We start from the raw sequence: 41,148 nt of genomic DNA, 5'->3' as shown, positions 1-41,148 counted from the left end.
CCTTGGTAAGGGAGAGGTCGAGAGTTCAATCCTCTCTTGCAGCACCATTTCCCTCAATAAAATCAAATACTTACTGCCAAGCTAGAAACGCCCTAGCTAAGCCACCTGGCACATTTGGGCAGAACGAAGCGTGAAACTGCACGTGCACTCGTGCAAAATCCGTGCACGATGTTCCGCGAACGTTCCGGAGCCCCCATGTCCTACCGCCGCCTCCGCATACCTATCGCCGGCTGGATCGTAGTGATCGGCCTATGGGCTATGCTGCTCTGGCAGTTGGGTGCTGGGGTGTTCAAACTGGTGAGATCGGTGGCGGGGTGGTGAGGCAGCGAAACGCAAAAAAGCCCGGCCCCGTCCGAAGACAGAGCCGGGCTGATGATGGTCGGCGCGGTGGGGCCTGCCAGCGAACCCCACAAGGCGATCCGTCCTGTAAATCTGCAGGACGCTCTACGGCAGGCAGAATTTCACCGTGTCACGCACCTTGTCGTGGCTCACACCGAAGCGTGAGCGATAGGATCGACGCGGGCCGGGCTTGATACCGGCTTACCTAAGGTGCTCGTGCTGGTCGGGTGCACTCCGGGGGCCAGTCACTCCGCGCTTCCTTCAGCGCCGCCGCGTCGAAATCGAACTGTTGACGCGGCCCCTGGCGGGTGCCCCGAACGTCCTCAGGTAAGCCGTTGCTCCAGCGCCTGCCGCGTCGCCCGCATTCTACCCCATGCCGAATCGAAAGGGAATCGGCAACCGGGCGCAGAACTCTGCCATTTTCAGCCGGTTTCAAGCGTTTTGGAAATCACTCTTGACGGCCATCGCTTTCCGTGAACAAAAAAGGAACATGACCGGGACCATCCGAGAGATCATCGACGGCGAATATCGCCTCTACGCCTATTGCCACGAGTGCAACAAGTCGGCGGTCGAGGTGGACATGCCTGCGATGGCGGAGCGGTACGGGATGGATGCACCTGTCAAAGGGCCAAGACAGATCGGGCGCGGGCTACTCAAGTGCTCCCACTGCGGCTCGGCCAACTGCTCGATGCGGATACACCCTCACCTGCCCAAGTTCACACCCAACCGATGATGTCTGAGGCGAGCTTGATCCAGGACCACCAGAGCAGCAGGCTCAGCGCGACGATGCCGGCATAGACGAGGGTTCGGAGCAGCATGGCCTGAGGCTATCAGGCGAGTGAGATCTGGGTAAGCCCGCTCACCTTGTCGAGGAAGGCGCCCAGGTCGCCTGCCGAAGTGGCAGATCAGAAAGAAACGGCCTCAAAACTTTCTGAGGAAAGGCGACGGCTAGGGCAGCTGGGGCTCCGGAGGGAACACTGCCTGGGTGTAATCAGTGGCCGGCGGGTAGACCTTGTGCATCGCTAGGGCCCGGCCGGCGTCGCAGCACGACGCGAACAGATGCAGGAATTCGTACTCGGTCAGTTCCTGCCAAGGGCCGTCGCTGTGAAGGATGAGCTTGCCGCGGTCGAATTCGAGGCGGGCGGAACTAGCCATAGAGAGCCCTCAGTTCGAGCTGATCATAGAAGCGCGCCGAGATCACGATGCCGTTCTGGATCGCGAGATCCGCAACGCCATAGGTCCAGCCGGTCGTTCCGACGTTGTAGTCCTCGACCTGGCCCCACGGCATGCAGGTGCCGAGGTTGGTCAGGGTGATCCGGTTGTTCGGGCCCAGCTTCGCCACGGTCTTGTGCCGGAAGCGATGATCATGGCCCCAGACAACGGAATGCGTCGCGTCGTTGCCGATGGTGTTTTCCGAGTGCTTCCCGCCATATTCGCGCCCCATCTGATTGAGCGGCACGTGGACGAAGCCGACCCCATAGAGATAGAGCCACTTCCCGTACTCGTGGGTCTTCCAGCGGTAACGGCTAAAGGCCTGATCGATTCGGAGCGGGAAATCACCCGCCACGCGTGGATCTGCGTTCGCCATCCGCCAGGCGCGGTGCTCGTGATTGCCGAGAGTAATGTCGCGGGGGATGTCCGCTGGGCATTCGCTGTCGAAAGCCTCAAGACTGTCCTCTAAAGCCGCAAGTTCCTCATGGAACGCTGGTCGCTCGCTATCCTTGGCGCTGCCCTTAGCCGGATGGAACGAGCAGCTATCGAGTGAGGCATAGTCCCCGATGCAGACGATCCGGTCGGGCTTGGTCGCCGCGGCGTGGCGGGCGGCCAGGATCACGGGCTCATGGGTGCGGCCGGGCTTGCAATGGACGTCACCAATGCCGAGGACGCGGACGATTGGGCCTTCTGGTGGCGCAGCGTGGGTGATCGCCTGAACGCGCACCCTGGGCTTGCTCAGAGGCGCGTGAATGGTCTCGTAGGTGGTGAACTGGTCTTTCGGCTCTGCCGGCTTGGCGGCGAGATCGAAATTGTCGAGCGCGGCCCGGTAGCGGGTGACGAAGGTCCGAACCGACTTCACCACGCCGGCCTTCACCGCGGCGCGGCCGGCGGCTTCTACGGCACTGGGTGTGCCGCCCAGCTTGAACCCGGCGTCGACATGTTGCTGAACGAGGGCGACTGTGGCTTCCGCCACCTGTTTGGATAGCGGGGGAGTTGGCATCAGGCGGACCGTCCGATCATCTCGATCAGCACGGCCGCCGGCAATCGGACGCCGACCACGAAGCAACCGCCCGGCCCGAACAACGCCGCGAGCGCTACGCCACCAGGGGCCTTCAGCACGATCATGGAGGCGACCGGCTGGCTTGGCTTGCCGAGGGCGTCGAACATCATGTCCGCGGTCCGCTGCGCCAGCTCGGCGTCTTCGATCGAGACAACCTCGCCCTTGATCTGCTGCGCGACCTCGTGCGCTTGCTCGAGAGCCCGACCTTTGGCCTCCCTGCAACTCATATCCTCGGCGAGCGCCGGCAGGCAACCGGCCAGAGTCATGGCCGTAGCCGCAATCAACATGCGCATGGCAGTGCTCCTAGGGAGGGGGATTAGCGATTCTGAATGGCGAGCCAGATGAGGCCGAGCAGCCCTGTGATCAGGATGCCCATGGCTGTGACGAGCCCTTGCCGCTTCACGGTCTCGGAGCTGGTGCGCCAGGCGCGAAGGTGCTGGAAGTCTTTCTGAGCCTCGAGCGGCTCGTCGGTATCTATACCGAGCGCCAGAAGGGTCTCTTCTACCGTCGCCTTAACGATGGCGCGGATTTCGTCGTCGGTGCGCGTCATGGCTTCGCCTTCCAGCCGCATGCCTGCGCGCCATAGGTGTTGTGCTTGAGGATCTGGCGGGCGGTGCCGTCTGTAAGCCGGTCTTCGACGGACGGCCGGATCGGCCTCGAGGTGTCGCAGAAGCTACCGCGGGCGGTCACGCACCCACTCGCCAAGCTTGTCACGCACAGCATCAGGCCCAAGGCCATCAACCTTTTCATCGCTGGTGTTCCTGTTCCTGATGGCGGTGAGGTCATTGGCCTGCTGGCGGGATCGCTCCTGCTGCTTGCCGACAGAGATGAGCTTGAGAGCGGCGAGGCCGAGGGCGGCAGCGATGGCGACGCCTATGGCGCAGTAGCGGCCGATGCGGGTGGCGAGGAACCAGGCCAGCATCAGACGATCCCGCGCCGCTGCAGGGCCTTGAAGCCGATGAAGCCTCCGGCCGCCAGAACGGCGAGGAACGCCAGAAGCGCCCAGGGGCTGTCGATGAAGGCGAGAAAGCCGAACGCGCCCGAGCTGATCATGGTCATGATCGCGCCCATGAAGCTCTCCGACTTCAGGATCGAGCCCGGCGCAGGGATCGCAATGGGCGTGTCCGGCATCTCGGCGACGTCTGGCGGGAGCGGCTCGGCCTTGGGCGGCGAGACCCTCGGCGGCGCGGCGTCAGCGAAGATGGCCTTGGCCAGCGTGAGGTAGCGCTTGCGATCCGTCAGCCCGTTGAGCCCGCCATTGATCTTGCGGGTGATGCCCTCGACGTCGTCGGCGTCGGCAAGCGCATTCAGGCCCTTGGCCTTCCAGTACTCGCAGGCGATCTGGATCGAGTTGACGGGGTCGGCCGCACGCTCAGGAGCGCGAACGAGGTCGATGCCGATCGCCTTGCCGTACTTGGCGTAGTTGAACCGGCCGGTGCACTGAAAGATGCCCCTGCCCCGGAATCGCGCGCCGTCTCCCGGCTGGGTGTTGCCGAGACGCTTCCCGACCGAGGTCTGTGGGCCATAGCGCTTGTTGAAATAGGCGTCGTCGCCATACTCGACGAGCGTCTTGAAGCCGGCCGTCTCATGCGCCGCCTGGGCGATAAAGTGGGCAAACCGCAACGGCGTGGTGATGCCGTACCGTGCCAACGTCACGGAGAGCGACGGGGCGAGCCCAGCGAGAATTGCGGCATTGCCCTTGGGCGCAAGACGACGCAAATCGTCCGCCGTGACACGGGTCATGTCTTGTCTCCGGTGATAGGAAGAGGTTGACTTAACGTCAAGTTGTGCTGTTACTGAGAAAGCAACCGTCTCTGCTTCCAAGGCCCAGGCGGGGTGCGGTCCGCCGGCCTGATCCGAAACTCAGTGCCGGCGGGCATAATTCCCCCAAAATGGATCGACCACCGCGCGCCAGTTGGGCACGAGCATGTCTTGTCTCCGGTGATGTGGGGAGGTGCTGGCGGCGGCCGCTATCGAAACGCGGCGGCCACCAAAACACTGGAATTGTAGTTGAACGACACGGCGACCGAGCGAGAGTCGTTCGCATTGACCAGCGTGGCGGACGCGCCTGAACGACGCTGCTGAACGGAATAGTCGACGTTGAAGTTTTGAGTGGCGCCGCTCCACACAACCGTGCCCGGGCTAACGCCGTAGGCCACTTGATAATAGGCCACGATGATCCCGCCCGCCGCGACATTGAGCGAAGTAGACAGGTTGTTCGCGTTCGCAGCGCTTCCAAATGATGTTGCGGCGCTGGATGCCAGGAAACGGCTAATCCACCATGCGATTGGGACAACGCCGGTGTTCCCACCGAAATTTAGATTGGCGGCAACGCTTGTTCCTGTCGGTGCGGGGGCGGTGAATATGCCGGCCCTGATGGCGCCCTGGTCTCGGGTCCCCGCCAGGGTCGCCGTGGTGCCGCCCACTGTAATCGTGGGATTGCCCAGGGATGCTTTCCATGTGAGCGCTATGTGAACCCGGCGGCTCGCATCATTGCCACCAAGATTGTTCAGAGTGACATCAAACGATGAATTCGAGTTGGTGATGAAGTTGCTACCGCCAAACGCTACCGATGGGGGCTCTGAAGCAGCCCCGCCCGATGCCGCGAATACGCCGACCCCGAGGCTCACGCTGCGATGTCTCCGATAAGGTGCCATTCGTCGGTGGCAATCTTGATCAGCTGCGCGGCCGAGTACTGGCCACCGAGCTTGAGCTTGGCGCCACTTGACCGGATCGTGACGCCCGCCCCCGCAGCGATGGAAGTCTGGCCGGCGCCGTACTGGCCGATGTCGATCCAAGAGTTGACCGGGAAGGCTACAGAACTGTTTGGCGGCACCGTCAGCACATTGGCAGCGGCATTCGACATCCGGACGAGCTTGCCCTTGTCAGCGAGCACGAGCGTATAGGCGGTGCCGGTCTGGGAGTTGATGCCAGTGCGCTCGCCGATCTTCTCCGCCTCGATCGCAGCCCGCTGGGCGGCAGCAGACGCAGCGGTGACCATGGCCCGCCCAGCGGTCGTAATGCCGGCCAGATCCGCGTCGTAGGCGAGAACGTTGGAGCCGATAGCCACGCCCAGCGCGGTACGAGCGGCCGCTGCCGTCGTCGCGCCTGTGCCGCCATTGGCGAGGGATAGGGCTGTCCCCGACCAGTTAGCGTTGTTCACCGATGCCAGCAGCGCCAGAGCACCGAGGCCGAGGTTTGTCCGAGCTGTCGGCTTGTTGGTGAGATCGGACAGGTTGTTCGCGGCGAGCATGTCGCCAGTGCCGGCGCCGGCTGCCCCGCGAATGTCGGTCGCGCTGGCAATGGAGGCTGTGAAGCCGGTCGGGCCGACATACAGCCCAGTTGCCGGCTTGGTCCCCTGTCCTCCGACCCAATCGACGATCTGTGAGACGCGGCGCGAGCCGTCGACAACCGTGGCGTAGACCGGCGACCAGGCGCTGTTTCCTTGAGGGCCGGAGCCCTTCAGGTCTTGCAGCGATACCGCCCAGAACTGGCCGGTGTCGACGTCCTGCATCCAGACGAACGCCCGCTCGTTGTCGACGTCTGCCGATACGGGCAAGAGACGCAGATCCGGCCCGAACGTGAACCGGCCTGCCTCCTTGATCACCTTGAGGCCGTCCACCCCCTCGATGATAGCCGGCATTTTGGGGACAACGCGAACGGAAACGCCCCGCGAAGAGGATCTGAAAGCCATGCGGTGATGTCCTTGGGGAGGGGCTAGGGCGCCAGGATCACGGCCGGGTCGAGCCCGAGCGCATTGATGAACAGCAGCGTGTCGGGGTCGTCGTAGAACACGCTCGGTACAGGCATGTTCCACTTGATGAAGGCGGCCCTATTGCCCGGCATGGTGAGTAGCTCATAGGCGGCATCACTTTTCCCGGCCGCTTCAATGCGTTCAGCAATCACCCACTTTTCCACGCGGCGGCGAGGCTCTGGCTCAGGCTCTATATACGGCAGCGAAAACGAACTTCCATCGTAGGCCATGCCGCAAACGACGGCGCCATCGGGCGTCTCGACGAGCGTGCCGCCGGTTCCGTCGACCTCTGCAGCCTGAGCCCCGCGCCAGATTTGCTGGACGGTACCGTCAACCACCAGGACAACATCAGTCATGCCAATTTCTCCACAAACACTTCGGTGTAGACTTCGACAAGGCCCGAGAAAACCATCGCTCGCCCTAGCGTCTGCGTGGTGCCAGTGGCCTCTTGGATCCGGTGATCAATCCTGAATGCGGTAGACGCTGCGATGGTGAGAATGCACTGCAGCCATGCGTCCGTGATTGTATCGAACCCACCCGGCGTCATCGCATTGGCGCCTTGGAACACATAGGCGCTACCCGTCACGTCGTAGAGCGCGATCCTGTGCCTATCGCATTTGTACCCCGGGGCCCTTGCGACCAACTTGAATGTCCCAGCCGGCAACGTGAACACATTTGACGACAGCGATGCGCCAGCGATTGTGTTCACCAGAACGGTGTTCAGATTTCTCGTGACGAAAGAGCCGACTGTGCCAGCTCCGGCAACCGTCCCGCTGGGTTTTTCGTCCCGAATGACGAAGTACTCAGGCGCCCGCGAGGCATTGTCGACATACTGCTTTGTCGCTGGGTGGAGGTTCGCGGTCGGGTCGCCCTTCAGGACGATATCACCCGTCATCGTGCCGCCAGCTAGCCCGAGCTTGGCCGCGATGGCCGCTGCCTGGGCCGTTGAAACCGGCTTAGCGCTATCCGCCGTATTGTCGACACTGCCGAGGCCGACCTGAGATTTGGTGAGGCCGGTAATCAAAGAGCCGCCAACCGCCGGGAGGCCAGACGCGCCCAAGAGGGGGATGTTCCCGGACGCCGTTCCGGTGTTGACCGTAGCGGCCGTCCCAAGGCCGGTGATCGTCGACGCCGCCTGCGTGCCAGTGTGGTTCGCCCTGTTCTTCAGGTTGGCGTCGGTGTCGTTGGCCGTGGCAGCGGTCGCGATGCCGTTCAGCTTGACCTTGTCAGCGGCGATCATCAGGCCGTTGACGGAGGTCGTGACGGCGGCCGTCGACGCCTTGCCGTCGAGCGTCGTCTGTAGATTTGTGACCGTCGAGATGGCTTGTGAGCCAGTGTGGTTGGCTCGGTCGAGCAAAGTCGCATCGGAGGAATTGGCAGTCGCGCCGGTCGCTATACCTGAGAGCTTTGTGCGCTCGGTGGCGAGGAATGCCTTATTGGTCGTGCCGTCCGTGAGCGTATCAGCGGATTGGGTGCCGGTGTGGTTGGCGCGAGCTAGCAGCGTTGCGTCAGCCGAATTTGCCGTGGCCCCGGTGGCGACGCCCGCCAGCTTCGACCGCTCAGCCGCCGTCATGAGCAGCTTGGACGTGCCCTCGGTCAGGTCATCGCTGTCGTCGACTGCCTTCATGAAGGCCCCGGCGGCAGCAACGTTGGTCGAATTCACACTCGCCGGATCGCCGGCATCGCCCTTGTCCCCTTTGTCACCCTTGTCGCCTTTTGCCCCGGCCGCGCCGTCTGCGCCATCGGTACCGGGGTCACCCTTGTCGCCTTTATCGCCCTTCGGGCCCTGGTCGCCGGTCTCGCCCTTGCCGAACGGGATCGCCGCAGACCAACCGACAGGGCCCTGGCGGATGTAGAGGTTGCCGTCGTCGGTATCCAGGAAGCTGAAGCCGGCGGGCTCGCCGTCATAGAGGTCGCGATCCGCGAGAGGACCAGCCTCATCGACTTTGAAGGACTCCCCCTGATCGCCTTTTGCGCCAGTGTCCCCCTTGTCACCCTTATCGCCCTTGTCGCCTTTCAGGCCGGGCAGACCCTGTTCGCCAGTATCGCCTTTGGCGCCAGTCGATCCGGTATCGCCCTTGTCGCCTTTATCACCCTTGGCACCGGGCGCGCCGTCGGCGCCATCGGCACCCGGGGCGCCCGCATCGCCTTGGTCACCCTTGTCGCCTTTTGCTCCAGGAGTGCCGGGCGCGCCGTCCGCACCAGTGTCACCAGTAGCCCCCTTCTCTCCAGGGTCGCCCTTATCGCCTTTCGCGCCGGGTGCTCCATCAGCGCCGGGGTTGCCAGGGTCACCTTTCGCCCCAGCGTCACCTTTTTCGCCCTTCTCGCCGGGGGCGCCAGGAGCACCATTATTGCCGGTATCGCCCTTTGCACCCGCAGGGCCCTGGTCACCTTTGTCACCCTTCGCACCGGTCAGGCCGGTATCGCCAGTGTCGCCCTTTTCACCCTTCGCGCCAGCGGCCCCGGTCTCGCCGGTATCGCCTTTGTCGCCCTTCGGCCCAGGGTCGCCCTTGTCACCCTTGTCGCCCTTCGGGCCGACACCAGCCACGACTTCGACCATGTCGATGATCGAGCCGATCGAGAACCGCGAATAGACGTTCGTCTGCTGGTCCCAGAACCACACAAACGCATCGTTCGGCTGGGGGAGAACTGACGTCTCAACAAGCCGCTCCAGCGCAGGCCCAAGGGTATAGGTGCCATCGACCTTGTCGACCTTGAGCCCGTTGACGCCCTCGATCTGCGCCGGGAAGCGCGGGACTACACGAACGCGGAGGTATGGGAGGGCGCTGCTTCCAATGGTCATCTATTCACCACCCCATCAACGACCGGGACGGTGCCGATCAGGAACTGCATGGTCTCGCCACCACGCTCAAGCGTGCCGCCGACCTCGTAGGCGTCAGCGCGAAGATTTGTCATGCTCGAGCGGGGGAAGGTGAATTCGGCGAGCCCGGTCGAGACGATGACAATCGAGCCGTCCGTCGTCGACGCGTTGAGCACCTGGCAGCCGTCCTCATCCTTCACGGTGATGGTGATGGTGCTGCCGGTCAGGTCGATGAGGTCGCCGTTGTCGTCGTCCTTGAACTCGATACCTTCGATCCAATCAGCCCGATTGGACTGCGGCGGGAGCGTCGCAATAAGCATCGGCGCCTCTCAGAGCTTGATGTAGAAGGAGGCAAGGGCGAAGGGCGGCATGTTGTTGTGCGGTGCGCCGCCGCCGAATGGCGTGCCTGTGAACGTCGGTGTCACGCCGCCAGCCGTGCCGGTGTTAATGGGCGGAGACGAAGCCGCTCCCGAGGGCGACATCAGCTGCGTGTCTCGCGCGCCACCCTCTGCCGAGCCACGGCCGAGCGGGCCGCCGTTGCCGGAGAGCCCATGAACGTGCGGCGGGATCTCGCTGATCGTGCCGGCCGGAGTGACGACGGGGAGTTCAGGGACCGTGAGCACATGCTGATCGTCGCCACCGGACGAGCCCAGCTGCGTCGGCGAGCCCGTTGCGACCAATGCCGACAGCAGGCGACCTGCGGCGCTCGTACCCATGTCATCGAGGCCGAAAACCGCACGGCCGCGGAAGTCTGGCAGCTGGATTGTCTTGTGCGCGGTGAAGTCAGCGGATGCGGACGCACCCCGCCCACCATTCACCGCAAGGATGGTGTTCGGGACCGCGGCCCAGAGGAATTCAAACAGCGCCTGCGTATCAGCGTTGGCGCGTCCGGTGGCGCCAGACGTCGCGTCGCCAATGGTCCGCCCATTGCAGCGCTCCCAGCCAGGGTGCACGCCCGTCGCAAACCGAGTCTTGATGTCGCCCGTTTGCCAGAGCGCATTGGGATCAACCGGCGTGCCCCCGCCTCCCCCGCCGCCGCCGCCCGATGGGCCGATGATCGGAAGCGTTGCCTGGTCGAACAGGATCACGCCGCCGGACGTTGTGACGCGGACACGGAAGAAGCCGTCCGACTCCTTCAGGTAGACCGCCGGGAACATGCCGTAGCCGTCAGCCGCGACCGGGTTGGGATGAGACACCGAGCAGTCGTAGTTCTGGTAGACGATCAGCGGGGTAAGGGTCTCGGCCTCGTAGAAGTATGCCTTGGCGCCTGGGTACGGCTTCCCGTTCAGGTCGATCCTCTGCGTCAGCGAGAGGTTCCAGAGACCGGCCATGAGTACCTCAAAATGAAAAGACCGCCTCGGAGGGCGGCCTGTGGTGACTTTTGGTTGTGTTTGGGGCAGAATCTCGCGTCCGCCGGTCAGGCGGCTGGGGGAGAGATCATGAAGACTTTGGTACTGACGCTCGTTTTGAGCGTGATGGGCGTTAGCGCGGCCTTGGCTGGCAACTGCACCTATACGACCGACCGCGCGTCGGACGGATCGCGCTGCGGTGACCGGGCTTCAACGGTTCGCCCCGGCGGTAAGTGACATCAGGGGCGGTAGGCCACCCTCGACTCGCGAATAGCGCTAGGGCATGCTCTCCCCGCAACCTGGGAGGGGCATATGGCTGACAAACCAGCAGTGGTTCATATTGGCGAGAACTCGCCAGAAGGCGTTGCGTACAAGCTGTTTATCGATATCCGAAATGCGGAAAGCAACTCTACGCAGACCCGAGACAGGGCATACATACTAGACACATATGCGGAATGTCTTGTCGCTGCGACCGGGTTTCGACCGGCAAAGAAGTAGGCGAGACGAATTCCAAAAACTTCCTGGCTCTCTCCACGGCGTCAAATTGAGGATGATGCTCGGAGAGGGCCAGTTTCAGACACTCAAACCGAATTTCTTCGTCGGGGCTCATGTTCTCAGACCTTCCTTGGTACGGTAAAGTTCTCGCCTTGGTCGCGTTCTTCGCGATCATGACGGCAAGTTCAGCATCGGCGTATTGGCAGGATGGCAATAAGCTCTATGACCAGTGCGAGGCTCAGATTAACTTCGGCGTCGGATACATGCAGGGGGCGGTTGACGCGCTAGCGCTCGCTATGAACGAAGGCACATTTTGCATCCCACCGACCGTGACGGGCAAACAGCTCCGCGACGTCGTTTGCCGAGACCTTCGTGAAAACCCAAAAGATCGAAACCTTCTCGCAGCGCTTCTTGTCTTCCGCTCAGTTCAACAGGCTTGGCCCTGCAAGTAGGATACTGAATGTCAGCTGACCACGATCCTTGGTACGTAAAGGCCATCGCCTTCGGGCTGGTGGCGCTTGTCGCTATCTATATTGCAGGGCCGGCATCGCGTTGGGTGGGCGACCAGCTTCGCGGCCTTCGACACCAGCCGCAAAATTCGTCAACAGCTGCCGTAGAGCCACCGCCTGGTCGAGACCCCTATGGGGCTATCGCTCTTGCAGGCAATGGGCTTTGGCCCCGATGAGGGCGACGAACTGGTTGGCGAGATCGAAGGATACGGGATGGTCCCCGTTTACAACCTATCGAGCCGAATGAGTTTCGATGTCTGGGTCGACGACTACATGTTGTCGAAAAACAGGGCTATCGAGAAGCTTAGGAGGCACTGCAACTGATGCTGCCCGACCTATCCCCGCTTGGAAAAGTCCTCGCCTCAATCATCACGATTTTGGTGATGATCGGCATCGTGTGGGGGTTGAACTGGGGTGTCGACCGCTTGCCAATCAAGGCTGTCTACGGGCTCACCGGGTTGGGTTTTGGCCTAGCTGTCGGTTGGTTGCTCTGCGAGCGCTATGGCTCACCGAGACTCAAGCACATCGGCAAAATTGGCCGGTCGGTTGACATCGACCCGTAGGGGCTGGCGTGGCGCAATCTGCTGCCCCGCCGTCTGGCCACCTGCGTTTGCCGTCAGCGACAGCAGATAGCCGGCCTTATCTGCAACGGCCTTGTTCTTGGTATTGGATCGTTGAACACGTTGTAGCGCGGCGAGTACCGCAGTGCGGTCCGAGCCCGTCGCGGTCAGCTGGCGAGCGATCTGCTCCCCAATGGCCCGCATCTCTTCATCGGAGGATCCCTTTATAAGGCCCTCAACGGCTTTCAGCCCGCCAGCACGGAGCAGACCCAGGAACCCGCCGGACTCGTACGCCTGTCGTATCCCGCCGGTCTGTTTAGCCAAATCGCCCATTCCAGCAACGCGCGTTGCTGTTTCAGAGTTGTTCAGCGTGCGGTTTGCGGTCCCGGCGTAACGCTTCTCTTTCTCAAGCGCGCCGATCAGGTTGTCGGCTTTGCTTCCGACCAAGATCCTCAGCTTCTCGCGGTTCCAGCCCTTTTCGGCCAGTTCTCGGGCAGCCGCCCCAGCATCGTTCCGGGCCGTTGCCATGATCTCTTCGATCTGCGAGCGCGCGCCTTCCTGGAATGCCGAGCGCTCCGCCTGGCCGAGCGCCGCGATCTCCTTGCGCAACTCGTCCGGGCTCAAGGAACGCTGGAACACGCTCTTGCCCGCGTCCATGGCATCGAGAACGCCGGAGGGACCAGCGTACGCGGCGCGCGCCTGCGCATAAGCCGGGTTCATCTGGTCCATCTCACCGAGAAGTGTTGTCCGCATGTCGTTAACGGCGCGCAACTGCTCGCGTCGACCGCCGCGCGCAAGCGCCCCGGCAACGTCGTCGAGCCCGCGCTTCACATAGTCGAGCGCGCGGGTATCGAGGTTGTTGACATCAATAGGAGCTCGTTCGTCAGCGGCCAGGCGCTTTGCCTTTGCCAGAGCCGCACGCCCGGTCGGGGTCGCAAGGATCTCCTGAATTGGCTGTGTCACCTGAACCGGCGCGGCATATGCCTGCTGATAAAGTGGCGCGGCGGTGCTGGCGCGGTCCGCAGCGATCTGGTCAGCGGATTGAACGACGTTCGTGCGCGGGCCTAGGGCATGGTCGACGGCGTCTTGCGTACGCTGCCCGGCGCCAGCTTGTCGGGCCGCCATCGCCTCGCGCACGACCTGACGCCCCGGCCCCGGCGATGCTGCCTGCACCGATGCCATCTGCTGAAGGTTCGGCCCGAGGTCGGCAATCATTTCGTCGGGGGCCATATTAGCGAGAGCCGCCGGGTCTACGGAATCGGACTGCAACGCGCGGGAGACCTGCTGCGTGGCCTTTTCTCCCCCGCGGCCCATGACCTTGCTGAGGCCGGCGCCAGCGAGCCGCCCCACAACCGGCGCGGCTGCGCCTGCCGCGAGACCTATGCCAGCACCCTTCATGCCCTCATCGAGCCTGTTCTCAGCACCACCCTCGCCCGAGCCGAAGCCATATGCCCCGCCCTGTACAGCGCCGCCGATCGCGCCGCGGGCCATCTGCCCGAGCATCGTTGTCCCACGCGCCGCAGCGCCGATAGGCAGCACCGATGCCGGGATGGCACCAGCCAGCTGCCCGCCCATGAAGGCATACGGGTGCGCCTGTTCGGCCGCCGCTTTCGCCTGGCGCTGGGCCTGCAGCTCCTTGCCGTAGTCACCGAGCAGTCCGAAGCCGGTCTTGATGCCTGCGGTCGCCTCGTCAGCAAAGCCCAGGAAACCCATGTCGCCCATTCCGCGAATTGCGGATTCGGCGGTGCTGGGTTGCGACTGTGCGGCCGGCACGTTCTTGTGAAATGCGGCCGTTGCGGTCTGGGCATCCGGCGCCTCGATTTCAAAAGAGCGCCCGTCTTCCGTTTCGAACTGAAAGGTGCCCATTACTTCACCTGTCGCATCTTCACGCCGCCACCGAGATCGTTCCATTGACCACCCTGCTGCCCCGGCATACCGGACCATTTGGGGACGTCCCCAAAGCTCGGGATGATGTCTTGCTCGTTGATATTGTATCGCTGAGCGATGCCCTGGTACTGGCCGGCGTCCTGGTCGAAAGCGGTCTTGTAGCCCTGTATCCGACCCTGGGCCTCTTGGAGCAGCGCATCTCGGGTGGCGGGACTCAGGGTAGCGCCACCGTTCAACTGGTTGATCGCGCCGCGGAGCCAATCGGGCAATGACGATGTCTTGTTGACCATGACCATTTCGCCCTCTCGAACGACAGAGGTCGGGTCCATGATTTTCCCGAGGCCGTAGACGAGATTGAGGTCGGAAGCCTTGCTGTCGCGGCCAGCTGTCTCGACCATCGACCGATAGATGGGGAGAGCCTGCGCGAAGTTTTTATAGGACGGGAGGGCCTGAACCTCTTTCCGCACGCCGGAGATATTGTCAAAGCTCTCATTGTCGAGGCTGACTGAGCCATTCGGGCCAGAGGCCGGCGGCGGCTGGATCCACTCTCGCGTGTTCGGGTCGTAGATGCCTGTCTTCGAATTGACGAGGGGCTGGATGTCTCTTCGTTCCGACGCCCTCCTTGCGAGGTCGTAGTTCCGATCGGATTCGAAGGCGCCTCGGTTGAAATTGCGCTCCTGCAGGCCGTAACCACGGTCACTCTCGAAGATGCCACGATTGTACGAGCGGTCAGACGTCACGACTCCGCGGTCGAAATCCCGCTGATCGGTTTGCTTCCGCCAGTCGAACTGGTCCTGTTGCGCCGAGAAATTTCGATCGCTCTCCATGTTGGACCGCTTTTCCTTACGGGAGTCGACGAAGCTATCGCCCACCCCGCTGAACATATCGAAAAGCTGTCGGCTGTAGTCGGCCATGGTCCGGCTCCTCTACCCGAAAATCTTCTTGGCGGCGGAGATGCCCCCGAGCGCGGTCCCGATGATGTTGGCGCCGGTCTGGTCCTTGCCCTTCAGGAAGTCGGACTGTGCGCCTGCAGCGCCTGTGGCGGCGTTCCAGCCATACCCGGCCTTCGTCACGCCAGCGTCGTAGCCCATGCCCGCCTTGGCGCCGTAGAGGCCCGCCTGGCTGTCGGCGGCGCCCAGCGCCTTGCCGTCGTAGCCGCTCAGACGCTCGAGCCAATTGCCGTAATCCTGATCTGCAAGCCCATAGACGGCGCTCAGCGTGTCGAGGCCAGTCTGCCCCGAACCAAGGCGCCCCTGCGCTCCTGCCCGCCTTTCCAGCGCTTGGATGGCCTGGTCGGTGGCGAACTGATAGCCGGGGCCGGTCTGATAGGCGCCGGCCGCTCTACCGTTGCCGTCTGCACCATTCAGGCCGAGGGCATCAGCATAGAGCGACGAGCCACGGTTGTAGGTGTCGGATAGCGGTGCGTAGAGCCCGAGCGCTTTCGTGTAGTCGGCATTGGCGTTGGAAACACCAGTATCGATCTGACCATATGCCTCGTTCTTGGCGTTGCCATAGCCGTCCTTGAGCGCCTGGGCGGCCTTCTCCTCGTTCTTGTCTGAGAACAAGTCTTTCAAGCCCATGTCAGATGCCTTTCCAGCGGCTATCGGCCGAAACGAACGTCAGAACGTCGCCATTGGCGGGCGTCGCTGCGTCGATGTCGGAGAGATCATTGATTGAGAGGGCGAGAACGCCGCGAAGGATGGGGTCTGCGACGGTCCAATACCGGTACCAGTCGCGTGTCATTGTGCCGGTGGCCGGGTCGATCACCGGGATATTCGGGCCCGGAAGCGGCGGGAGCGTTGGCCAAGTTCGGCTCATCGCATGACGCCCATGTCCCCACCGAGGAGACCCACATAGACCGGGTCGGCCACAGTCAGGCGCCAACGGCGGCCAATGGTGTTCGTCACGCCGCAGCCGTTGATCGCGACCGGGTATTTCTGGATCTGCTGCGCGCCCAGCTCACGAAGAAGCGGCGTCGTGTAGTTGTCCCCGCCGTCATCGGTCCACGAAATCGCGACCTGCGGCTGGCGCTCGATCGGGTCTTCACCGTTCGCAATGCCCGTGCCGCGCACAAAATTGAACTCAGCCCGGGGGACACGGAAGCGCGCCGGGAAGTCACCCATCGCGTAGGATTCCGCCTCCCAGATCAGCGGCTCGCCGACCTCGCGATAGGTGCTCTCGGTGATTTCGAGGACGCTGCCGCTCAGCCGGTCACCGGTCAGCCACTTCCCGAACGCCTGGACGCTGTTGGCGCCTATGCGCCACGAGGATGTCAGGTAGGATTTCCGCTCGTGCCACGTCTTCGTGCTCAGATCGTAGACCCAGGTGAAACCGGGCCCGGTGATCCGCCAGCAGGGATGCCCGCCAACAACGTAAACACTCGCCTCAAGCAGATCCTTGTTCGTGGTCGCCTCGATCAAGCGGTCGAGTTCCGGCGGCGAGACCTTCTGCGTGCCGTAACCGGCCAGTTGATGGACGCCATTGTCGTCAGAGACCCAGAGCAGCGCCGCGGCAAATCCGTCCTCGAAGCCTGCTATGGCCTTACGACCCGCCAGGCCCCGCCAAATGACAGTCGTGCGGCTGAACGGGAAGCCCGTCGCGTTGCCGGTGTTCGCCCAGACCTCGATATTGCTGGGACCGCAAAGATAGAGCTCACGATCGAACGCAATGCCGCGCAGGAGCCCGTCAGGCTTGGCCTCGGCTCGGATGTAGTCGTTGCCGTTGACCGTGACGTCGTTGATGCCGGAGGCGAAACAGCGGCCGTCTGCGATTGTGAAAAAGAAAAAGCCGTCGATGAAGCAGACCGAGTTGGGCTGCGGCAGGTCGCCATCGACCAGCTCGGCAATCGCCGTCTCGGTGAAGGTGTAGACCGCGTCTTCCGTCACTACCACGCGGTCCGGTGTCGGCGTCTTGTTGTTGCGGGCGAAGCAGACCCAGTCGTCGCCGTTCAGCGTGCCGACCGTCGCGCCAACACCTGTGCTGTCGAAACGCACCAGCTTGTTGGAATAGGCGACGAAGAGGTAGGGGTCGACCACCGTCATGCCACGGCAGCCGCTCTCGCCAGAGCCGGCGAAGGTCCGGAGGCCAGGGGCGCGGCGGATAACGAATGCATTGCCCGCGCCCTGCCCGAGCGGCTCCGAATATGCGTTGACCAGCCGTCCGCCTCCCTCCTGGCTGTCGACGCCGGGAGAGGTGGACTGCGGGAAAAGGATCTTGGCCATTAGTGGCGGCGCCCGCCAAAGGCATGACGCAAGAACGGATCGGTCTGAAGTGTGCGGCGGGCCGGTTGGGGCACCTGCATCTTCTTCAGTCTCTCTTGAGAGCGCTCGATCAGCGCCACGTCAGGATCGCGCGTCTTGATGATGGCCTCACCGACGATGATGGCGAGGTCTTCCATGAACGCGTCGTCGATCTCGTCGTCGTCCGAGATGTAAACGACCTTGAGCCGCGCAAGGGCCGGCAGCACGCGGTCGATTGCTGCGCTGACGTGGTCCGTCTCGTCGGCTGCAGGGCTCTGGCCGGTTGCGAGCTGGCCAGCCTTCTGCATGGCCGCTACGACGAGGTCGGCCTTGGTGCTGGTGCTCATGGGCTATCCTTGGTCGAGAGGAAGCAGCGGGCCGAAGGTCCGCCGCCGTCTTCGTCAGGAGGATCAGGCGTTGCCGCTGTGGCGGGTGGCGAGGCGGGGGTCGATAGCCCGGCCGCCGAACAGGATGTCCAGACGCCATGCGCTCTTGTCGTTCACGCCGTCATAGACAGGGATCACGCGAACGTTGATGCCCTTGTAGGACTGACGCGCAACGTCGACTGCGCCCGGGGGCGAGACGAGCGGCACGGTCACCAGAGCAAACGCGTTCTTGTGGAACATCATGTTCTGGCGGTAGCTGGCGCCACCCGTTCCCATGACCGTGATCGGGGCATCGGCAGCAGGAACGGCGGAAACCGTCTGGAACGCACCCGACGCGATGATCGGGGGCGAGATGGTCAGCGTTGCCGGGCCAGTCGACGCACCGGAATCAGCATCCGCCTTCACGACGAACTGCTTCAGGAACGGCAACTTCGCCTTGGTCACCGGGTTGACGGCATAGACACCGGCAATCGTGATGACGTCGCCCTTCTTCAGGATGCCGGTCGTCGAGTTGGTCCAGCCCTTGGTTACCAGCGACTGCGTGCCAGTATCCTTCACTGCATCATAGGTGACACCCTGCGTGCCGCCGTTGACGAGCGGGGTGCCCGTCGCGACGCCGACCGTGTGGGTCAGGATGTTCTGCGACATGCTGGTGTCGACGCCGCCGATGGTCCCGAGCGAGCCATTGCGATAGGCGCCAGAGGCCGCGTTCTGGATGTATAGCGCGGTCTGGGAGCCGAGCATCGCCGCCTCGTCTGCCGGCGACAGAACAGACGCCAAGCTGTCGGTCGGAACGGCATATTCCATCAGTCGTTCCTTGCCGGCATAGAAGTCGGAGAACGAATTGATGAGCTGACCCGGCGTGCCGACCCAGTTCGGGACGGAGGCGTACATGCCAGCCAGGAAGGTGTCGACCGAGTTGGCAAGCTGGACCATGGCCGGCTTGATGACGCGCTCGGAGAGGTCGCCGATCTTGAGCGTCAGATCCTGCGAGGTGAACTCGAAATCCACACCACGACGCTGATCAACCGTGATGGTTGTCTTGCCTTCCACGACGTCCTGCACCGCCATGGTGGCGTTCGTGCGGACGGTGAAGTCAGTCGGCTTGCGGATCGAGATCGTTTCGCCGACCTCGTAGCCGTTCACCTTCTTGTCGAACTCGCTCTCATAGCCTCGGAAGACCTTCTTCGCGAGCACGAGTTCGTTGTCGAGGATCATCACCGCCTCTTTGGCGATGATATCCGCGGTAAGGGTCGTATTTGCCATTTTGGGCTGAACCTTTCGAGGTCAGTCCGCCTTAGCCGCGCTGCTTCTGCCGGTAGGCGACATAGTCGTCCATCGACATCTTGCTGAGGTCAGGCGCGGGCGCTGCGCCGCCACCTGGGGCGGATCGCGGAGGCGGTGCTTTTGTGGATTTGCTCGGGGTCGGCAGCGACAGGCGCGCCTCGATCTGGCCAATCTCGCGGGCGGCCTGCACAGGAGACATCGCGTTCAACGCGCGTGCCTTCTCGGGCTTCCCTGCAAGGAAGTAGGCAAGATGAGCAGCCTTGGAGCTGTCCAGAATTAGCTCGCCGACATGCGGCGCAAACTTCAGACCGTCAGTTTCGGCCTGCTTCATGACCTTGTCGTAATCAGGTACCCGATCCCGGATTTGGTCCACGGCGTCCTCGAAGGAATCGAGCTTCTCCTGCCTCTCAGCAGAACGTCGCTCCTGGTCCTTCGCCTGACTTTCCTGAGCCTTTTCCTCGCGGATGGCCTGGCGGATCTCGTAGGCGGTCTGGGCGCGCTCGAAAGCGGCATAGTCGCCGTTGAAATCCTGTTCCTTGGGCCTGTCGTCCTTGGCCGGCTGGCTTCTGGCCTGCTCTACTTCAGCAAGGCGTCGCTCCAGTTCAGCCTCTCGGGCCCTGCTGGCTTGCAGCGCCCGTTTCTGCCGCTCGGCTCGGGAGGCGCGGCGAGGTTTGTCCTCATCCTCGTCGCCGTCATCCTTCGCGGCCTCATCCGCTTCGGTGTCCTCGCCAGTCGCTTCCGTGGTCGTCTCGGTTGCGGTGGCTTCAGTCGTCGTAGCGGCGGTGTTGTCGTTGTCACTCTCGGCAGGCGCGGCCTCGGGGGCGGCTTGCACGTCGGTTCCGTCAGTCATGTGAGGCCCATAAAAAAAGCCGCCCCGAAGGACGGCAGGTCATCGTCGCGGCGGCCACGTCATGCGGCTGCCTGCTGGCGAAGCTCAGAGTGCCGGCGGGATGTCCTCGGCCGGCTGAAAGGCTGGTTCTGCGGCTTGCGGAGGCATCGGAGCGGGCTGCTGTGCTCCCTGCCCCATGATGACCGCGGCGAGTTCCTGCAGCATCTGCTCCTGACGAGCGTTGATCTGCTGCTGTTCGAGCAACTGGTCGCCCACGATGCGGAGCGCGGCCTCGACCTCGCCGGGCGGCGTGCCCTGCGGTGCAGCTTGATCCTGCGGCTGCGGGCCACCAATCTGCTGCAGTTGAGGCTGCTGCGGCGCGAGAAGCGACGCCTTTTTCAGAAGCAGGTCGATCTCCTTCATCTGAAGTTCGATCTGAGCCTTCTGTAGGTCAATCTGCGACTGCTCGCCCTTGGCCTGCGCTTCGGCTGCGGCGGCCATCTGTGCCGGGTTAGGCTGCGGAGGCGGCGGAGGCGCCATATCGCCCTCTTCAGCCTCCATGGCCCGGATCTGCGGCGGCAATGCCGTCTCAAGCCGCTTAGCGAACTGGTCGGCATTCGGCCAGTCCTGCGCCTTGGCGACAAGGTCCATCACAAGCGGGGCGACGTCGGGTGCCGCCTGGAGGAAGGCGGTCATGCCCTCCTTGGCTTCCTCGCGGCGCGTCGAATAGCTCGGCCCAGTCGACATCACGACGTCGTAAGCGCCGACCGTCACGTCGTAGCCAATGACGTTCATCGTATCGCCGGGGCGCATCCCCGGCTTGGCGGGGAACTTCTGTCCCGTCGCCGGATGGGTTGCCATCCCGTCCTTGCCGACCTGCACCTGGACCTTATGGTTGATCTGCAGCGGGTCCATCTTCCCGTCTTCGCCAAGGATGCGGATCATCCGCTCCGTGTCGTAGATGTGAGGGATCAGGTCCACGATGATGCGGCCGGCCTGCTGGACGGCGAGATTGAAGTTATCGATGTAGACGACCGAGCCGATGTCACCTTCGCGCTGGCGGGCGAGGATGGCCTTGCCACTCGTCTCGTTAGATCGATTGCCGAGCCCAGCGTCGTAGATGCCGATGACGGCTTTCATCTCCTCGGCCGTGCGGGCGATCATCTCGGACAGGCCCTGCGACGTGACCGGCGGCTGGGAGCGCTGGGGCGGGGCTCCGCCGTTCACAGGGTCCGGCTTATATGTCAGGTACGGAAGATTGTCGGTGTTGGCAGACAGCCATTCGTTCGGGTTGTTTTCGAAGTTCACCTCGGTCCCGATGAACGGAGCCTTAGGCTGCAGCGCAACCACCTCGGTCTCAGCCGACACCGCGTAGTTGTACATACGCTGCGCTTCTGCGGCGAAACGCACAATGCCGTGGCGGATGATCTTGCGGCCGATCTTCACCTGCTCGCCGATCACCGGAATGACCGGGATGTACGCGCCGGGCCACTTGTCCGGGCCTTCCAGCGTGTGCGCGCAGGTGATCAGGCTCCGATAGATGGCGAAGGAGTCTCGCTTTTCGACGCGGGCGCCCTCGACGTTGCGGGCCAATGCGTTCTCATCGTCCGTGACGTCCTCGATTGAGCCGTCTGGCAGCAGCACGAGCGTCTTTTTCTCGGCGCGCTTCTCCCAATATTCCGAGACGCGCACCGTATCGCTGCCGTGCCACTCGCCACGGTTTTGAACCTTGCCAAAATCCTCGACCGAAGCGTCGGGGTACTTCTCCTTGAAGGCCTCAACCGACATGTCGACAGGCACATGGCACCACATCGCGTCATCGCGCATGGGGCGCTTGGCGTTCGGATCCCAGATGACCGCGACGCCATCCTCAACCGAGGCGATGCGGATCTCCTGGTCGAACGTGGTCGACGCGGCGTACTCGGTTTCGATGCGGAAGTGGCCGATGCCGGCGACTACCTGGCTGTCGGCCGCGTCGGTGTAGACGCTGCGAGCGTCTGAACGGTTCTCGATGTACCGGACCAGGCCAGAAAGCTTCTCGGCCGTCTTGACGTCACCGCGGTTGTCGACCGGAACGACCTTGATCGACGGGCGCATCATGCGGATGTCGCCAGTCACCTGGCGGACAAACTGCGGGATGCGGTTCACCGTGAGCGTCGGGCGATCTTTCCGGGCCTTCTTCGCGTATTCAGGCCATTGATTGCCGGCGCGGATCTCCAGATCCTCATACGCCCAATCGATATTCTCGCGTTCACGGTCATAGCCGGCGTCGTACCGCTTCAGTGCCGTGGCAATGAAGTCGGGATCAGCCTTCGCACCAGCCATTAGCTACCCATCCATCCGCCGACACGGCGCCCGTATTGTTCGCGTTCCGGCTTCTTGCGGTCCATGACCGGCTCAGCGAACGTCAGCGCGATGGCGTCCCAATCGTCAGGGGACCGCACGCCGCGCGCTCGCATGTGCTCTTTGCTCTCGAGGAGCAGCCTTTGGTTCACGTCGTAGCCGTAGCCGGGGCCGCAGGCGTCTGCCTGGAGCACATCGACATCCGGGATGTCAGCCCCGCCCGTCTCGTCCAGCCAGTCGCGGGAGCGCATCCACATCTCGGCGCGCCGGTTCTTGGGCCCGGGTTGCTTCTCACCAGTCGGGAGCAGCTTGTACGGTTCCTGAGGTTCGCCGCCGAAGTTGATCGGGACGACGATGCTCTTGTACGGCTCGCCCCAGCTATGAAGGATGTCGACGACGCCGGCGCCGACACCACCCACGTCGATGAACGCCCGGGCGGGCTTGTCCACGTCGATGACCTGCTTGACCCAATTGGCGCCAGCGACGACGTCGATCTTGCCCTGGCTCTCCGTCTTCGAAACCTTGCGGCCCTTGCGCCATGCGATCGAGAACCGGTCGTTGCCGAACCGGGCCGGGTCGACGCCAAGCACCAGAGGACCGATGCCCTCGCATTCCGCTTTCCGTGCGCGCATGACCGCTTCGGGCTTGATGAAGCTGTCGTGGCCGGTCATCTGGAATGCTTCAGCAGCGGTTGCCGGGTACTCCTGCTTGAACAGCAGCGGGTCTTTCAACTCCGCCATCTTCGCCCGTCGCCAGACCATCTGGTCCAGTTCGAGGCTGTGCGAGGTCGCGTATTCCTGTTCTTCGTCGTCCAGCGTGAACCCGGGGGGCACCGGGCGCCGATACTCCGGCTGCCAAAACCACGGGATGAAGATCGCCTCGTAGTCGCCTATGCCAGCTTCGGCCTGCTGCCAGCGCTCGTGGAACTCGCCGCCAACACCGTTTGCCGTTGATTCCAGCACAATCTCTGTGCCGGGCAGGTCCGGGATGGCCTGCACAACGCCCGCGAAGTGCGTCGGCGCATTGGGCCAGAAAGCGACCTCCGAGCCGTGGAACAGCTGAACAGTCTGCGACCGGCCAACGGCCTTCGCGCCAGCCGTGCCGACCGCGTAGCCGCTTTCCAGCACCGAGAATGCCAACTCCTTTGCGTTGGCGGCGCCTGTCACTGGCTTGACCAGTGCCGGGCAATGTTCGTGATACCGCTCGACCATGCCGAACAGGTTGTTCGTGGCGTCCTGCTCATGGGTCAGGATGAAGACGCGGCGGCCCCTAGCGTGTGTCGCGCGCCAGTAGAAGCGGCCGCCGATATACGTAGAGATGCCCTGTTGGCGCCCCTTCAGGACGAGAGCGCGGACCTTGCCGGTTCGAGCCCGCTGCGCCTCAAGCCGTTCATGCAGATAGATCTGCGCGACGTTGAGGGCGAGCGGTTCGATGGCGCCAGACTTGGCTCGGATCTTGAGGCAGCGAGCGGCGTAGTGGGAGAAGTCATCTTTCAGCTTCTGGCGGATGGACCGTTCCCGGTCACTCAAGCTCGCCAAGCGCATCCTCGTGGTAAATTGTAAGGTCTCCGGCAATCTGCATGGGCAGCACCTTCCCGAGAAGGCCGGCCATGGCCTTGATGTCATTCTTCGCGATATGGACGAGGTAGCCCGTCAGGCCGTCTTCGCCGTTACCATCTGCGCCAACCTGTTCGGCTGCGGCTAGAATGGCTTCCTTCAGCGCGGCGGTTGTCTTGTTCGGGACGCCCTTCTTGCGACCCTTGCCAGCGTTCGGGGGCTTTGCAGCACTTCCCTGCACTTTACTGGCCGAGCGCTCGTTCGCCATCTGTCTCGATCTTTCTACGAGCGCCAGCCCTAGTGGCCGCGACCCCGCGATTGAACATGGCCCGCTTGCGGACTATTGCCCCCGCCCGAAAAGCGATGTCAGGGATCAGTATCAGCGCGCGCAGGTAGGCCTTCATGAACCGGCCGGCGATGAACCCAGGCGGGGCCCCATGATGATCGGACAACATACGGATGAACCGGCCTGGGTAGTTGGACGGCGACTGCCCATGCCATTCCCGTTTCAGATCCCTGTACGCGAAGGTGAACTGGTCTCGCCATGACAGGCGGAGCGGCGGGCCATAGGCGATGTGGTAGAGCGCACGGCGCGTGTCAGCTTCGGACTTCGCCAAGGCTGCGCTGTCCATCTGTCTCGATATCCTTGGCGATCACGCGAAGCCAGTCGGCGAAGGCTCTGTTGGAGAGGCCTGCGGCTTGCTGGGCTTGTGCGATGTGAGTGGCGGCAAGAGCGTAGCCGGCGGCGGTTGGGTTGTTCGCCATGCCGTGCCCCAGAAACGAGAAGCGCCCGGCAGGATCTCTCCTCCGGGCGCACCACTCGACTATTGAGTTATGGACGGATTCTGACGTGATTTGCGAGCGGCGTCAAGCGATAGTCCTAATCTGGACCCCAGCAATTTGATCTGTGGACACCGATTCACCTGGAGAGGCGGCCCTAAGGCCGTATACCGACGTCAGACGGCATAGCAGCGAGGATTTGTCTGTTGGGGACAACCCAAGGCTAAGGCTGCCGATCCCTAGAATTTGCGCGCGCCGATTGAGTTCAGCAATGGCACCAACAAAGCCCGCCAGATCCGCATCAGTCGTCATCCCGCCCTCCTCCGTTCCTGCGTAAAGTGCCGGTGCAGCGCGTTGAGCGCAATCCTCAGATCGCCGAGGAGATGCGCGGCAAACTCGTCCTTGATCACGAACACATCCAGCGCCGTGATGGGGTTGTAGCTGCGGGCCTCGACGGCGAGGGACTGAAGGCAATTCTGAAGGGCTCGTTGCGCGGCCTTGGCGCTCTCGCAGAAGTCCTCGAACGTCCCTCCCCCGGTTTCGAACATTGGTGGTGGCGGTGGGGTGCCTGTTTCTGGAGTTGCCCCGATAGCCCGTTGGTAGGCGTTGCGGACCTCGGTGTAACGCTCTGCCGCGCGCGCCTGGTCGAGGCTGATCTCCTTGCCGATCAGGAGGCGCCCGATGACCGTGCCGCCCTCCTGCGTCTTCGCCTGGGCCTCGGTGAGCCCGAACAAGCGCACCCTGGCGTTGATCCCGGTGCGCATGACGTCTTCGGAGGTCTTCGCCGCGGACCATTTGCGGTCCACCTTCCCTGACGCTTCTCGTGGCGCCCCTTCAGTCCTTGGTCGCCCTCCCTTGTGGACGCGGCGCTTGGCGGCTTTGGTACGTGCCTTCATCGGTGATGTGCCCTGTCAAAAAAGGTTTCCTCCCTTTTCGGTCAGGTGGTGGGGTTAGTCGTCGAACCAGCCATGCTTCTGATGCCAAGCGTTCCGTTCACGCCACGGGTCGGGCTTCCAGAAATTTGCCTCGACGCGCTGCCGGTTGCGCTTCCGCTGCAACGCCACTTTGGCCGGGAGGCTCATGAACCGGTAGGCGGCGATGTCCAAATCGAAGCCTCGCAGCTCTTGGGCCTCTTTGTCCCATTGGCGGCTCAGCCAGTCAGGGATACCCATGGTCTTGAGCGCGAGCTTGGAAATGCCGCTTGAAGCGCCTTCGAATGGGCCGCCCACACTATTTTCGTAGCCGCCCGCAGCGCTTGCCACCGCCAGGCCTTGCACTGAGCTACCGAGAGCCGGCATCGCCCCGATATGCGGCACGGCGATAGGAGCTGCAGCGGCGCCCAGCCCCATCATTTTCATGAGCCCGCGTCTGTTCACGCCTTCACCTCATCGTGTGAGAGAGCGGCGTCGATTCCATCGGACCAGGCGGTCTTAACACCATCAGCAGGGAACCATTCGTCGGATATGAACCGGATAGTGTCCTGCATTTCTGACACCATCCTCTCGGTCGGCTCCCTCATCGCCTCGATAGCCGCGCGGGCAAGCTTGAGGTACTTCTCCGCCCGATACGGCCAGCACTCAGGCTCAAGGCCGTCGGCGATCAACAGCGCCCTCGCGGCCCTGCCCACCATCTCGTTGCTCTGGTCTGCCATGGGTTAGGGCTCCTGAAGGGCTGAACGGGCTCGATCCCGGATTGCGACAAGGGTCTCTCGGACAAAGTCGGCCGCAGGGCCGCGGATGATTGATCCATCCGGGAGCAGGATCCTATGCCGCTCCTCGCCGTTTTCTCTGATCCCCGCTGTTATCGCTCCATCGATCTGCCGCAGAGCTGCTTCGTATCGGACAACTTTCACCTCGCTCGTCTCTGCCATCTCGTCTCTCCTATGCGGGGGTGTGGGGGATGGGAATGATCTTGGCCGCACAGACGAAATCGCCGTCGATGGCGATGCTGCGCCCGCCTCGGGCGGTGCAATCCTGTCGCCGCTGATATTCGTACCCTGAGCCGAAGCTGACGACGACGAGCAGGGCCAGAAACGCCAGGAACACTATTGCTTGGACCAATGCTGCCATGCTCATCGTCCTATGCTGCGGTTGCTGGGATGGGGGCGGAGGCCTTGGCGGCCTTCTTGGCGGCACGATCGGCGCGGTCCCGTTCGAGCCTGGCTTCGTTCTCCTGGCGCCGGGCTCGCATCGGCTCGATGTACTCGACCCAGAATTTGCGGGCGTTCGCCAGCAGTGCGTCTCGATCCGGGCCGACGTCGATGAACCGGATCTTGGTCGGGTAGTCCGGCTCCCACGTCCGCAGCAGCCATTCGGCGCCGTCCTCGGACTGGTAGAAGCGGTGCGACATGTGCAGGTCGGTCATCTCGATCTCCTATGCTGCGGTTGCTTGTGCGGCCGGGGGCCATTCGGTGGGGGTGTGGTCATTCTTCGCCCTCGCAGTCTGCGAAGCGGGCGACGGTTCGGATGGTGACGACCTGGACCGGCTTGGAGCACTCGGCGACTTCCTTTGCCCCGTACCGTTCTTCCAACACCTTGCGATCCAGCTTCGATTGTTCGGTGAGCGTGATGCGGGCGTAGTGCTCCGAGCCCGAGAGGTCGGCGCCCTCTGCCAGGAGCGATTTGCGGATCTCGTCTTCCTCGGCCTTGAGAGCCTTTATCGCCACTCGGAGATCTGCGAGGCGATCGACAGGGTGTCTGTTGGCTAGCATGCGATTTCTCCTTTGCTGGTTTGTGGCCCGATGGTGGCTCGGTGGCGTTTGGTGGCGCTCCCCTATGGGGAGAAGCGCAAAAGCCACCACCAAAAGCCACCTAGACCACCGTAATCGGGTGGGTGGCTTTTCAGGTGGCTATAGCCACCAAAGCCACCTATTTGACCCGGACGTAATTACTGCTTCCATCTTCACCGTTTTGGGCGATCAGGCCCTTCGCAACGAGGTTCCTGAGACCTCGTCCGAAGCTGCCCTTGTCGCCACCGATCATCGTGTAGAGGGAGTTGAACCCCAGACTGTCCCGCCCGCTCCGTGCAGCCTTTTCAAGAGCGTCGAGTATGGATTTTTCGATCCGCCCAAGGCGCGGGGCGGCGTCTTCGAGTTCATCATCCGCATCATCGTCCGAGCCCGCCGGCGCGGCCCCATCGTCAGCCATGACGACCAACGTGGACTGTTCATTGCCAGGCGCGCCGAAGCGCACCTGCTGCATTCTCAACTGGATGTCGTTGAAGGGTTCTGCGTTCTTCTGTTTGCCTTTTGGTGGTGAGTTGATGAGTTTGATTTTTCCGCTTTTGCCTTGCCGCTGAACGGTGAAAATCACGTCGCAGGCGCCGCGCAGGGAGACGTTCCCGCGCTCCTGTTCGGTGTTGCGCCCGGTGTGATGAACCACCATGACAGTCGCCCCTGTGGCGCGCCGGATCAGGTCGCAGCCCTGGATGAAGGCGTTCATGTCGGAGGTCTTGTCTTCATTCCCGGCGCCAAAGGTGCGGGCCAGCGTGTCGATCACGATCAGACGCGGCTTCTGGGGCAACATCTGGATCGAGCGCACGAGCTTCTCGGCGTCAGGCGAGGCCATCGTGAAGCTGTCGTTGAGAAGCGTCACGTCCGGGCGAGGGAGCCCCCTGCCCTTCGTCTCGCGCCAGCCGACCATTCGGAGCTTCACGCCGGCAAGGTCTTCCGCGGCGACATAGACGACCGGGCCGCCTTGGGCCTCCCGCCCGTGCCATGGTGTACCGGTGGCGATGCTCATGGTGATGTCGATGGCGACGAAGGTCTTGTAGTTGTCGCTGCCGGCCCAGAACAGCACGAGGCCGTTTTCAATCATCATCCCGTCGATCAGCCAGACTGGCGGCGGAAGGTTTTCCAACTCTTCCAGCGTATAGAGCTTGTAGATGTTGGAAGGCTCGGCCTTGACGGCCGTGCGGAGGATGATGCGAGGGTCGCCCCCCTCTTCAACGCAGTCGGCCGCGTCCCACTTCTCTGGCCTGTCGGCTGGAATTTCGACGATGGAGACTTCGCAGCCGATCGCCCGGAGATGGTCCGCGACCTTCGTCGCATACTCACGACCTGGCGCATCGTTGTCCGGCCATATGACGATGGTCTTGCCATGGATGGGAGACCAGTCAGTCTTCTCTACCGGGGAATGAGCACCCTGCATCGCCGTCGTGGCATCGATGCCTAGATCCGCCAGCGCCTGGGCGCACTTCTCGCCTTCGACAAGCACGATGGCATTGGACGTGACGATTTCAGGGAGACGGTAGAGGGGGCGAAGCGCCGGGGCGCCCATGCGCCAGACCGGCTTGCCGTCCTCGATCTTGTAGCAGAATGGTCGATAGGTCTTGCTGGCGGGGCCGTCCGGCTCATAGCGTGCCACGGACGCGATGATGTTGCCGTGCAGATCCCGATACTTCCAGTCCGCGACCTTCGGGCCCAGCTCCACCATGTCGGCGCGTGGCGCCGTTCCCATGGTCTTCGCCTTCACCTCGATCCGGCGGGCTGCGCTCTCTTCCCACGATGGTCGCTTGACGTCGATCGGGTCGCCAAGAAACTCGGCCGCAACCTCCTTCAGCGCTTGACCAAATCCGGACTGCCCATAGCCCATGTAGGCCATATAGAGCCCGACCAGATCGCCACCCTCGCCGGTCGCGTGATCATGCCACAGCCCGGCGCTGGCACCCTTGAGCGATATCGACAGTGATCCGCCGGCGGAGCCACTTACATCGCCGATGCGGGCCTCGCCCCGCGAGATCAGGGCCCGGCCCGAATACATCCACTTCAGGAAGGCTTCCGGGTTGGCGTTCAGGCGTTCGCGGATATCGTCCGCGTCAACAGTGTTGCGCCGAAGGTTCGCTTCCAACTGTTCTTGTGTCAGCGCGGCGTTGAAATCGAGGAGGATGCCCGTCATGCAAAGCACTCCTCGCGATGCGAACAAAAACGACACAGGAAAAATTCAGGGTCGTCTGAAACTCGGGGAAGTGTCTCGCCGGCTTCATCTGCACGCAGTACCAACACGGCGCGATCCGAAGCCTTCTGCGCGGCCTCGGGGTCGAACGGCACCAGCAGGTGAAGGATGTCTCCGGTTGAAGTGTTGTTGATGGTGAAGATGGCCGGATTTTCGGTGAGGCCGAGATAGGCCTGATAGAGCGCAACCTGCGCTGCATATTCAGGCCGGGCCTTCTTCAAGCCGTCGCGCACGATGGTTTTGAATGAGTTCTCGCCAAGAGCCTTGGCTTCCCAAAGGCATCTATAGCCGATGCCATCGATCTCAGGCCCTGCGTAGAAGATGCCGTCACAGTGGCCGCGGAAGAGCCCACCAGCCTGTTCGAAGCCCGTCTCAGAGCCACCGCGGCGAAGGTCAAAGCCGGCGTGTACGAAAAGCTTGGCGGTGTAGTCTTCCCAGGTATGACCGCGCCAGAAAATGCGCTGGCTCTTGGCCTGCGGCATCTTCGGTCTGCGCCAGTCCCACTGAATGCGGCGGAGACACTCATGACCGATGGAGGAAGCGCCGAGATACTGGCGCTTCGGCTCCCGTTCGGCCCGCTCCATTATGGCAGCATCGATTGCGACGTTGATGGCGTCGTTGGCGGCCTTCGATTTATGAATGGAGCGATTAAGGTCAAGCATTATCCGGCCATCAGTGTTGAGGTTTCGGAGTGATCAAAAGGGATTTCATCCCTTTCCTCGCGATTGGTGCGCGCGGCATCGAGGCCGACGAAGCAGGCCCAGGCGAGCTGCATCACCTTGTGCTTCGGCCAACTCCCGATCGGCAGATCGGTCGTCTCCATCTGCACGACGAGGTCGCCAAGGATTGGCAAGCAAGCCTCAATGGCGCCTGCATCCCATGGCTCCGGTTCGCCCTGCATGGTGCGGATCAGAGCTTCCACGCCGACACGCGTCTCGGTGACTTGGCGTGACCGCGCCACGATCCATTCGGAAATCGCCATGCTCACGATCCAATTAAGCTCGGTCTGAGAGAGCGACTTCAGCTGCGCATTGCCATTGATCGTGGCGAGTGGCCCGTCCCAGATCATTCGGACCGACTCCAGGGCGGCGTTGTGCGCCGCCCTTTCAAGTTCGTGATCGTGCTTGGCCATCACGCCCACGCCGGCCGAGCCCCGCTGACTTTCGCGGCCTGCTGAGCGGCCAAAACGGCATGATTGCCGCCGGCCGCCTTGACCTGATCAAGCTGCTGCCAGTCGGAACGATCGGGCGTCAGGACCGCCTTGATGGTGTTCTTGTCCTTGTAGCCGTCCTTGCCCTTCTCGATGCCGAGAACGGCCCAGAAGCGAAGCCCGTCGATATCGCCGTAACTGCTGATACGGCGCTTCTCCATCGCCTTCTCCGACTCGTCGTCGGGGCGGATGCCGAAGGCGCTTTCGAGGATACCGCGGAGCCGCGCCACGCTTATCTCGACGGCCTTCTTCTGGCCCTCGGTCTGGCCATCCACCGTCAGCTGCGACCAGAACTTGCGCTTGGCATACTGGCCATCGACGATGACAAACTCTGCATCGATCATCAGGCAGTCGCCCGCCTTGGAACGCTTGAGCCAGCCACCGTCGCCGGCATGGCCTGGTCGAACGGTGATCTGCACCGGCACCTTCGTGCCGTCCGGGATCAGTTCAAAATCGTCACGCTGGGTTGGTGCAGAGTTAAAGTCGAGAAGAGACATGCTGTGAGTTTCCTTGTTTGCTTTTGCTGAGTTAGGCCGCGGCTGCGGTCTTCTGCGGGGCCGTGATCTTCTCGATCAGGGCGCCGAGATCGGGCTTCTCGAACATTTCGAGACGGCCGGATCGGTCTTTCGCTGGCCACCCGTACGGGTTGTCGGGCCAGCATGCGAAAGCCCGGACGGGCTTGGCATCCTCCTCGTCGAAGGTGACGAGCTGCATGGTGATTACCTGGTCGACGATGCCGGGGAGCTCGCGGCCCGTCTTCGATCCCTCGATCTGCGGCTGCCAGGTACTGACGTTGAAGTCGTCCGTCACCTTCTCCAAGATTCCAACGAAGATGACGTTCTTTGACCGGGCGTGTTGCAGTTGGGTAAGCCAACCGATCATCTCGCGGCCGTGCAGGCCGTAGGCGCCGCGAAGGTCCGGCTTGCCGGTCTTGTCCGACATGCCTTCCGGCTGCGACTGCGACCACCGGAGGCAGAGACGGCCCGCGACGGTGATGGAATCGATGAAGTAGGTCTCATACTTGTCGAGCGACGAGACGTCGCCAAGCTTCGCGCAGACCGCATCATAGTGGGCCTGGCTGTAGGACATATGCGGCTCAAGGGCCGGGTTCGGGCCGCCGAGCAGTGCAGCGAGGTCGCGGCACTCCGGCCACGTCTTCGGCTGCATGGTGTCAATCTGGACGTCCTGCACCGACAGGTCGCCGGCTTCAAGATCTACGAAGAGCGTCGTGTTCGGGTTGACGGTGCGCAGCAGCGAGGTCTTGCCTACGCCTGCCGGCCCAACGATCAGGGCCTTCACACCACGCGGTGTCGATAGTCGTTGATCGGCTGTAATGATGCTGAAGGACACGATTTCACCTTTGCTGTTGAGGTTCAGGCAGCGTTTTGGATTTCGTTCTTGTTGAGTTCAGCGAGCTTGCAGATCTCGCGGAAGTCAGCTTCCCGGAGAACCACCAGGCGGTCATTCCGATCAGAGCGGATGAACAGGCCGAAGTGATCGGCGAGCCAACCGTAGATCTCGCGGAAGCCATTGGCGCGGACCTTCGCTTCGAAAATCCGATCCGTCCCGGTGATCGGGATGGTCACGTCGCCGATGAAGGAACCGCCAGCTGCGCCAGAAAGCGGGATGCGTTCGCTGGCGAAGCCGTGAAGCTGCCAGCCGTTGACGATGGCGCGCTCTTCGCGCTGCCCCTTGTCTCGCGATGGCTTACCCATGGGCGGCCATCTTCTGATCGAGCGCAGACCTGCCCCGCGGCGGGTCGCCCATCATGAAGCCGAAGGGCGTCAGGCCCTCCCAGCTTGGCGTGGCGCGCTCGACCGTATCTGGGACCGCGAAGACGCCCTCGCGGCCAGCTTTCTTCCGGCGGATGCTGCGGGCGGCCGCTCGGACGTCGCCCTTCTCACGAGCGCGGGCGATAAAGCTGGTGACCGCCGTTTCGGAGCGGAGCCCTACGCGATCAGCAATCTCCCCCGTTGGGGTTCCCTGCGCCCAGAGGTCCAGGATCGTTTCGCGGGTCGCGAGGTCATAGGCGTTCGCGGCTGGCTTACTCATCAACGTTCTCCATCTTCAGCCAGGGAGCGATCCGAAATGCCAACGCGGCGCGCTTGGTCGAGGACCGGAGCAAGGCGTGCCCGATAAAATTCCGGATCGCCCGACTGATCGGAGAGACCGACGAAGCTTGCGAGTTGCGCAGCGAGGATGTCGCGTTCATGCCGGGCCCTAGCCTCCGTGATGGCGTTGTAAGCATCGATGGCGTCCCGGATCGCATCCGTGATGTCTGCAGGGATGCGCTTGATCTTCTTCCAGCGAAGACGTTCGATAACGGTCACAGAAAGACCGCTCAGACGCGCCGCAATTGCGTTCTCTTCGTCAGCATTGCGGCCTGAAGCACCGAGCAGTCGCACTCCGCTCGACATCTCTTTTCTAATGGCCTCAACCCTTTGCATTTCCGTCTCCCGCCGTGAGTTTGATTCGTTGCGCCGTGAGATTTCCGTCATCTGCCAATTCCTTTGATTCATGTTCGGAGTTGCGAGGACCGAACATGACAACCGAGGAAGTGACAGGAGAACGGACAGATGGATGGCGATGCGCGAGGCCCACCAGCCGGATAAGAACCTGAGGACCGAGCGTTCCAATGAGAGTTGGGGCGCGCCGCTCGGCCCTCAGATCAGCGTCGCGGACGACACCGACTTCGTTTCGCTCGGAGCTGCAGCCGCGAATGTTGTGCGTGGGCTGATGCTTCGACGAGCGGGAGAACTGCGGCGGCGACCGATGGGGGAGGAAGCCAAGGGTCGCCGCCTGATCGCCACCGGGGAGTCGGTCGGCGGCAATCTGGATTGAGAAAAAGCGGCGGGCGCAGGTCAGTATTGCGCCCGCCGCAAGTTGGCTGCCGATGGGGGCAACGGCAGCGGGGAATTTCGTGGAGGCGGCGCTCATAGGTACGCCTCGTCCGTGACGTGCATGGCGAGGACAAGCGCCAGGAGGCCAACAAACCCATTGCAGACCTTGATGAAGCCCGGCTCCATCAGGCCCGACAAATCGCCTAGGACCACCGACAGCGCGATCAGAAGGATCACCCAGCCGACACGGGCGGCATTCCGCTTGTCGATCATTCCCGCCCCCGGTTGTTTCGAGCCCTCTCGTTGCGACGGATCGCAAAGGCGCAGGCGATTTCGATGGAGAGCCAGGCAATCGCCGAGGCGCCGAAAATCAGCGCCGGGCCGCTCTGGTCGATGGAGGTCATGAGCGCGGTGATCATTGGTGATCTCCCGGAACATGCTCGTGAAGCTCGACGGGGCGGCGCTTGCGGGTGATCTCGGAGAGCCAGTTGCCGATAGCGAGTAAGAGCCAGATCACGATGCAGCTCCCGATTGCTTGACGGGCGCCACGTGGTCTTGGATGAAGTCGGCAAGCTCCAACTCCTCACCAATCACCCGTGCGGCCACGATGATGTTTTGCCAATGGTCCTGCGGGATACGACCGCGGTCCTTCCACCCCTGCACGGTCGTGACCGGGCTGCCGATGGCATTGGCGGTTTTCGTGAGGCCGCCGAATTTCCCGATGACGTAGTGGGCAGGTGAAGCGTGCATCCGATTTTCCAGCAATGGCTTTTCGTACGCAGACTATACGCATCGTGCGTATTCGTTGTCAACGTGGAAAACGTAGATGACTAATGGTCTTGTGCGCGACATGGATAACTCGCCGGAATCAATCACCGGTCGCGTACGCACGCTGCGCGAAAGGTCGGGCCTGACGATGGACCAAATGGCGCGAGCCATGGGGTACAAGGCCGCGTCCAGCATCCAGCGCTACGAGAACCCCGATCAGTACAAGGGCGGCTACCTCACCCGTGACTTTGTCGCGAAGATCGAGCGCGCTCTGCTCGGCAAGGGCAGCCCGCCTATTCAGCGCCCTGAGATCTGGGAATTAGCCGGTCCTGAGTTCAGTTTTGGCCGTCAACCGGAGCCAAACGCTGTCGTTGGCTCGAGGATTGAGGCTGGCGGAAGGCATATCCCTGTTTATGGTAGTGCCGTCGGAGGGGTCGACGGGGAGTTCGAAATGAATGGGAATATCCTGTATGAGGTGATGGCGCCGCCTTCGCTGTCACCTATTGCGGGCGCATACGCGGTGCAGATTTCCGGCGAGTCCATGGAACCGCGTTATTTTGACGGTGAAATTGCCTTCGTTGACCCCACCAGGCGGGTGAAGAAGGGCGATTTTGTCGTTGCGCAGATCGAGATCGAGGAAGGCGGCCCCCGGCTTGCCTTCATCAAGAGGTTTGTCCGGCACAATGCTCAAGAGCTGGTCCTGACGCAGTACAATCCATCCAAGGAGCTGCGCTTCCCTCATGAGAACGTGCATTCCGTCCACTTCGTCGTAATGGGCGGCGCAGCCTCGTAGCGCCCCGCCAGAGCAACACCTGCCAAACATAAGGCCCGCCTCAGGCGGGCTTTTTTATGCGCGCCACATGCCGCAGCGGCAACTCGCCCTCCGATATGCATGAATTGTATCCCCACAAACCGAATTTACGTTAGTGGCGTATTTTCACTTGCAAGATACGTTTCATGCGTATAGCGTTCTCTCCATCAGCAGCGCCGGCACATTGGCCCTGCAGCAGATGGAGGGAATGTAGATGGACGAGATCACCAGCACCCATGAAATGGCCGAGGCCCAATGGGATGGCCCCAACGAGCCGCAGGACGTCGACACCAATATGGTCGCGACGACGGAGGCCGAGGGGCGCGGCATCGAATTCCATGTCTCCATGCGTAGCTATACCCAGCGAGACATGGAGGCGCTGATCGTCGAAGCGGCGGCGCGTGTGGTTGTCGGTGAATACGGCAACAACAAGCTGGCGAAGCTTGTCGAGGAGCGCTGCATCGCGCTTTCGGTCGAGAAGATCGACAAGCATCTCGCAAACGTCACGGCCGAGATCATCGACCAGCCCATAACCCCGAAGTTCCCGTTCATGAAGGCTGACGAGAAGCCCATGACGATGCGGGAGTTCATTGGGCTGACCGGCCGGGAGTATCTCACTGCATCCGTGGATAGCTCGGGGAAACCCACTAACGACCGGTACTACGGCAAGACCCGCATTCAGAGCCTCGTCGAGGGCGTCATGCAGCAGGCCTTCAAGACTGAAATCGAGAAGGCGACGAATGCCGCAGTCTCGGAAGTGCGCAACGCCATCAAGGCGGAACATGACGCCTTCCTCACCGCCGAGAAGGCCCGCCTCCGCGAAGCCCTCGCCAAGCTCGCCGCCTGAACCCCTCCCCAGCGCCGCCCTTCGGGGCGTCGTCAGCGAGTGGTTTGGCCCAGAGGAGCATTTCCATGCCCGACATCACTGTCCAAGTTCACAACGTCGCTCGGATCAAAGCCGACGCGCACCAGAACCGCCTGTTCCTGTCGATGCGCAATGAGGCCGGCGAGGCTGCTGAGTTCTTCTCCATCGGCCTCGACAGCGAGGGCTTGGCGCTCCGCCTCGCCGCTCGGATCAACGCAGAACAGATGGTCGAAGCGGCTCCGGTCTACCCGGCCGCCGATCGGAAGGTGGCATGATGGCCCAGAGTATCTACGAACAGAGCGTGGACCGTGCCGTCGAGAAGTTGCGTCAGGCCATGCTCACAGCCGCGCCTATCCCCGCCTATTCCGAGCGTGCCAAGCACCGCGCCGCGGTCTCGGCCCGACAGGGCGCCCAGATCATTAATACGGCTGTTGATGGCTGCTACGCACTTTGGCTGGCCGAAGTCGAAGGCTGGTGCGGCAGCCTGACCAAGTCTGAGCACGACGACGCCGACGACTTCGTGAGCAATGCCGCAGAGGAATTCCTCCTGCCGGCGCTCAGCGCGCTCGCTGACCGGCTCAAGCGCGGCTTGCCCACTCAGATCGCCCCCCTACGCCTCCGAGCGCCTCTCCGCCCGCCAGATGGGCCTCACCTCAGCACATGGAGGCCTGTGATGGCTGACCGCATTGAAGACGGCGGGCCAGCGTTCCCCTTCGCTTTCCGGGACACAGAGGGGCACCCGCTTGAGCATCGAGCGTTTGGCATGTCGCTGCGCGATGCCATCGCCATCAGTGTCATGCCGACGCTGCTTGCCAATCTCTATGCAGCCTCGGCCGTAAGCGGGATCCCCTATGCAGTCTCGGTCTACGTGGTCGCTGCCGATGGAGCCTACGAAGCCGCGGACGCTATGCTCGCCGCCCGCTCCCGCCAGATGGGCGTGAATGTCGGGGGTGAAGCATGAGCCTCCGCGTCCTCGACCTGTTCAGCGGCATTGGCGCCTTTTCGCTCGGCCTTGAACGAACTCGTGGCTTCGAGACCGTAGCCTTCTGCGAGATCGAGCTCTTCCCGCGCCGCGTCCTGGCGAAGCACTGGCCGAAAGTCCCACGATATCATGACATCCGCGAACTCACCGCGGCGGGTCTTGCCGCCGATGGAATTGCCGTCGACGCCATCTGCGGCGGATTCCCATGCCAGAACGTATCCATCGCAGCCACCGCCCATGGAGGGGACACCTCCCTCGACGGGGACCAAAGCGGGCTCTGGTTCGAGTACTCCAGGCTTATCGACGAGCTGCGGCCGCGCGTCGCCTTCATCGAAAACGTCGATCGCCTCGCCGGGGACGGACTTGACCGCGTTCTCAGGTCCCTTGCCGCGCTCGGGTATGATGCGCAGTGGGATGTTGTCCCCGGCTGGTTCGTTGGCGCCCCTCAGGCACGCAAACGCATCTGGATTGTTGCCTACCCTGCCGGCGAGCGAATGGAAGGACTGTTCGAAAGCGTCCGTGCTGGCGCGGCTGGACAAAGGCGGCCGAGTAGCGCGCCGGATCTGCTCGACATCGCGCATTCTGCCTTCGGTGGAGATGATCGTTTTCCTCAACCCCTCCTTCGCGGAGTGGATGACCGGCCTGCCAACTGGGTGGACCGACTGCACGGATGCGGAAACGCCGTGATCCCCGCCATCCCGGAACTGATCGGTCGAGCCTACCTCGACGCAGAAAGGCTCGCAGCATGAGCGACACCCGCGAAGTGAAGCTTGAGCCGACAGCCGAGGAAATCGCGCGGGTGTGCAACCTCATTGTGCAGGGCTTGGACCGTAACGACAAATACGGCGATATCGCTCGCGCGATCCTCGCCATGGACCGCCGCGCCTCCCCGCCCGCTGAGCCGGTGGCGTGGATTGAATACGGCGGTCGCGGCCGATTGGGGGAGCCCCTGAACACGAAGGTGCATGTGGGGGCCACTCGACCGACATCGTGGATGGGGGCAATCCCGGTCTACGCCTCCCCGCCCGCGCCAGCCGTGGCGGTGCCAGGGGGACTGAGAGAGCTTCAGGCTTGGGTGATGGCCGAGCGCATCGCTCTTGTGCCGCTAACGCCTGACTTTCTGCCCCGGTACAGCACCTTGAAGGCGGTGGGGGCGAAGATCCGCGCCATGCTCGCCGCCGCCCCCACGCCTCCCGCAGCCGAAGCGCCAGGGCAGGAGCCGGTGTACCGGTTCCTCAAGGTCGGCGAGATTATCCAGCACGGCGACGAGAACCCGGACGATCAGGCCCATCAGTGGGGGCCGGTGATGCATCAGGCGATCGGTTGGCCAGTCCTCCCGGCGCACAAGACAATGCGCCGCCTTGTCTCCGCCCCTACCACCTACGCAGACGCCGAGGCGATGCTCCGGCCGATGTCAGAAGCCCGCAAGCACGGCAAGGAAGTGGTGGTTGCGACCTCGAACCGCGCCGGGCTCAACGGCTATCTGATCGCTCATTGGGCCAGCGATATGAGCGGGTCAGAACAGCCGCCCTTCGAGGGGTGGTTCTATTGGACCGGGCATGGCTTCCGTGAAATCCCTGAGGCCGATCTCTTGGGCTGGTGCGAACTGCCGCGCATCCGCTCTCTCGCCTCTCCCGCGCCGAAGGGAGGAACGTGATGCCCTCACGCCTCCGCCAGAATGCCGGCCTCCTCCGCCGCCTCGACGAACGCGGCTCGCGCATCCAGCGGGTCGCCCTCGCCCTCCCAGGCTTCCAGGCAAGCCATCCGCGCGTCTCGGTGCAGCGCCGTGTCGGAGAAATCGTCCGGCCAGTGCTTCAAGAGCAGCTCGGCCGCTCGCACGACGTCACCGACAGCCTGGCGCTTGCCGAGCGCAACCCAGATCCAAACGGTTGGAAATCCATGACCCATCCCTTCGAATATAGAGAGGGCGCGAGCCATGAGTAGCGCGATGGAACGAGCCGTAGAGGCTGGGGCGCCCGATCCTGACGGGCTCGACGATCCGATGTTCGATCACGAGTTCCTGGCCGTGCAGGCCAAGGAGAACTACGAGCGCGCCCGAGCCGAAATGCGAACCGCTCGGTTTGCCCGTATCCAGCAGATGGCGGAGGCGCTGTGATGTGGACCTCTGAGCAAGAATGGGCCCGCTTTCGAAAAGTCATTGCCTCGTGGCCGGTCAGTACCATCCTCAGAAATGCCCGACGCATCGGAAGGTTCAAGCGGCAGCCCAACTGGGTTGTGGCTATGGAAGCCTACGGCTTGGGTTCAACCTACGCCACCATGCTGTGCCTTGAGCATGGGTTCGACCATGATGGGTTCGAGTTTACGCCCCTCCCCGCCCCGCCGGCTGTGGCAAGGGAGGAGTAGGGATGAGCGGCTCCTGGTATGATAGCGCGTGGGGTCACATCGACGCCGTCCATGCGACGCTTGCGCCGGATACTCCTTTCGCCGAACGGCGCAAGGCAATCAGCGACGCTTACCCTTGGGGTGAGCGGCGCATGCACCCCTACAAGATGTGGCTGAAGGCGCAGAAGCGATATCTGGCGCGGTACGACCCGGCTCCGGCTGGGCCTCTCGCGCCTGTCCCCGCCAAAGCCGCCGGCATTCCGGTCAGGGAGGGGTAACATGGACATCGAGACCAAGGTCGTGAACGTCACCATGACGCTACCGAAGGTGGAACGTCTTGCCGATGCCGTCTTCTGGGGCGTCGTCGCGCTCGCCGCGGTGACGTTCCTGATATCGATAAATCGCCCGATGGACGACACGGACGCACCGGGCGAACGCTCAGGCCTCCGCCTTCACACCGACCACGGCACCGGCTGCCAGTACCTCGCCACCCGCGACGGTGCGCTGTCGCCGAGGCTGGGCGCTGACGGGCGCCAGATTTGCCAGAAGGAGGACTAATGTCGTCAGCCCTCCCCGAAATCTTCACCATGGACGAGGCAGCCGCCAAGCTGCGCGTCAGCCGGCGGGCCTTCCATGACATCGTGAAGGTCCACCCCTTCTATTCTCTCAATGGCAGGCGCAAGCTGTTCTCCGAACAGGACATCATGGCGCTCTGGGATGCAATGCGATGCCCCTCAAGCTCGCCCGTCGCGGCAAGTCGCCCTACTGGTATCTCCGCGGCACCGTCCGAGGCATCTCTGTATTCGAGAGCACGGGAACTGACAGCGAGGAAGCGGCAGAGGCGATAAGGATCCAGCGCGAGGCCTCCCTGCTCGAACAGAGTGTCTACGGGAAGAAGGCGACCGTTTCGTTTCTTGAGGCAGCGGTCTCATACATGGCGGCCGGCGGCTCGCCCCGCTTCTTGGGGCAAGAAAAGAACGGGCGCTGGACCGGCCTTATCGGGCACTTCGCGGAACGCCGCCTGCACACGATCGGGCAGGAAGACCTGACGAAGGTCGCTGAAAAGCTGATGCCTGGCGTGAGCGCTGCCACACAGAACCGGCAGGTCTACACCCCGTTCGTCGCCGTCTGGAATCATGCGGTGGCTAACAAGTGGGCTGACGAACGGCGATGGCTACGCCCTCGCAAGGCGAAGGGTACCGCGCTGAAACCGCCGACCAAGCGGTCCGGCACCCGCCCTGTCAGCTATGAGAAGGCGGCGGAGTTTGTGGGGGCGATGAGCCCTGCCCCAGCGTTCGTCATGACCGCGCTGTTCTACACGGGGATGCGGCCGATCGAGCTTTTCTCTCTCGACGCTGACGAGGACGATATTCGCCCGCATGACCGCTGGCTGGTGCTGTCAGCGACGAAGACCGGCGCAGAGCGCGGCGTACCTATCCACGACTTCGTGGCGCCCCTCTTCTCGGCGCTGCTGAAGCGCGGCGGCCGTCTGTTCCGCACTCCTCGCGGCGGTGCCTATCCCATGACGGAGGACGGCGGCGGGCAGTTGAGCTCGGCTATCGAAGGCGCTCGCGGTCGGACCTGGATTACGAACATCTCGCCCTACACCGCGAGGCACTCGGTCAGCACCCAGCTTGTCATCAACGGAGTGCACCCGCACATCAAGGACCAGATCCTGGGGCACGCCGCCACAGAGATGAGCCGGGTCTACTCGCACTTGCCGAACCAGCCACTAATCGATGCGATCAACACCTTGCCGGTCCCAGTCGCATGGAGTGAAATGGAGTGGATTTCGGACCCGCTCAAGCATGCTGGAAGGCTTGTTAAGAACGGGTCATTTCGTGCAAAATCCGTGCAGTACAGATTGAAGAAGTCAGAAAGCGAAGCTAAAACAACGCGTAAGAAGGTTTCGAGATAAACCTTGGTAAGGGAGAGGTCGAGAGTTCAATCCTCTCTTGCAGCACCATT

The 41,148-nt window shown here is 62.7% G+C and carries 57 protein-coding genes; 13 read left to right on the top strand and 44 right to left on the bottom strand.

The window, feature by feature from the left end:
- Positions 1 to 793 precede the first annotated feature (793 nt).
- Positions 794 to 1,072: a hypothetical protein gene (locus G342_RS0118850; protein WP_040879149.1), complete on the top strand. Its 279-nt coding sequence runs from the start codon at positions 794 to 796 to the stop codon at positions 1,070 to 1,072.
- Between the two features lie 215 nt (positions 1,073 to 1,287).
- Here the strand turns inward: G342_RS0118850 and G342_RS0118840 are convergent, their stop codons facing one another.
- The 13 genes from G342_RS0118840 to G342_RS0118790 all read right to left on the bottom strand — a co-directional run bounded on the left by G342_RS0118840 (position 1,288) and on the right by G342_RS0118790 (position 10,520).
- On the bottom strand, positions 1,288 to 1,494 hold the full coding sequence (locus G342_RS0118840) for a hypothetical protein (protein ID WP_018184723.1): 207 nt from the start codon (positions 1,492 to 1,494) through the stop codon (positions 1,288 to 1,290).
- Entirely contained in the window at positions 1,487 to 2,554 is a 1,068-nt protein-coding gene (locus G342_RS0118835; protein ID WP_156831020.1) for a metallophosphoesterase, read from the bottom strand. The genes G342_RS0118840 and G342_RS0118835 overlap by 8 nt, the downstream gene beginning before the upstream one ends.
- Positions 2,554 to 2,907 (bottom strand): hypothetical protein, encoded by a 354-nt coding sequence (locus G342_RS0118830; RefSeq protein ID WP_018184721.1) that lies wholly within the window; start codon positions 2,905 to 2,907, stop codon positions 2,554 to 2,556. The genes G342_RS0118835 and G342_RS0118830 overlap by 1 nt, the downstream gene beginning before the upstream one ends.
- Positions 2,908 to 2,930: 23 nt before the next feature.
- Positions 2,931 to 3,164 (bottom strand): hypothetical protein, encoded by a 234-nt coding sequence (locus G342_RS0118825; RefSeq protein ID WP_018184720.1) that lies wholly within the window; start codon positions 3,162 to 3,164, stop codon positions 2,931 to 2,933.
- A complete protein-coding gene (locus tag G342_RS26300; RefSeq protein WP_018184719.1) occupies positions 3,161 to 3,304 on the bottom strand; it encodes a hypothetical protein in 144 nt (47 codons plus the stop codon). The genes G342_RS0118825 and G342_RS26300 overlap by 4 nt, the downstream gene beginning before the upstream one ends.
- Positions 3,288 to 3,536: a hypothetical protein gene (locus tag G342_RS24675; protein ID WP_018184718.1), complete on the bottom strand. Its 249-nt coding sequence runs from the start codon at positions 3,534 to 3,536 to the stop codon at positions 3,288 to 3,290. Before G342_RS24675 ends, G342_RS26300 begins: the two co-directional genes overlap by 17 nt.
- The gene (locus G342_RS25430; protein WP_018184717.1) at positions 3,536 to 4,357 is read right to left on the bottom strand and encodes a glycoside hydrolase family 19 protein; all 822 of its coding nucleotides are present in this window, start codon (positions 4,355 to 4,357) and stop codon (positions 3,536 to 3,538) included. Before G342_RS25430 ends, G342_RS24675 begins: the two co-directional genes overlap by 1 nt.
- A gap of 227 nt (positions 4,358 to 4,584) precedes the next feature.
- Positions 4,585 to 5,244, bottom strand: a complete 660-nt coding sequence (locus G342_RS26125; RefSeq protein ID WP_156831019.1) for a hypothetical protein — start codon at positions 5,242 to 5,244, stop codon at positions 4,585 to 4,587.
- Positions 5,241 to 6,308, bottom strand: coding sequence for a hypothetical protein (locus tag G342_RS0118810; protein WP_156831018.1), 1,068 nt, complete (start codon positions 6,306 to 6,308; stop codon positions 5,241 to 5,243). The genes G342_RS26125 and G342_RS0118810 overlap by 4 nt, the downstream gene beginning before the upstream one ends.
- A gap of 23 nt (positions 6,309 to 6,331) precedes the next feature.
- Entirely contained in the window at positions 6,332 to 6,724 is a 393-nt protein-coding gene (locus G342_RS0118805) for a hypothetical protein (RefSeq protein WP_018184716.1), read from the bottom strand.
- A complete protein-coding gene (locus G342_RS25425) occupies positions 6,721 to 9,171 on the bottom strand; it encodes a collagen-like protein (RefSeq protein WP_018184715.1) in 2,451 nt (816 codons plus the stop codon). The genes G342_RS0118805 and G342_RS25425 overlap by 4 nt, the downstream gene beginning before the upstream one ends.
- A complete protein-coding gene (locus G342_RS0118795) occupies positions 9,168 to 9,509 on the bottom strand; it encodes a hypothetical protein (protein WP_018184714.1) in 342 nt (113 codons plus the stop codon). Before G342_RS0118795 ends, G342_RS25425 begins: the two co-directional genes overlap by 4 nt.
- 9 nt (positions 9,510 to 9,518) lie before the next feature.
- Positions 9,519 to 10,520 carry a hypothetical protein gene (locus G342_RS0118790; RefSeq protein ID WP_018184713.1) on the bottom strand — a complete coding sequence of 334 codons (1,002 nt, stop codon included), beginning with the start codon at positions 10,518 to 10,520 and terminating at the stop codon, positions 9,519 to 9,521.
- Positions 10,521 to 11,146: 626 nt separating this feature from the next.
- Between G342_RS0118790 and G342_RS26665 the strand changes: the two genes are divergently transcribed.
- Positions 11,147 to 11,485 carry a Rap1a/Tai family immunity protein gene (locus G342_RS26665; protein WP_018184712.1) on the top strand — a complete coding sequence of 113 codons (339 nt, stop codon included), beginning with the start codon at positions 11,147 to 11,149 and terminating at the stop codon, positions 11,483 to 11,485.
- 563 nt (positions 11,486 to 12,048) lie between these two features.
- On the opposite strand, the gene G342_RS0118775 is transcribed toward G342_RS26665, so the two are convergent.
- From G342_RS0118775 to G342_RS0118645, 27 genes are all read right to left on the bottom strand, one after another.
- A complete protein-coding gene (locus tag G342_RS0118775) occupies positions 12,049 to 13,968 on the bottom strand; it encodes a hypothetical protein (RefSeq protein ID WP_018184710.1) in 1,920 nt (639 codons plus the stop codon).
- Positions 13,968 to 14,903: a hypothetical protein gene (locus G342_RS0118770; protein WP_018184709.1), complete on the bottom strand. Its 936-nt coding sequence runs from the start codon at positions 14,901 to 14,903 to the stop codon at positions 13,968 to 13,970. Before G342_RS0118770 ends, G342_RS0118775 begins: the two co-directional genes overlap by 1 nt.
- Before the next feature lie 12 nt (positions 14,904 to 14,915).
- A complete protein-coding gene (locus tag G342_RS24655) occupies positions 14,916 to 15,569 on the bottom strand; it encodes a hypothetical protein (protein ID WP_018184708.1) in 654 nt (217 codons plus the stop codon).
- A gap of 1 nt (position 15,570) precedes the next feature.
- Complete coding sequence (locus G342_RS0118760) at positions 15,571 to 15,756, bottom strand: hypothetical protein (RefSeq protein ID WP_018184707.1); 186 nt, start codon at positions 15,754 to 15,756, stop codon at positions 15,571 to 15,573.
- 47 nt (positions 15,757 to 15,803) lie between these two features.
- Positions 15,804 to 17,210, bottom strand: a complete 1,407-nt coding sequence (locus G342_RS0118755) for a hypothetical protein (RefSeq protein ID WP_018184706.1) — start codon at positions 17,208 to 17,210, stop codon at positions 15,804 to 15,806.
- The gene (locus G342_RS0118750) at positions 17,210 to 17,575 is read right to left on the bottom strand and encodes a hypothetical protein (protein ID WP_018184705.1); all 366 of its coding nucleotides are present in this window, start codon (positions 17,573 to 17,575) and stop codon (positions 17,210 to 17,212) included. The genes G342_RS0118755 and G342_RS0118750 overlap by 1 nt, the downstream gene beginning before the upstream one ends.
- A 63-nt stretch (positions 17,576 to 17,638) precedes the next feature.
- A complete protein-coding gene (locus G342_RS0118745; RefSeq protein ID WP_018184704.1) occupies positions 17,639 to 18,880 on the bottom strand; it encodes a P22 phage major capsid protein family protein in 1,242 nt (413 codons plus the stop codon).
- Between the two features lie 31 nt (positions 18,881 to 18,911).
- Positions 18,912 to 19,751, bottom strand: a complete 840-nt coding sequence (locus G342_RS0118740) for a hypothetical protein (protein WP_156831017.1) — start codon at positions 19,749 to 19,751, stop codon at positions 18,912 to 18,914.
- A gap of 84 nt (positions 19,752 to 19,835) precedes the next feature.
- Positions 19,836 to 22,055 carry a portal protein gene (locus G342_RS0118735; RefSeq protein ID WP_018184702.1) on the bottom strand — a complete coding sequence of 740 codons (2,220 nt, stop codon included), beginning with the start codon at positions 22,053 to 22,055 and terminating at the stop codon, positions 19,836 to 19,838.
- Positions 22,055 to 23,611, bottom strand: coding sequence for a terminase large subunit (locus G342_RS0118730; protein ID WP_198010830.1), 1,557 nt, complete (start codon positions 23,609 to 23,611; stop codon positions 22,055 to 22,057). Before G342_RS0118730 ends, G342_RS0118735 begins: the two co-directional genes overlap by 1 nt.
- Positions 23,595 to 23,897 (bottom strand): hypothetical protein, encoded by a 303-nt coding sequence (locus tag G342_RS0118725; protein WP_018184700.1) that lies wholly within the window; start codon positions 23,895 to 23,897, stop codon positions 23,595 to 23,597. Before G342_RS0118725 ends, G342_RS0118730 begins: the two co-directional genes overlap by 17 nt.
- On the bottom strand, positions 23,872 to 24,261 hold the full coding sequence (locus tag G342_RS0118720; protein WP_018184699.1) for a hypothetical protein: 390 nt from the start codon (positions 24,259 to 24,261) through the stop codon (positions 23,872 to 23,874). The genes G342_RS0118725 and G342_RS0118720 overlap by 26 nt, the downstream gene beginning before the upstream one ends.
- Entirely contained in the window at positions 24,227 to 24,394 is a 168-nt protein-coding gene (locus G342_RS26120) for a hypothetical protein (protein WP_156831016.1), read from the bottom strand. The genes G342_RS0118720 and G342_RS26120 overlap by 35 nt, the downstream gene beginning before the upstream one ends.
- 323 nt (positions 24,395 to 24,717) lie before the next feature.
- On the bottom strand, positions 24,718 to 25,173 hold the full coding sequence (locus tag G342_RS0118715) for a hypothetical protein (protein ID WP_018184698.1): 456 nt from the start codon (positions 25,171 to 25,173) through the stop codon (positions 24,718 to 24,720).
- 186 nt (positions 25,174 to 25,359) lie between these two features.
- A complete protein-coding gene (locus tag G342_RS0118710; protein ID WP_018184697.1) occupies positions 25,360 to 25,767 on the bottom strand; it encodes a hypothetical protein in 408 nt (135 codons plus the stop codon).
- Between the two features lie 14 nt (positions 25,768 to 25,781).
- The gene (locus G342_RS0118705) at positions 25,782 to 26,060 is read right to left on the bottom strand and encodes a hypothetical protein (protein WP_018184696.1); all 279 of its coding nucleotides are present in this window, start codon (positions 26,058 to 26,060) and stop codon (positions 25,782 to 25,784) included.
- Between the two features lie 229 nt (positions 26,061 to 26,289).
- On the bottom strand, positions 26,290 to 26,478 hold the full coding sequence (locus tag G342_RS0118695) for a hypothetical protein (RefSeq protein WP_018184694.1): 189 nt from the start codon (positions 26,476 to 26,478) through the stop codon (positions 26,290 to 26,292).
- Between the two features lie 10 nt (positions 26,479 to 26,488).
- Positions 26,489 to 26,773, bottom strand: a complete 285-nt coding sequence (locus G342_RS0118690; protein WP_018184693.1) for a hypothetical protein — start codon at positions 26,771 to 26,773, stop codon at positions 26,489 to 26,491.
- Between the two features lie 58 nt (positions 26,774 to 26,831).
- Entirely contained in the window at positions 26,832 to 27,119 is a 288-nt protein-coding gene (locus tag G342_RS0118685; protein WP_018184692.1) for a hypothetical protein, read from the bottom strand.
- A gap of 157 nt (positions 27,120 to 27,276) precedes the next feature.
- Positions 27,277 to 29,304 (bottom strand): AAA family ATPase, encoded by a 2,028-nt coding sequence (locus tag G342_RS25415; protein WP_018184691.1) that lies wholly within the window; start codon positions 29,302 to 29,304, stop codon positions 27,277 to 27,279.
- Positions 29,301 to 30,023, bottom strand: a complete 723-nt coding sequence (locus G342_RS0118675; RefSeq protein WP_018184690.1) for a hypothetical protein — start codon at positions 30,021 to 30,023, stop codon at positions 29,301 to 29,303. Before G342_RS0118675 ends, G342_RS25415 begins: the two co-directional genes overlap by 4 nt.
- Positions 30,023 to 30,493: a hypothetical protein gene (locus tag G342_RS0118670; protein ID WP_018184689.1), complete on the bottom strand. Its 471-nt coding sequence runs from the start codon at positions 30,491 to 30,493 to the stop codon at positions 30,023 to 30,025. Before G342_RS0118670 ends, G342_RS0118675 begins: the two co-directional genes overlap by 1 nt.
- On the bottom strand, positions 30,493 to 31,068 hold the full coding sequence (locus G342_RS24645) for a hypothetical protein (RefSeq protein ID WP_018184688.1): 576 nt from the start codon (positions 31,066 to 31,068) through the stop codon (positions 30,493 to 30,495). The genes G342_RS0118670 and G342_RS24645 overlap by 1 nt, the downstream gene beginning before the upstream one ends.
- A gap of 31 nt (positions 31,069 to 31,099) precedes the next feature.
- Positions 31,100 to 31,921, bottom strand: a complete 822-nt coding sequence (locus tag G342_RS0118660; protein WP_026304600.1) for an ATP-binding protein — start codon at positions 31,919 to 31,921, stop codon at positions 31,100 to 31,102.
- A 23-nt stretch (positions 31,922 to 31,944) separates the two neighbouring features.
- Complete coding sequence (locus tag G342_RS24640) at positions 31,945 to 32,286, bottom strand: hypothetical protein (RefSeq protein ID WP_018184686.1); 342 nt, start codon at positions 32,284 to 32,286, stop codon at positions 31,945 to 31,947.
- Positions 32,279 to 32,623 (bottom strand): class I SAM-dependent RNA methyltransferase, encoded by a 345-nt coding sequence (locus G342_RS0118650; protein ID WP_018184685.1) that lies wholly within the window; start codon positions 32,621 to 32,623, stop codon positions 32,279 to 32,281. The genes G342_RS24640 and G342_RS0118650 overlap by 8 nt, the downstream gene beginning before the upstream one ends.
- Positions 32,623 to 33,069 (bottom strand): hypothetical protein, encoded by a 447-nt coding sequence (locus G342_RS0118645; RefSeq protein WP_018184684.1) that lies wholly within the window; start codon positions 33,067 to 33,069, stop codon positions 32,623 to 32,625. Before G342_RS0118645 ends, G342_RS0118650 begins: the two co-directional genes overlap by 1 nt.
- 82 nt (positions 33,070 to 33,151) lie before the next feature.
- Between G342_RS0118645 and G342_RS0118640 the strand changes: the two genes are divergently transcribed.
- Positions 33,152 to 33,412, top strand: a complete 261-nt coding sequence (locus G342_RS0118640) for a hypothetical protein (RefSeq protein ID WP_018184683.1) — start codon at positions 33,152 to 33,154, stop codon at positions 33,410 to 33,412.
- 92 nt (positions 33,413 to 33,504) lie between these two features.
- Here the strand turns inward: G342_RS0118640 and G342_RS0118635 are convergent, their stop codons facing one another.
- The 3 genes from G342_RS0118635 to G342_RS0118620 form a co-directional block, all read right to left on the bottom strand.
- Positions 33,505 to 33,684, bottom strand: a complete 180-nt coding sequence (locus G342_RS0118635; protein ID WP_018184682.1) for a hypothetical protein — start codon at positions 33,682 to 33,684, stop codon at positions 33,505 to 33,507.
- The gene (locus G342_RS26115; RefSeq protein WP_018184681.1) at positions 33,681 to 33,830 is read right to left on the bottom strand and encodes a hypothetical protein; all 150 of its coding nucleotides are present in this window, start codon (positions 33,828 to 33,830) and stop codon (positions 33,681 to 33,683) included. The genes G342_RS0118635 and G342_RS26115 overlap by 4 nt, the downstream gene beginning before the upstream one ends.
- A gap of 94 nt (positions 33,831 to 33,924) precedes the next feature.
- A complete protein-coding gene (locus G342_RS0118620; protein WP_245557305.1) occupies positions 33,925 to 34,176 on the bottom strand; it encodes a carph-isopro domain-containing protein in 252 nt (83 codons plus the stop codon).
- 61 nt (positions 34,177 to 34,237) lie between these two features.
- On the opposite strand from G342_RS0118620, the gene G342_RS24635 reads away from it, so the two are divergent.
- The 6 genes from G342_RS24635 (at position 34,238) to G342_RS0118585 (ending at position 38,494) form a co-directional block, all read left to right on the top strand.
- Positions 34,238 to 34,972, top strand: a complete 735-nt coding sequence (locus G342_RS24635) for an XRE family transcriptional regulator (RefSeq protein ID WP_018184679.1) — start codon at positions 34,238 to 34,240, stop codon at positions 34,970 to 34,972.
- Positions 34,973 to 35,204: 232 nt separating this feature from the next.
- A complete protein-coding gene (locus G342_RS0118605) occupies positions 35,205 to 35,837 on the top strand; it encodes a hypothetical protein (RefSeq protein WP_018184677.1) in 633 nt (210 codons plus the stop codon).
- A gap of 65 nt (positions 35,838 to 35,902) precedes the next feature.
- A complete protein-coding gene (locus G342_RS0118600) occupies positions 35,903 to 36,130 on the top strand; it encodes a hypothetical protein (RefSeq protein ID WP_018184676.1) in 228 nt (75 codons plus the stop codon).
- Complete coding sequence (locus G342_RS0118595; RefSeq protein WP_018184675.1) at positions 36,127 to 36,816, top strand: hypothetical protein; 690 nt, start codon at positions 36,127 to 36,129, stop codon at positions 36,814 to 36,816. The genes G342_RS0118600 and G342_RS0118595 overlap by 4 nt, the downstream gene beginning before the upstream one ends.
- Complete coding sequence (locus G342_RS0118590; protein WP_018184674.1) at positions 36,813 to 37,586, top strand: DNA cytosine methyltransferase; 774 nt, start codon at positions 36,813 to 36,815, stop codon at positions 37,584 to 37,586. The genes G342_RS0118595 and G342_RS0118590 overlap by 4 nt, the downstream gene beginning before the upstream one ends.
- The gene (locus G342_RS0118585; RefSeq protein ID WP_018184673.1) at positions 37,583 to 38,494 is read left to right on the top strand and encodes a hypothetical protein; all 912 of its coding nucleotides are present in this window, start codon (positions 37,583 to 37,585) and stop codon (positions 38,492 to 38,494) included. The genes G342_RS0118590 and G342_RS0118585 overlap by 4 nt, the downstream gene beginning before the upstream one ends.
- A 5-nt stretch (positions 38,495 to 38,499) precedes the next feature.
- Here the strand turns inward: G342_RS0118585 and G342_RS0118580 are convergent, their stop codons facing one another.
- On the bottom strand, positions 38,500 to 38,745 hold the full coding sequence (locus tag G342_RS0118580) for a DUF982 domain-containing protein (protein WP_018184672.1): 246 nt from the start codon (positions 38,743 to 38,745) through the stop codon (positions 38,500 to 38,502).
- A 40-nt stretch (positions 38,746 to 38,785) separates the two neighbouring features.
- Between G342_RS0118580 and G342_RS26110 the strand changes: the two genes are divergently transcribed.
- The 4 genes from G342_RS26110 to G342_RS0118555 all read left to right on the top strand — a co-directional run bounded on the left by G342_RS26110 (position 38,786) and on the right by G342_RS0118555 (position 41,098).
- Positions 38,786 to 38,953, top strand: a complete 168-nt coding sequence (locus G342_RS26110; RefSeq protein ID WP_018184671.1) for a hypothetical protein — start codon at positions 38,786 to 38,788, stop codon at positions 38,951 to 38,953.
- Between the two features lie 250 nt (positions 38,954 to 39,203).
- Positions 39,204 to 39,458: a hypothetical protein gene (locus tag G342_RS0118565; protein ID WP_018184669.1), complete on the top strand. Its 255-nt coding sequence runs from the start codon at positions 39,204 to 39,206 to the stop codon at positions 39,456 to 39,458.
- A 1-nt stretch (position 39,459) separates the two neighbouring features.
- Positions 39,460 to 39,738: a hypothetical protein gene (locus G342_RS0118560; protein ID WP_018184668.1), complete on the top strand. Its 279-nt coding sequence runs from the start codon at positions 39,460 to 39,462 to the stop codon at positions 39,736 to 39,738.
- 169 nt (positions 39,739 to 39,907) lie between these two features.
- Positions 39,908 to 41,098, top strand: a complete 1,191-nt coding sequence (locus G342_RS0118555; RefSeq protein WP_018184667.1) for a tyrosine-type recombinase/integrase — start codon at positions 39,908 to 39,910, stop codon at positions 41,096 to 41,098.
- The last annotated feature ends 50 nt before the right edge of the window (positions 41,099 to 41,148 follow it).

The sequence above is a fragment of the Kaistia granuli DSM 23481 genome (assembly GCF_000380505.1).
In the GTDB taxonomy this organism is placed as follows: Bacteria; Pseudomonadota; Alphaproteobacteria; order Rhizobiales; family Kaistiaceae; genus Kaistia; species Kaistia granuli.
This window is presented reverse-complemented; position numbering and strand designations above follow the sequence as displayed.

What these genes read in the sequence shown, in the direction of transcription:
- G342_RS0118840 (WP_018184723.1), bottom strand. Translation starts at nt 1,494, where the DNA reads ATGGCTAGTTCCGCCCGCCTCGAATTCGACCGCGGCAAGCTCATCCTT.
- G342_RS0118835 (WP_156831020.1), bottom strand. Translation starts at nt 2,554, where the DNA reads ATGCCAACTCCCCCGCTATCCAAACAGGTGGCGGAAGCCACAGTCGCC.
- G342_RS0118830 (WP_018184721.1), bottom strand. Translation starts at nt 2,907, where the DNA reads ATGCGCATGTTGATTGCGGCTACGGCCATGACTCTGGCCGGTTGCCTG.
- G342_RS0118825 (WP_018184720.1), bottom strand. Translation starts at nt 3,164, where the DNA reads ATGACGCGCACCGACGACGAAATCCGCGCCATCGTTAAGGCGACGGTA.
- G342_RS24675 (WP_018184718.1), bottom strand. Translation starts at nt 3,536, where the DNA reads ATGCTGGCCTGGTTCCTCGCCACCCGCATCGGCCGCTACTGCGCCATA.
- G342_RS25430 (WP_018184717.1), bottom strand. Translation starts at nt 4,357, where the DNA reads ATGACCCGTGTCACGGCGGACGATTTGCGTCGTCTTGCGCCCAAGGGC.
- G342_RS0118810 (WP_156831018.1), bottom strand. Translation starts at nt 6,308, where the DNA reads ATGGCTTTCAGATCCTCTTCGCGGGGCGTTTCCGTTCGCGTTGTCCCC.
- G342_RS0118805 (WP_018184716.1), bottom strand. Translation starts at nt 6,724, where the DNA reads ATGACTGATGTTGTCCTGGTGGTTGACGGTACCGTCCAGCAAATCTGG.
- G342_RS25425 (WP_018184715.1), bottom strand. Translation starts at nt 9,171, where the DNA reads ATGACCATTGGAAGCAGCGCCCTCCCATACCTCCGCGTTCGTGTAGTC.
- G342_RS0118795 (WP_018184714.1), bottom strand. Translation starts at nt 9,509, where the DNA reads ATGCTTATTGCGACGCTCCCGCCGCAGTCCAATCGGGCTGATTGGATC.
- G342_RS0118790 (WP_018184713.1), bottom strand. Translation starts at nt 10,520, where the DNA reads ATGGCCGGTCTCTGGAACCTCTCGCTGACGCAGAGGATCGACCTGAAC.
- G342_RS26665 (WP_018184712.1), top strand. Translation starts at nt 11,147, where the DNA reads ATGTTCTCAGACCTTCCTTGGTACGGTAAAGTTCTCGCCTTGGTCGCG.
- G342_RS0118775 (WP_018184710.1), bottom strand. Translation starts at nt 13,968, where the DNA reads ATGGGCACCTTTCAGTTCGAAACGGAAGACGGGCGCTCTTTTGAAATC.
- G342_RS0118770 (WP_018184709.1), bottom strand. Translation starts at nt 14,903, where the DNA reads ATGGCCGACTACAGCCGACAGCTTTTCGATATGTTCAGCGGGGTGGGC.
- G342_RS24655 (WP_018184708.1), bottom strand. Translation starts at nt 15,569, where the DNA reads ATGGGCTTGAAAGACTTGTTCTCAGACAAGAACGAGGAGAAGGCCGCC.
- G342_RS0118755 (WP_018184706.1), bottom strand. Translation starts at nt 17,210, where the DNA reads ATGGCCAAGATCCTTTTCCCGCAGTCCACCTCTCCCGGCGTCGACAGC.
- G342_RS0118750 (WP_018184705.1), bottom strand. Translation starts at nt 17,575, where the DNA reads ATGAGCACCAGCACCAAGGCCGACCTCGTCGTAGCGGCCATGCAGAAG.
- G342_RS0118745 (WP_018184704.1), bottom strand. Translation starts at nt 18,880, where the DNA reads ATGGCAAATACGACCCTTACCGCGGATATCATCGCCAAAGAGGCGGTG.
- G342_RS0118740 (WP_156831017.1), bottom strand. Translation starts at nt 19,751, where the DNA reads ATGACTGACGGAACCGACGTGCAAGCCGCCCCCGAGGCCGCGCCTGCC.
- G342_RS0118735 (WP_018184702.1), bottom strand. Translation starts at nt 22,055, where the DNA reads ATGGCTGGTGCGAAGGCTGATCCCGACTTCATTGCCACGGCACTGAAG.
- G342_RS0118725 (WP_018184700.1), bottom strand. Translation starts at nt 23,897, where the DNA reads ATGGCGAACGAGCGCTCGGCCAGTAAAGTGCAGGGAAGTGCTGCAAAG.
- G342_RS0118720 (WP_018184699.1), bottom strand. Translation starts at nt 24,261, where the DNA reads ATGGACAGCGCAGCCTTGGCGAAGTCCGAAGCTGACACGCGCCGTGCG.
- G342_RS26120 (WP_156831016.1), bottom strand. Translation starts at nt 24,394, where the DNA reads ATGGCGAACAACCCAACCGCCGCCGGCTACGCTCTTGCCGCCACTCAC.
- G342_RS0118715 (WP_018184698.1), bottom strand. Translation starts at nt 25,173, where the DNA reads ATGCGCACCGGGATCAACGCCAGGGTGCGCTTGTTCGGGCTCACCGAG.
- G342_RS0118710 (WP_018184697.1), bottom strand. Translation starts at nt 25,767, where the DNA reads ATGAAAATGATGGGGCTGGGCGCCGCTGCAGCTCCTATCGCCGTGCCG.
- G342_RS0118705 (WP_018184696.1), bottom strand. Translation starts at nt 26,060, where the DNA reads ATGGCAGACCAGAGCAACGAGATGGTGGGCAGGGCCGCGAGGGCGCTG.
- G342_RS0118695 (WP_018184694.1), bottom strand. Translation starts at nt 26,478, where the DNA reads ATGGCAGCATTGGTCCAAGCAATAGTGTTCCTGGCGTTTCTGGCCCTG.
- G342_RS0118690 (WP_018184693.1), bottom strand. Translation starts at nt 26,773, where the DNA reads ATGACCGACCTGCACATGTCGCACCGCTTCTACCAGTCCGAGGACGGC.
- G342_RS0118685 (WP_018184692.1), bottom strand. Translation starts at nt 27,119, where the DNA reads ATGCTAGCCAACAGACACCCTGTCGATCGCCTCGCAGATCTCCGAGTG.
- G342_RS25415 (WP_018184691.1), bottom strand. Translation starts at nt 29,304, where the DNA reads ATGACGGGCATCCTCCTCGATTTCAACGCCGCGCTGACACAAGAACAG.
- G342_RS0118675 (WP_018184690.1), bottom strand. Translation starts at nt 30,023, where the DNA reads ATGCTTGACCTTAATCGCTCCATTCATAAATCGAAGGCCGCCAACGAC.
- G342_RS0118670 (WP_018184689.1), bottom strand. Translation starts at nt 30,493, where the DNA reads ATGGCCAAGCACGATCACGAACTTGAAAGGGCGGCGCACAACGCCGCC.
- G342_RS24645 (WP_018184688.1), bottom strand. Translation starts at nt 31,068, where the DNA reads ATGTCTCTTCTCGACTTTAACTCTGCACCAACCCAGCGTGACGATTTT.
- G342_RS24640 (WP_018184686.1), bottom strand. Translation starts at nt 32,286, where the DNA reads ATGGGTAAGCCATCGCGAGACAAGGGGCAGCGCGAAGAGCGCGCCATC.
- G342_RS0118650 (WP_018184685.1), bottom strand. Translation starts at nt 32,623, where the DNA reads ATGAGTAAGCCAGCCGCGAACGCCTATGACCTCGCGACCCGCGAAACG.
- G342_RS0118645 (WP_018184684.1), bottom strand. Translation starts at nt 33,069, where the DNA reads ATGACGGAAATCTCACGGCGCAACGAATCAAACTCACGGCGGGAGACG.
- G342_RS0118640 (WP_018184683.1), top strand. Translation starts at nt 33,152, where the DNA reads ATGGCGATGCGCGAGGCCCACCAGCCGGATAAGAACCTGAGGACCGAG.
- G342_RS0118635 (WP_018184682.1), bottom strand. Translation starts at nt 33,684, where the DNA reads ATGATCGACAAGCGGAATGCCGCCCGTGTCGGCTGGGTGATCCTTCTG.
- G342_RS26115 (WP_018184681.1), bottom strand. Translation starts at nt 33,830, where the DNA reads ATGATCACCGCGCTCATGACCTCCATCGACCAGAGCGGCCCGGCGCTG.
- G342_RS24635 (WP_018184679.1), top strand. Translation starts at nt 34,238, where the DNA reads ATGACTAATGGTCTTGTGCGCGACATGGATAACTCGCCGGAATCAATC.
- G342_RS0118605 (WP_018184677.1), top strand. Translation starts at nt 35,205, where the DNA reads ATGGACGAGATCACCAGCACCCATGAAATGGCCGAGGCCCAATGGGAT.
- G342_RS0118600 (WP_018184676.1), top strand. Translation starts at nt 35,903, where the DNA reads ATGCCCGACATCACTGTCCAAGTTCACAACGTCGCTCGGATCAAAGCC.
- G342_RS0118595 (WP_018184675.1), top strand. Translation starts at nt 36,127, where the DNA reads ATGATGGCCCAGAGTATCTACGAACAGAGCGTGGACCGTGCCGTCGAG.
- G342_RS0118590 (WP_018184674.1), top strand. Translation starts at nt 36,813, where the DNA reads ATGAGCCTCCGCGTCCTCGACCTGTTCAGCGGCATTGGCGCCTTTTCG.
- G342_RS0118585 (WP_018184673.1), top strand. Translation starts at nt 37,583, where the DNA reads ATGAGCGACACCCGCGAAGTGAAGCTTGAGCCGACAGCCGAGGAAATC.
- G342_RS0118580 (WP_018184672.1), bottom strand. Translation starts at nt 38,745, where the DNA reads ATGGGTCATGGATTTCCAACCGTTTGGATCTGGGTTGCGCTCGGCAAG.
- G342_RS26110 (WP_018184671.1), top strand. Translation starts at nt 38,786, where the DNA reads ATGGAACGAGCCGTAGAGGCTGGGGCGCCCGATCCTGACGGGCTCGAC.
- G342_RS0118565 (WP_018184669.1), top strand. Translation starts at nt 39,204, where the DNA reads ATGAGCGGCTCCTGGTATGATAGCGCGTGGGGTCACATCGACGCCGTC.
- G342_RS0118560 (WP_018184668.1), top strand. Translation starts at nt 39,460, where the DNA reads ATGGACATCGAGACCAAGGTCGTGAACGTCACCATGACGCTACCGAAG.
- G342_RS0118555 (WP_018184667.1), top strand. Translation starts at nt 39,908, where the DNA reads ATGCCCCTCAAGCTCGCCCGTCGCGGCAAGTCGCCCTACTGGTATCTC.